Annotated in this window: 58 protein-coding genes and 1 pseudogene (1 of these 59 running past the window's edge); 19 read left to right on the top strand and 40 right to left on the bottom strand. The window is 67.7% G+C overall.

Annotated features, from left to right (window positions below; translation table 11 throughout):
* On the bottom strand, positions 1-1891 hold a 1891-nt coding region (locus A5790_RS02630), incomplete at its 3' end, for a primosomal protein N' (RefSeq protein ID WP_197696705.1).
* Between the two features lie 77 nt (positions 1892-1968).
* A complete protein-coding gene (locus A5790_RS02635; protein WP_064417127.1) occupies positions 1969-2691 on the bottom strand; it encodes a lysoplasmalogenase in 723 nt (240 codons plus the stop codon).
* On the opposite strand from A5790_RS02635, the gene A5790_RS02640 reads away from it, so the two are divergent.
* Genes A5790_RS02640 through A5790_RS02650 form a run of 3 tightly spaced genes read left to right on the top strand, consistent with a single transcriptional unit; the run spans position 2690 to position 5580 of the window.
* On the top strand, positions 2690-3652 hold the full coding sequence (locus tag A5790_RS02640; protein ID WP_066841274.1) for an alpha/beta hydrolase: 963 nt from the start codon (positions 2690-2692) through the stop codon (positions 3650-3652). The two genes, A5790_RS02635 and A5790_RS02640, sit on opposite strands and share 2 nt — an antisense overlap.
* Entirely contained in the window at positions 3649-4080 is a 432-nt protein-coding gene (locus A5790_RS02645) for an ester cyclase (protein WP_066841277.1), read from the top strand. The genes A5790_RS02640 and A5790_RS02645 overlap by 4 nt, the downstream gene beginning before the upstream one ends.
* Before the next feature lie 18 nt (positions 4081-4098).
* A complete protein-coding gene (locus A5790_RS02650) occupies positions 4099-5580 on the top strand; it encodes an NAD(P)/FAD-dependent oxidoreductase (protein ID WP_066841279.1) in 1482 nt (493 codons plus the stop codon).
* A gap of 93 nt (positions 5581-5673) precedes the next feature.
* On the opposite strand, the gene metK is transcribed toward A5790_RS02650, so the two are convergent.
* The 12 genes from metK to pyrR form a co-directional block, all read right to left on the bottom strand.
* Positions 5674-6882 (bottom strand): methionine adenosyltransferase, encoded by a 1209-nt coding sequence (gene metK / locus A5790_RS02655; protein WP_066841281.1) that lies wholly within the window; start codon positions 6880-6882, stop codon positions 5674-5676.
* 129 nt (positions 6883-7011) lie between these two features.
* A complete protein-coding gene (gene coaBC / locus A5790_RS02660) occupies positions 7012-8262 on the bottom strand; it encodes a bifunctional phosphopantothenoylcysteine decarboxylase/phosphopantothenate--cysteine ligase CoaBC (protein ID WP_066841283.1) in 1251 nt (416 codons plus the stop codon).
* Between the two features lie 31 nt (positions 8263-8293).
* Positions 8294-8611 carry a DNA-directed RNA polymerase subunit omega gene (gene rpoZ / locus A5790_RS02665; RefSeq protein ID WP_064395447.1) on the bottom strand — a complete coding sequence of 106 codons (318 nt, stop codon included), beginning with the start codon at positions 8609-8611 and terminating at the stop codon, positions 8294-8296.
* Between the two features lie 72 nt (positions 8612-8683).
* Complete coding sequence (gene gmk / locus A5790_RS02670; protein WP_066841285.1) at positions 8684-9259, bottom strand: guanylate kinase; 576 nt, start codon at positions 9257-9259, stop codon at positions 8684-8686.
* Positions 9260-9268: 9 nt separating this feature from the next.
* A complete protein-coding gene (gene mihF, locus A5790_RS02675; RefSeq protein WP_003889986.1) occupies positions 9269-9586 on the bottom strand; it encodes an integration host factor, actinobacterial type in 318 nt (105 codons plus the stop codon).
* A 429-nt stretch (positions 9587-10015) separates the two neighbouring features.
* Entirely contained in the window at positions 10016-10834 is an 819-nt protein-coding gene (pyrF, locus tag A5790_RS02680; RefSeq protein WP_066841287.1) for an orotidine-5'-phosphate decarboxylase, read from the bottom strand.
* On the bottom strand, positions 10831-14178 hold the full coding sequence (carB, locus tag A5790_RS02685; protein ID WP_066841289.1) for a carbamoyl-phosphate synthase large subunit: 3348 nt from the start codon (positions 14176-14178) through the stop codon (positions 10831-10833). The genes pyrF and carB overlap by 4 nt, the downstream gene beginning before the upstream one ends.
* 91 nt (positions 14179-14269) lie before the next feature.
* Positions 14270-15409 (bottom strand): glutamine-hydrolyzing carbamoyl-phosphate synthase small subunit, encoded by a 1140-nt coding sequence (carA, locus tag A5790_RS02690; protein ID WP_066841290.1) that lies wholly within the window; start codon positions 15407-15409, stop codon positions 14270-14272.
* Positions 15410-15429: 20 nt separating this feature from the next.
* Positions 15430-15933, bottom strand: a complete 504-nt coding sequence (locus A5790_RS02695) for a transporter (protein WP_066841513.1) — start codon at positions 15931-15933, stop codon at positions 15430-15432.
* On the bottom strand, positions 15930-17234 hold the full coding sequence (locus A5790_RS02700; RefSeq protein WP_066841292.1) for a dihydroorotase: 1305 nt from the start codon (positions 17232-17234) through the stop codon (positions 15930-15932). The genes A5790_RS02695 and A5790_RS02700 overlap by 4 nt, the downstream gene beginning before the upstream one ends.
* Positions 17231-18181 (bottom strand): aspartate carbamoyltransferase catalytic subunit, encoded by a 951-nt coding sequence (locus A5790_RS02705; RefSeq protein ID WP_064395441.1) that lies wholly within the window; start codon positions 18179-18181, stop codon positions 17231-17233. Before A5790_RS02705 ends, A5790_RS02700 begins: the two co-directional genes overlap by 4 nt.
* Positions 18178-18774, bottom strand: a complete 597-nt coding sequence (pyrR, locus tag A5790_RS02710) for a bifunctional pyr operon transcriptional regulator/uracil phosphoribosyltransferase PyrR (RefSeq protein ID WP_064417116.1) — start codon at positions 18772-18774, stop codon at positions 18178-18180. Before pyrR ends, A5790_RS02705 begins: the two co-directional genes overlap by 4 nt.
* Positions 18775-18918: 144 nt before the next feature.
* Between pyrR and A5790_RS02715 the strand changes: the two genes are divergently transcribed.
* Entirely contained in the window at positions 18919-20121 is a 1203-nt protein-coding gene (locus A5790_RS02715; protein WP_066841294.1) for a serine hydrolase, read from the top strand.
* Between the two features lie 17 nt (positions 20122-20138).
* Positions 20139-21359, top strand: coding sequence for an FAD-dependent monooxygenase (locus A5790_RS02720; RefSeq protein ID WP_066841295.1), 1221 nt, complete (start codon positions 20139-20141; stop codon positions 21357-21359).
* Positions 21360-21369: 10 nt separating this feature from the next.
* On the opposite strand, the gene A5790_RS02725 is transcribed toward A5790_RS02720, so the two are convergent.
* From A5790_RS02725 to A5790_RS02740, 4 genes are read right to left on the bottom strand one after another with little or no spacing between them, the layout of a single operon-like run.
* The gene (locus A5790_RS02725) at positions 21370-21918 is read right to left on the bottom strand and encodes a hypothetical protein (RefSeq protein ID WP_066841297.1); all 549 of its coding nucleotides are present in this window, start codon (positions 21916-21918) and stop codon (positions 21370-21372) included.
* 3 nt (positions 21919-21921) lie between these two features.
* Positions 21922-22401, bottom strand: coding sequence for a transcription antitermination factor NusB (gene nusB / locus A5790_RS02730; protein WP_064395436.1), 480 nt, complete (start codon positions 22399-22401; stop codon positions 21922-21924).
* On the bottom strand, positions 22394-22957 hold the full coding sequence (gene efp, locus A5790_RS02735) for an elongation factor P (RefSeq protein WP_064395435.1): 564 nt from the start codon (positions 22955-22957) through the stop codon (positions 22394-22396). The genes nusB and efp overlap by 8 nt, the downstream gene beginning before the upstream one ends.
* Positions 22958-22974: 17 nt before the next feature.
* Positions 22975-24150: an aminopeptidase P family protein gene (locus A5790_RS02740; RefSeq protein WP_066841298.1), complete on the bottom strand. Its 1176-nt coding sequence runs from the start codon at positions 24148-24150 to the stop codon at positions 22975-22977.
* A 33-nt stretch (positions 24151-24183) separates the two neighbouring features.
* On the opposite strand from A5790_RS02740, the gene A5790_RS02745 reads away from it, so the two are divergent.
* Genes A5790_RS02745 through A5790_RS02760 form a run of 4 tightly spaced genes read left to right on the top strand, consistent with a single transcriptional unit; the run spans position 24184 to position 30576 of the window.
* Entirely contained in the window at positions 24184-24729 is a 546-nt protein-coding gene (locus A5790_RS02745) for a B-4DMT family transporter (RefSeq protein ID WP_066841299.1), read from the top strand.
* Positions 24730-24747: 18 nt separating this feature from the next.
* Positions 24748-25650 (top strand): hypothetical protein, encoded by a 903-nt coding sequence (locus A5790_RS02750; RefSeq protein ID WP_066841300.1) that lies wholly within the window; start codon positions 24748-24750, stop codon positions 25648-25650.
* Positions 25651-25699: 49 nt separating this feature from the next.
* Positions 25700-28888, top strand: a complete 3189-nt coding sequence (locus A5790_RS02755; protein ID WP_066841301.1) for an adenylate/guanylate cyclase domain-containing protein — start codon at positions 25700-25702, stop codon at positions 28886-28888.
* Positions 28885-30576, top strand: a complete 1692-nt coding sequence (locus A5790_RS02760) for an FAD-dependent oxidoreductase (protein WP_066841302.1) — start codon at positions 28885-28887, stop codon at positions 30574-30576. Before A5790_RS02755 ends, A5790_RS02760 begins: the two co-directional genes overlap by 4 nt.
* Here the strand turns inward: A5790_RS02760 and A5790_RS02765 are convergent.
* The 6 genes and pseudogenes from A5790_RS02765 to A5790_RS02790 form a co-directional block, all read right to left on the bottom strand.
* Entirely contained in the window at positions 30536-31483 is a 948-nt protein-coding gene (locus A5790_RS02765; protein WP_156656284.1) for a DUF5995 family protein, read from the bottom strand. The two genes, A5790_RS02760 and A5790_RS02765, sit on opposite strands and share 41 nt — an antisense overlap.
* 98 nt (positions 31484-31581) lie before the next feature.
* A complete protein-coding gene (gene aroQ / locus A5790_RS02770; RefSeq protein ID WP_066841304.1) occupies positions 31582-32022 on the bottom strand; it encodes a type II 3-dehydroquinate dehydratase in 441 nt (146 codons plus the stop codon).
* A gap of 4 nt (positions 32023-32026) precedes the next feature.
* Positions 32027-33103 carry a 3-dehydroquinate synthase gene (gene aroB / locus A5790_RS02775; RefSeq protein ID WP_066841305.1) on the bottom strand — a complete coding sequence of 359 codons (1077 nt, stop codon included), beginning with the start codon at positions 33101-33103 and terminating at the stop codon, positions 32027-32029.
* 115 nt (positions 33104-33218) lie between these two features.
* Positions 33219-33743, bottom strand: a pseudogene (locus tag A5790_RS02780) (shikimate kinase); the annotation flags it as partial.
* Positions 33743-34954: a chorismate synthase gene (aroC, locus tag A5790_RS02785; RefSeq protein WP_066841514.1), complete on the bottom strand. Its 1212-nt coding sequence runs from the start codon at positions 34952-34954 to the stop codon at positions 33743-33745. The gene aroC and the pseudogene A5790_RS02780, both read right to left, overlap by 1 nt.
* Positions 34955-34991: 37 nt before the next feature.
* Entirely contained in the window at positions 34992-35600 is a 609-nt protein-coding gene (locus A5790_RS02790) for a TetR/AcrR family transcriptional regulator (RefSeq protein ID WP_066841307.1), read from the bottom strand.
* Positions 35601-35696: 96 nt separating this feature from the next.
* Here A5790_RS02790 and A5790_RS02795 point away from each other — a divergent pair, with 96 nt between their 5' ends.
* On the top strand, positions 35697-36470 hold the full coding sequence (locus A5790_RS02795) for an alpha/beta hydrolase (RefSeq protein WP_066841308.1): 774 nt from the start codon (positions 35697-35699) through the stop codon (positions 36468-36470).
* 221 nt (positions 36471-36691) lie between these two features.
* On the opposite strand, the gene A5790_RS02800 is transcribed toward A5790_RS02795, so the two are convergent.
* Positions 36692-37183, bottom strand: coding sequence for a DUF3237 domain-containing protein (locus A5790_RS02800; protein WP_066841309.1), 492 nt, complete (start codon positions 37181-37183; stop codon positions 36692-36694).
* Positions 37180-37566, bottom strand: coding sequence for a nuclear transport factor 2 family protein (locus tag A5790_RS02805; protein WP_066841310.1), 387 nt, complete (start codon positions 37564-37566; stop codon positions 37180-37182). The genes A5790_RS02800 and A5790_RS02805 overlap by 4 nt, the downstream gene beginning before the upstream one ends.
* Before the next feature lie 102 nt (positions 37567-37668).
* Between A5790_RS02805 and A5790_RS02810 the strand changes: the two genes are divergently transcribed.
* Genes A5790_RS02810 through A5790_RS02830 form a run of 5 tightly spaced genes read left to right on the top strand, consistent with a single transcriptional unit; the run spans position 37669 to position 40042 of the window.
* A complete protein-coding gene (locus A5790_RS02810; protein ID WP_066841311.1) occupies positions 37669-38211 on the top strand; it encodes a DUF1097 domain-containing protein in 543 nt (180 codons plus the stop codon).
* A complete protein-coding gene (gene nthB, locus A5790_RS02815; RefSeq protein WP_066841312.1) occupies positions 38211-38942 on the top strand; it encodes a nitrile hydratase subunit beta in 732 nt (243 codons plus the stop codon). The genes A5790_RS02810 and nthB overlap by 1 nt, the downstream gene beginning before the upstream one ends.
* Positions 38942-39562 (top strand): nitrile hydratase subunit alpha, encoded by a 621-nt coding sequence (nthA, locus tag A5790_RS02820; RefSeq protein ID WP_066841313.1) that lies wholly within the window; start codon positions 38942-38944, stop codon positions 39560-39562. The genes nthB and nthA overlap by 1 nt, the downstream gene beginning before the upstream one ends.
* Positions 39559-39849 carry a nitrile hydratase accessory protein gene (locus A5790_RS02825; protein WP_066841314.1) on the top strand — a complete coding sequence of 97 codons (291 nt, stop codon included), beginning with the start codon at positions 39559-39561 and terminating at the stop codon, positions 39847-39849. The genes nthA and A5790_RS02825 overlap by 4 nt, the downstream gene beginning before the upstream one ends.
* Positions 39842-40042 carry a CbtB-domain containing protein gene (locus A5790_RS02830; RefSeq protein ID WP_066841315.1) on the top strand — a complete coding sequence of 67 codons (201 nt, stop codon included), beginning with the start codon at positions 39842-39844 and terminating at the stop codon, positions 40040-40042. Before A5790_RS02825 ends, A5790_RS02830 begins: the two co-directional genes overlap by 8 nt.
* Here A5790_RS02830 and A5790_RS02835 read toward each other — a convergent pair.
* From A5790_RS02835 to A5790_RS02860, 6 genes are all read right to left on the bottom strand, one after another.
* A complete protein-coding gene (locus A5790_RS02835; RefSeq protein ID WP_066841316.1) occupies positions 40039-40470 on the bottom strand; it encodes an A24 family peptidase in 432 nt (143 codons plus the stop codon). The genes A5790_RS02830 and A5790_RS02835 overlap by 4 nt on opposite strands.
* Positions 40471-40585: 115 nt before the next feature.
* A complete protein-coding gene (locus A5790_RS02840; protein ID WP_066841317.1) occupies positions 40586-41386 on the bottom strand; it encodes a shikimate dehydrogenase in 801 nt (266 codons plus the stop codon).
* Positions 41383-42624, bottom strand: a complete 1242-nt coding sequence (gene mltG / locus A5790_RS02845) for an endolytic transglycosylase MltG (RefSeq protein ID WP_066841318.1) — start codon at positions 42622-42624, stop codon at positions 41383-41385. Before mltG ends, A5790_RS02840 begins: the two co-directional genes overlap by 4 nt.
* Positions 42617-43198, bottom strand: coding sequence for a Holliday junction resolvase RuvX (ruvX, locus tag A5790_RS02850; protein WP_066841319.1), 582 nt, complete (start codon positions 43196-43198; stop codon positions 42617-42619). The genes mltG and ruvX overlap by 8 nt, the downstream gene beginning before the upstream one ends.
* A gap of 4 nt (positions 43199-43202) precedes the next feature.
* A complete protein-coding gene (gene alaS / locus A5790_RS02855) occupies positions 43203-45905 on the bottom strand; it encodes an alanine--tRNA ligase (RefSeq protein WP_066841320.1) in 2703 nt (900 codons plus the stop codon).
* Positions 45906-46052: 147 nt separating this feature from the next.
* On the bottom strand, positions 46053-46454 hold the full coding sequence (locus tag A5790_RS02860) for a secondary thiamine-phosphate synthase enzyme YjbQ (protein WP_066841321.1): 402 nt from the start codon (positions 46452-46454) through the stop codon (positions 46053-46055).
* Between the two features lie 119 nt (positions 46455-46573).
* Between A5790_RS02860 and A5790_RS02865 the strand changes: the two genes are divergently transcribed.
* Both A5790_RS02865 and A5790_RS02870 read left to right on the top strand, forming a co-directional pair.
* Positions 46574-47194 (top strand): hypothetical protein, encoded by a 621-nt coding sequence (locus A5790_RS02865; RefSeq protein ID WP_066841322.1) that lies wholly within the window; start codon positions 46574-46576, stop codon positions 47192-47194.
* 79 nt (positions 47195-47273) lie between these two features.
* On the top strand, positions 47274-47582 hold the full coding sequence (locus A5790_RS02870) for a GlsB/YeaQ/YmgE family stress response membrane protein (protein ID WP_064395413.1): 309 nt from the start codon (positions 47274-47276) through the stop codon (positions 47580-47582).
* 66 nt (positions 47583-47648) lie between these two features.
* On the opposite strand, the gene A5790_RS02875 is transcribed toward A5790_RS02870, so the two are convergent.
* The 4 genes from A5790_RS02875 to A5790_RS02890 form a co-directional block, all read right to left on the bottom strand.
* Positions 47649-48122 (bottom strand): SRPBCC family protein, encoded by a 474-nt coding sequence (locus A5790_RS02875; RefSeq protein ID WP_066841323.1) that lies wholly within the window; start codon positions 48120-48122, stop codon positions 47649-47651.
* A 17-nt stretch (positions 48123-48139) separates the two neighbouring features.
* Entirely contained in the window at positions 48140-48445 is a 306-nt protein-coding gene (locus tag A5790_RS02880; protein WP_066841515.1) for a helix-turn-helix transcriptional regulator, read from the bottom strand.
* Between the two features lie 122 nt (positions 48446-48567).
* Positions 48568-49896: a replication-associated recombination protein A gene (locus A5790_RS02885; protein WP_066841324.1), complete on the bottom strand. Its 1329-nt coding sequence runs from the start codon at positions 49894-49896 to the stop codon at positions 48568-48570.
* Between the two features lie 20 nt (positions 49897-49916).
* Positions 49917-50765 (bottom strand): DUF3097 domain-containing protein, encoded by an 849-nt coding sequence (locus A5790_RS02890; protein WP_066841516.1) that lies wholly within the window; start codon positions 50763-50765, stop codon positions 49917-49919.
* A 122-nt stretch (positions 50766-50887) separates the two neighbouring features.
* Between A5790_RS02890 and A5790_RS02895 the strand changes: the two genes are divergently transcribed.
* Positions 50888-51688: an SDR family oxidoreductase gene (locus tag A5790_RS02895; protein ID WP_066841517.1), complete on the top strand. Its 801-nt coding sequence runs from the start codon at positions 50888-50890 to the stop codon at positions 51686-51688.
* On the top strand, positions 51685-52170 hold the full coding sequence (locus tag A5790_RS02900) for a nuclear transport factor 2 family protein (protein WP_066841325.1): 486 nt from the start codon (positions 51685-51687) through the stop codon (positions 52168-52170). The genes A5790_RS02895 and A5790_RS02900 overlap by 4 nt, the downstream gene beginning before the upstream one ends.
* Positions 52171-52265: 95 nt before the next feature.
* Here the strand turns inward: A5790_RS02900 and A5790_RS02905 are convergent, their stop codons facing one another.
* The 4 genes from A5790_RS02905 to A5790_RS02920 form a co-directional block, all read right to left on the bottom strand.
* The gene (locus A5790_RS02905) at positions 52266-53294 is read right to left on the bottom strand and encodes a putative zinc-binding metallopeptidase (protein WP_066841326.1); all 1029 of its coding nucleotides are present in this window, start codon (positions 53292-53294) and stop codon (positions 52266-52268) included.
* On the bottom strand, positions 53287-54219 hold the full coding sequence (locus tag A5790_RS02910; protein WP_066841327.1) for a transglutaminase family protein: 933 nt from the start codon (positions 54217-54219) through the stop codon (positions 53287-53289). Before A5790_RS02910 ends, A5790_RS02905 begins: the two co-directional genes overlap by 8 nt.
* Positions 54216-56876 (bottom strand): circularly permuted type 2 ATP-grasp protein, encoded by a 2661-nt coding sequence (locus tag A5790_RS02915; RefSeq protein WP_066841328.1) that lies wholly within the window; start codon positions 56874-56876, stop codon positions 54216-54218. The genes A5790_RS02910 and A5790_RS02915 overlap by 4 nt, the downstream gene beginning before the upstream one ends.
* Before the next feature lie 64 nt (positions 56877-56940).
* A protein-coding gene (locus A5790_RS02920; protein ID WP_066841329.1) for a helix-turn-helix domain-containing protein crosses the window boundary here: on the bottom strand, positions 56941-57035 show its 3' portion. Its footprint extends 373 nt past the window's final position; 95 of the gene's 468 nt are visible here — the last part of the coding sequence; its start codon lies off the right edge, out of view — the gene reads right to left on this strand; the stop codon is at positions 56941-56943.

Here is a 57035-nt window from a genome sequence, read left to right on the forward strand (position 1 = left end):
CGCTGCGCACGGCGGGGGCCCGGCGCCGCGCCTTGGAGCGGCCCTGGCCTTTGTCGCGGGGCACCCGCAACAGCATCCGGATCACCGTCGTGTCGGAGGCCAGTCCGGGCGGGCGGCGCGCGCCGACCGGCAGGTCGACCGGACCGAGTTGTTCGGTGCCCTCGGGCGTATCGGCGATGTCGAGCAAGGCGTGCACCGCCTCGGGCGGTCCGTCCACCGCGGCCATGTGCACGTCGGGCGGCAGGCCGACTTCACCGCGCGCGTTCAGCTCGGCATCGGCGTGACCGACGGGGTCCCAGCGGATCAGCGCCTGCACAGTCGGTATCGCAGACTCGGCCACCACCGCGATCACCCCGCCGTCGCCGCGCTTGCGTACCAGGGCGCCCGCGGCCATCCACCGGCGCAAGGTGTCCTCGGCCGCCCGCAGGTCCTGGCGGCCGAGCAGCGCCCAGCTGTCCAACAGCAGCGCGGCACCGTAGCCGCCCGCGGCTATCGGTTCGGCGCCGGGCGTGGCGACGACAACCGCGGGCTGCGACGCGACCTCGGCGACCATCGCGTCACCGCCGGAGGTGATGACCGTCGTGCCCGGAAACGCCCTGCCGAGTTCCTCGGCGGTGCGCCTGGCCCCGACGACAACCGCGCGCACCGCATCCGAGCCGCACCGCACGCAGCGCAGCGACGGGTGGGCGCGCCCGCACCACCGGCACACCGCGCCTGCGGCATCGCGGTCGGGCAGCGACAACGGCCCCGTGCAGTTGCGACACCGGGCGATGGTTCGGCAGCGCCCGCACGCGAGGGCGGGGACGTACCCGCGGCGGGGCACCTGCACCAGGACCGAGGCGCCGGACTCCAGCGCCTTGCGCGCCGCATGCAGCGCCATCGACGGGAGCCTGGCCGACCGGGCGGCGGGGTCGCGTTCCTGCTCGAAACCGCTGTCATCGAGGGCGACGACGCGCGGTGAGGCCGCCCGCACCGTCGGCCGCAGCGCGACCAGGTCGTGCGCCCAGCCGCTGCGCACCAGCGCCTGGGCCTCCGCGGTTCTGGCGAATCCGCCGATCAGCGCGGCGCAGCGCAGCTGATGTGCCCGCAACATCGCCACCTCGCGGGCATGCGGATACGGCGCACGGGGTTCGGCGAGCGTGTCGTCGCCGTCGTCCCACACCATCACCAGACCGAGGTGGGCGACAGGTGCGAACACCGCGCTGCGGGTGCCGATGACGAGCCGGGCGCTGCCGCGCAACACCGACAACCAACGCCGATAGCGTTGCGCGGGGCCGAGTCCCGCCGACAAGGCCACCACCAGGTTCTCGTCGAGGCGGTCGAGCGCGGCGGCGTGCACCGCGTCGATGTCGCGTTGATCCGGCACGATCACCAGCACACCGCGGCCCGAGTTCACCATCACCGCCGCGGCCTCGGCCAGTCGATCGGCCCACGCCTCCCCGGGCAGCGCCTGCCAGACCGCTCGGGCGGCTCGTCCGCTCGCCACCGCCGCGAGGAACTGCTCACCGCTGCCGTAGGCGTTCCAGGAATCGGTTGCGACGGGTTGCGGGTCGGTCGGCGCCGTCGTCGGCGGCTCCTGTTTTTCGACCCGGGCGTGCCGCGGCGGGATGGCCAGCCTCAGGACGTCCGCGCGGGTGCCGGCGTAACGGGCCGCCACGGCGTCGGCGAGTCGACGGATCTCGGGCGTCAGCACCGGCTCGGGCGAGACCACGCGGTCGAGCCAGCCGAGCTTGCCCACGTGGTCGGTGTCGGACCGCCTCTCCAGGATGAACGCGTCGACCAGCCTGCCGTGGAACCGCACCCGGACGCGGACGCCGGGCTGCGCGTCGTCGGACTGCTCGGCGGAGACCAGGTAGTCGAACTCGCGGTCGAGGTGCGGGACGGTCAGCATCGGCAGCACACGCGCGACCGGCTCGTGCTCGGCAGGCTGTCTGGTGGCGCCCGGGCGGGCCGGGCTGTCGGACCCCGTCACGCAGGATTGGTAGCAGACGGCACCGACGTCCTGCCGAAGAAGAACCCGGCCGTGATGAGCACCAGCGACGCCGCATACACCCACCAGATCGGCACCGCCAGAGCCTCGGACCCCAGCACGAACTTGCCGATCCCGATCATCGCGTCCGACACCGCGAAACACACCGCACCCAATGCCGTCCACGGCGTGGGCAACCGGGCCATCAGCGCGGCGCACACCATCGCGCCGAGCACCGCGATGTACAGCGTGACCGGTACGGCCATGCCCTCGGCGATGAGCCGCGGCCAGAACCACACCAGCAGGGCCAGGCAGGCCGCGACCGTGACCGCGGCGGCGGCCAGCCTCGGACCGGAGCGGGTGACCAACGGCCACAGCGCGCCCAGAAAGCACAGGTGGGCGACGAGGAACGCGGCCAGCCCGAGCACGAACGACGGCTCCCACCACGGCAGCGCCAACAGGAAATCACCCGCCGCGGAGAACAGCAGCGCGGCCACCAACCAGCGTCGTTCCCGGGCGATCGGGTGTGTCAACGCGGCCGCGGCGAGCAGCACCGCCGCGGCGGCCTTGACCGCGGGCTGCAGCGCGAACTGACCGGTGAGCTCGGCACCGCCGGGCAGCCGCACCGCGGTCGCGATCAGGAACACCCCGTAGCAGGCGGCGACGACGGCTGCGGCCACCCACAGAAGCCGGGTTCGCCGATGAACGTACGGTGTCCCCATGTCAGTCCCTGAGGTAGGGCCGGCCAGCCCGGAACCCATCGACGCCATTCTGCTGAAGGTACTGCAGGCCGTTCCGTTCCAGTTGACAACCGACGGGGGCGTGCAGGCCGCGCGCGAACGGTTCAACGCGCTGCCGGCGGTCGAGATCCTGCCCGAGGTGCGCGCCGAAGACCGCACGGTCGACGGGCCCGGCGGCCCGATCCCGGTCCGGGTATACCGGCCGCCGACCGCCTCCGACGCGCGCGCCCCCGTGGTGGTGTTCTTCCACGGCGGCGGCTGGTGTGTCGGCGGCCTCGACAGCTACGACGGCACCGCGCGTCGACATGCGGCCGACGCAGAGGCCGTGCTGGTGGCCGTCGACTACCGGCTGGCACCCGAGCACCCCTACCCCGCCGCTGTCGACGATGTGTGGGCGGTGACGCAGTGGGTCGCCGCGAGCGCGGACGAGCTGGGCGTCGACGCGGGCCGGCTCGCGGTGGCCGGCGACTCGGCGGGCGGCAATCTCGCCGCGGTGGTCGCACAGTTGGCGCGCGACGCGGGCGGGCCCCAGATCTGTCTCCAGCTGCTGTGGTATCCGGCCACGACGTGGGACACCACACTGCCGTCCTTCGCCGAGAACGCCGACGCGCCAATACTCGATTTCGCTGCGATAGGCGGCTTTTCGCGTTGGTATGTCGGCGACATGGACCTTTCGGACATGCCCGCGACGCTGGCGCCCGCGCGCGCCGAGGACCTGACCGGGCTGCCGCCGGCCTACATCGCCGTCGCGGGCCATGACCCGTTGCGTGACGACGGCGCCCGGTACGCGGAGTTGCTGTCGGCCGCCGGGGTTCGCGTCGAACTTCACAATGCTGAATCGCTCGTGCACGGCTACCTCGGCTACGCCGGGGTGGTGCCCGCGGCGACCGAGGCCACCGAACGGGGATTGAGGGCGCTACACGCCGCGTTACACCCGGTGTGAACACATCGAAATCCATCGACATCGTGCACGCGTTCTGGGACGAGGTCTGGAACGCCCACGACCCGGCGGCGGTGGACCGCTTCGTGGTCGACGACTTCGTGATCATCACCGGCGGCGAGACGGTGCGTGGCCGCGAGAATTTCAAGGCATGGATCGCCGGGTTCCTGAGTAAGGTCGACGACTTACATCTCGAGGTCGTCGAGTCGTTCGAGAGCGCCGACGGCAGCCGCGTCGCGTCGCGGTGGCTACTGACCGGGAAGAACACCGGCTACCTCGGAAGCGCGCCCGACGGCAGCGAAATCGCGATGACCGGTACCGCGGTCTGGGCTGTCGGTGAGGACGGCAAGCTGCTCACCAACTGGGTCGAACGCAGCGCTTGGGAGTTGTCCCAACGGCTGAACAACGGGGGTACCGTGATCGGGACGTGAGCGACACGGGGAGGCTCGATGACAGTGCCCGATCACGACACCATCATCGTCGGCGCCGGCTTCTCCGGCATCGGCGCCGGGATCAGCCTCAACAAGGCCGGGTTGTGTGACTATCTGATCATCGAAGCCGGCGAGGGACCGGGCGGGACGTGGTACTGGAACACGTATCCCGGTATCGCCGTTGACATTCCGTCGTTCTCCTACCAGTTCTCCTTCGAGCAGAGCCCGGAATGGACCCGCACCTACGCACCGGGGCACGAGTTGCGTGCGTACGCCGAGCACTGCGTCGACAAGTACCGTCTGCGGCCCAAGACCCGGTTCAACACCAAGGTGCTCGGCGCCGTGTTCGACGATGATCAGAGCCTGTGGCGGGTCGAACTTGACTCCGGTGAGGTCGTCACCGCGCGGTTCCTGATCAATGGGTGCGGGGTGCTGATCACGCCGAAACTGCCCGATATCGACGGTGTCGACTCGTTCGCCGGTGTCACCATGCACACCGCGCGTTGGGACCACGAGCAAGACCTGACCGGCATGCGGGTCGCGGTCATCGGCACGGGCGCGTCGGCGGTGCAGGTGATTCCCGAGATCGCGCCGATCGTCAAGCAGCTGACCGTTTTTCAGCGCACACCGATCTGGTGTTTCCCGAAGTTCGATGTGCCGCTGTCGCCAATGGCGCAACGGATGATGCGGCTGCCCGGCGGCCACGTGGTGCAGCGTCTGCTCAGCCAGGCCTACGTCGAGTTGACGTTCACGCTGCCCGCGCAGTACTTCACCGTCAACCCGATGGCCAAGAACATGTCGAAAGTCGGCGAGGCGTATCTGCGCAAAGAGGTCGACGACCCGGAGGTCCGCGAAAAGCTCACGCCCGAGTATGCGGTCGGCTGTAAGCGGCCCGGCTTCCACAACACCTACCTGTCGACGTACAACCGCGACAACGTCGAGTTGGTCACCCAGCCGATCGACAAGATCACCGGTTCAGGTGTGGCCACCGCCGACGGCATGACCCGCGACATCGACGTGCTGATCCTGGCGACGGGTTTCAAAGTGATGGACGCCGAGGACATGCCGACCTATCCGGTCACCGGTTCGGGCGGCCGGACGTGGAGCCAGCACTGGCAGGAGAACCGGCTGCAGGCTTACGAAGGAGTGAGTGTGCCGGGTTTCCCGAACTTCTTCACGGTGTTCGGACCCTACGGTTATGTCGGGTCGTCGTATTTCGCGCTCATCGAGACGCAGACGCATCACATCGTGCGCTGTCTCAAGCACGCCCGACGCAAGGGCGCCCGTCGCGTGGAGGTCACGCAGGAGGCCAACGACCGCTACTTCGATGAGATGATGCGCAAACGGCACCGCCAGATCTTTTGGCAGGAGAGCTGCCAGCGGGCCAACAGCTACTACTTCGACAAGAACGGCGACGCCCCGCTGCGGCCGACCACCACGCTCGAGGCGTACTGGCGCAGCCGCCGCTTCCCGCTACGGGATTACGCGTTCAGTCCCTGACCGTTGGCGCTGCGTAAGCCACGCCCACGAGCCGCGAGACTACGGTTTCTGACGGAATTCGGCCGATATCTCTCAACAACCGTCGTCTCGGCGTCAGACGGCGGCCTTGAGCTCGTCGACCTTGTTCAGCTGCTCCCAGGGCAGCTCGACGTCGGTGCGGCCGAAGTGGCCGTACGCGGCAGTCTGCGCGTAGATCGGGCGCAGCAAGTCGAGGTCGCGCACGATCGCGCCGGGACGCAGATCGAACACCGAGGTGATGGCCTTCTCGATGCGGCCCGGATCGACGGACTCGCTGCCGAACGTCTCGACGAACAAGCCGACCGGAGCGGCCTTGCCGATCGCATAAGCGACCTGGACCTCAACGCGCTCGGCCAGACCCGCCGCGACCACGTTCTTCGCCACCCAGCGCATCGCGTAGGCCGCCGAGCGGTCCACCTTTGACGGGTCCTTGCCCGAGAACGCGCCGCCGCCGTGACGGGCCCAGCCGCCGTAGGTGTCCACGATGATCTTGCGGCCCGTCAGCCCCGCGTCACCCATGGGGCCACCGAGCACGAACTTGCCGGTCGGGTTCACGAGCAGGCGGAAGTCGGAGGTGTCCATCGAATCGTGGCCCAGGTCGGCCAGGACGGTGTTGACGACCTTCTCGCGGATGTCCGGCGTCAGCGTCCCCTCGAGGTCGATGCCCGCCGCGTGCTGCGTCGACAGCACGACCGTGTCGAGGCGCACCGGGGTCGTGCCGTCGTACTGCACGGTGACCTGGGTCTTGCCGTCGGGGCGCAGGTAGTCGAGCACACCGCTCTTGCGGACCTCGGTCAGCCGGCGCGACAGCCGGTGTGCGAGCGCGATCGGCAGTGGCATCAGCTCGGGCGTGTCCTTGATCGCGTAGCCGAACATCAGGCCCTGGTCGCCCGCGCCCTGCAGGTCGAGCGGGTCGCCCGCGCCCTCGACGCGGGTCTCGTGCGCGGTGTCGACGCCCATCGCGATATCGGGCGACTGACGACCGATGCCGACGTTGACGCCGCAGGTCTCACCGTCGAAGCCCTTTTCCGACGAGTCGTAGCCGATCTCCAGGATGCGCTCGCGCACCGTGGTGGCGATGTCGGCGAAGGCCTCCTTGGCGGCCGTCGTCACCTCGCCGACGACGTGCACCTGCCCGGTGGTGACCAGTGTCTCGACGGCAACCCGCGACTTGGGATCGCCCGCGAGCAAAGCGTCGAGCACCGAGTCGCTGATCGCGTCGCAGATCTTGTCGGGGTGGCCCTCGGTTACCGACTCACTGGTGAACAGCCGAGCTTCACTCACGGTGTGATCCTTCCACTCAAGTCATCTTGAGGTAGTTAGTACATCAAATTGTAGGAGTGCCCTGTTGCACCCAAGCCTGTGCTCGCCTCGCGCGCAAGCATTTCACGCCAGCCGGATGCGTGATCCGCGCTACCCGCTGCCGCTGTGCAGGAAGGCCACGATCGCGTCGACGATACGGCTGGCCATCAGCGTTTTCGAACCGTGTTCCAGTGCGGACTCCGCACCGTCGGCCGCGAGCAGCCAACCGTCGTTGTTGTCCACTTCGAACGCCCGATTCTCGCCCACCGCATTGACCACGAGCAAATCGCATCCCTTGCGCTGCAGCTTCGCGCGAGCGTGGTGAAGCACGTCGCCGTTGGCGTCGCCGGTCTCGGCAGCGAACCCCACGATGGCCCGCATATTCGGCAGTTGTCCGTCGGCGCGGGCCCGCACGGCGCCGGCGAGCACGTCCTCGGTGCGGGTCAGTTCGATCACCGGCGCGGCGGCGTCAGGATCGGCCGACTTCTTGATCTTGCTGGTCTGCATCTGCGTGGGCCGGAAATCCGCGACCGCGGCCGCCATCACCAGCACATGGGCGTCGGGGGCATGCTTGGACACGGCGTCCTTGAGCTGGGCGGCAGAGACGATGTGCACGACCTCGACGCCCGCCGGGTCGACCAGCCCGGCGGTGTTGCCGGCGATCAGCGTGACGTCGGCACCGCGCTGGGCCATCACCCGCGCCATCGCATAGCCCTGCTTGCCCGAACTGCGGTTGCCGATGAAGCGCACGGGATCGATCGGCTCGCGCGTCCCGCCCGCGGAAACCAGCACCTTGACCCCTGCCAGGTCGTAGGGCAGGGCGTCCGGTCGCGTCAGCAGAAGCTGGGCCAGCGTGCTGATCTCCTCGGCCTCGGGCAGACGGCCCGCGCCGCTGTCGGCTCCGGTCAACCGGCCCGACGCGGGTTCGAGGACGACGGCACCGCGGCGGCGCAGCGTGGCGACGTTCTCCACCGTCGCGGGGTGCAACCACATCTCGGTGTGCATGGCCGGGGCGAACAGCACCGGACATCGCGCGGTCAGCAGCGTCGCGGTCAGCAGGTCGTCCGCGCGGCCCGCGACGGCCCGCGCCAGAAGATCCGCGGTGGCGGGGGCGACGACGACCAGGTCGGCCTCCTGGCCGAAGCGGACGTGCGGCACCTCGTGGACGTCGTCCCAGACTCCGGTGTGCACGGGATGACCCGAGAGGGCCTCGAAGGTGGCGGCACCGACGAACCGCAGCGCGGACTCGGTGGGGACGACGCGGACGTTGTGTCCGGCCTCGGTGAGCTGTCTGACCACCGTGGCCGCCTTGTAGGCGGCGATACCACCGGCGACGCCGACGATGATCCGCTTGGGCTCCATGGCGGCCGCTCCCCTATGCCTCGCGGTGTTGCTACTCGCCTTCGGTGTGCTCGAGCAGGTCGGCGTGGATCTCGCGCAACGCGATCGACAGCGGCTTCTCCTGCAGGCCCGGCTCGACCAGCGGGCCGACGTACTCGAGGATGCCGTCGCCGAGCTGGTTGTAGTAGTCGTTGATCTGGCGGGCGCGCTTGGCGGCATAGATCACCAGCGCATACTTGCTCGACGCGCGATCCAGCAGCTCGTCGATGGGCGGGTTGGTGATGCCCAACGGCGTGTCGTAGGCGCTGGCTGCGGACGTGTCGAAGTCGTCCACAGCTGCCAGCTGCGTGTCGGCGTGCGGGGTGCTCACGAAAATTCTCCTGGCGGTTTTAGCTGAATGCGAGATAGCTGTCGGGCCTGCGGCGCCGTCTCCGGCGCGTACTTATCGGTGGCCCACCAGCAAGGATACCAATTCGGCGCAGGCAGACTCCAATTGACTGTTCACGACCACGGTGTCGAAGTCGTCCTGTGCGGCGAGTTCGGCTCGCGCGGTCGCCAGCCGGCGCTCCATCGCCTCGGGTGTCTCGGTGCCCCGTCCGGTCAGCCGGTTCTTCAGCTCATCCCAGCTCGGCGGCGCCAGGAAGACGGTCAGTGCCTCGGGCATCGCGGCCTTCACGGCCCGCGCGCCCGCGAGATCCACCTCGATCAGAACGGGCCTGTCGGCGGAGATCGCCTCGCGGACGGGCCGGGCTGGTGTTCCGGAGCGGTGCAACCCGCCGTGGATCTCCGCCCATTCGAGCAGGGCGCCATCGGCGATCAATTCATCGAATTCGTCGGCGGTCACGAACGAGTAATCAACGCCGTCCACTTCACCCGGCCGCGGGGCCCTGGTGGTGACGGACACGCTGAAGTGCAGGTCGGGAACGCGTTCGCGCAGACAGCGAACGACGGTCGACTTCCCGACGGCAGAGGGGCCGGACAGCACGACTACCCGGCCGGCCCCTCGGCCGGCGCTCAATTTATGCGCCTAGGACTGGTCGAACTTTTCCAGCAGCGCCTTGCGCTGGCGATCGCCGAGGCCGCGCAACCGGCGGGTCGGGGCGATCTCGAGTTCGGTCATGATCTCCTGCGCCTTGACCTTGCCGACCTTGGGCAACGCCTCCAGAAGCGCCGAAACCTTCATCTTGCCCAAGACCTCGTCGGTCTCGGCATCCTTGAGCACCTGCTTGAGGTTGGTGCCGCCGCGCTTGAGCCGATCCTTCAATTCGGCTCGGGCTCGACGTGCGGCGGCAGCCTTCTCCAACGCGGCCGCGCGCTGTTCGTCGGTCAACTGGGGAAGGGCCACGGGTTCCTCCGTCTCATCACCATCAATTTCCACTGCCTCGGCTGATAGGGAAAACCCTCAAACAGCCAGCGACGACGACCGTACCCACGCTGGCTGACGAATGCGAACCCCACCCCCTGGTTACGGCGTCAAAAGCCCAGCGTGTCGGGCGGTCGCGCCGCGCACGCGCCGACGCCGTTTCGTGGCCAGGACCGGCGAAACCTCATTTTGTCTCGCCGGAACCGCCTGCATATCAAGGCATTTCGGATTGCACGAGAGCGCTAATCGGGCGCTCAGCGCGTGACCTGCGCCACACTTCGGCGGGTCAGCACCGCCGAAAAAGAAAATTTTCGCTGGTCATCAGCTTTCGGGCGTGTCGCGAGCAGCGAGTTTGTGACGCTTGTGACTGGTGAGCCTCGCGTTGCCGGTGTTGTGTCCTCGGCGGAGGTGTCAGGCCAGGTAGGCGACCGCGTCGCGCATTTTCTCGGCCGCGGAACGCAGCGCGCCCACGTCTGGGCCGGCGCGCAGCACCTCGCGAGACACCGCGGGCAGCAACTGGCCTGGTTGGGCCCCTCCGAGCCCGCTCAGCGCGTCCGGGCGCCCGCCCTGGGTGCCGACACCCGGGACCAGGACCGGTCCGGCGAGCGCGCTGACGTCGGGCGGTTCGGCCAGGGTGGCGCCGACGACGACACCGATAGGGCCGGGTTGCGCGGGCACGGCGTGGTTGACCGCCGCGGCGGCGTCGACGATCGACTGCGCGACGGTGCGTCCGCCCGCGTCGGCGCGCTGTACGGACGCGCCCTCGGGGTTCGAGGTGGCCGCGAGCACGAACACGCCGCGTTCGTTGGCCAACGCCGTGTCGATCAGCGGTTGTAGCGAGCCGAAGCCCAGGTAGGGCGATGCGGTCAACGCGTCGGCGGCCAGCGGCGATGCACCCGCCCACGCGGCGGCGTAGGCGGCCATCGTCGAACCGATATCTCCGCGTTTGGCGTCGGCGAGCACCAGCACGCCGGCCTCGCGGAGCGCGGCGATGGTGTGCTCGAGCACCGTGAACCCGGCGGCGCCGTACGCCTCGAAGAACGCGACCTGCGGTTTGACGACGGCGAAGTCGGAAAACGCCGTCACGCACACAGAGCAGAACCGGCGCAACCCGTCGGCGTCATCGGTGAGTCCCCACGCGCGCAACAACTCCGGATGCGGGTCGATGCCCAGGCACAGCGGTCCACGCCGGGCCACCGCGTCGGCCAACCGCAGCCCGAAACCCGTCACGGCCCCAGCACGCTGTGCAGTTCCTGCAGCGACATCACGCCGATGTCACCGCGGATGCCGGCCTCGATGCCCTGTACCGCCGCGGACGCGCCCTGCACCGTCGTCACACACGGGATGCTGTTCGCCACTGCCGCCGAGCGGATCTCGTATCCGTCGACGCGAGGACCGGAGTTGCCGTACGGGGTGTTGATCACCATGTCCACCTCCCCGGCCTTGATGAGGTCGACGGCCGACGAGGCGGGCTTGTCCTCGCTCGGCTCCTGGAAGTGCTTGCGCACTTCCTCGCACGGAATCCCGTTGCGCCGCAACATCTCCGCGGTGCCTTCGGTGGCCAGAACCCGGAACCCTAGATCGGCAAGCCGTTTGACGGGGAACACCAGCGATCGCTTGTCGCGGTTGGCCACCGACACGAACACCGTGCCCTCCAGCGGCAGGGACCCGTAGGCGGCGGTCTGGCTCTTGGCGAAGGCGCTTCCGAAGTCGTGGTCGATGCCCATGACCTCACCCGTCGACTTCATCTCCGGGCCCAGTAGCGAGTCGATCTGCGTGCCATCGTGTTTGCGGAACCGATTGAACGGCAGGACGGCTTCCTTGACCGCGACCGGCGCGTTACGTGCGGTGCTCGCGCCGTCCCCCGTGCGCGCCAGCACGCCTTCCTCGCGCAGCTCGGCGATCGTCGCGCCGAGCATGATCCGCGCACACGCCTTGGCCAGGGGCACCGCGGTGGCCTTCGAGACGAACGGCACGGTGCGGCTGGCGCGCGGGTTGGCCTCGAGCACGTAGAGCACATCGTCCTTGACCGCGTACTGCACATTGAGCAGGCCCACCACGCCGATGCCGTGGGCAATCGCTTCGGTGGCCCGCCGCACGGCCTCGATGTCGCTGCGGCCCAACGTCACCGGTGGCAGCGCGCACGCGGAGTCACCGGAGTGGATACCGGCTTCCTCGATGTGCTCCATGATGCCGCCGATGTAGACCTCGGTCCCGTCGCACAGCGCGTCGACGTCGATCTCGATGGCGTCCTCGAGGAACCGGTCCACCAGCACGGGATGTTCGGGCGAGAGTTCGGTGGCCCTGGTGATGTAGCCGTGCAGCGTCTCGTCGTCATAGACGATCTCCATGCCGCGACCGCCGAGGACGTAGGAGGGCCGCACCAGCACGGGGTAGCCGATGTCGGCGGCGATGCGCCGCGCCTGGTCGAAGCTGGTGGCCAGGCCGAACTTCGGGGCGGGTAGGCCTGCATTGGTCAGCACCTCGCCGAATGCGCCGCGATCCTCGGCCAGGTCGATCGCCTTGGGGCTCGTACCGACGATCGGCACGCCCGCGTTCTGCAGGCGTTCGGCCAGTCCGAGCGGTGTCTGGCCGCCGAGCTGCACGATGACGCCGACGACACCGGGACCGCCTGCGCCGGAGACGGATTCGGCGTAGTACACCTCGAGCACGTCCTCGAAGGTGAGCGGTTCGAAGTAGAGCCGGTCGGCGGTGTCGTAGTCGGTGGACACCGTCTCGGGGTTGCAGTTGACCATGACCGTCTCGAAGCCGGCCTGGCTCAACGTCGTTGCGGCGTGCACGCAGCTGTAGTCGAACTCGATGCCTTGGCCGATGCGGTTGGGGCCCGAGCCGAGGATCAGCACCTTGGGCCGCTCGGTCTGCGGGGCCACCTCCGTCTCGGCGGCGGGGTCGAGCTCGTAGCTGCTGTAGTGGTACGGGGTCTTGGCCTCGAACTCGGCGGCACACGTGTCGACGGTCTTGAACACCGGGTGGATGCCGAGTCGCTGGCGCAGTGCCCGCACGCCGACCTCACCGGCGAGTTCGGGTCGCAACGCGGCGATCTGGCGGTCGGACAGCCCGTGGTACTTGGCGCGCCGCAGCAGGTCGGCGTCGAGCACCGGCGCATCGACGATCTCGGCGCGCAGCGCGACCAGCCCGGCGATCTGCTCGACGAACCACGGGTCGACGCCGGAGGCCTGAGACACCTGCTCGACGGTCGCGCCCTTGCGCAGCACCAGCTCCAGGTCGTACAGGCGCCCGTCCGATGGTGTGCTCAGCCGCTCCAGCAACTCGTCGACGGTGACCGTGTCCTCGTCGGGGTCGGCTTTGGTCCAAAACCCGGCGCGGCCGGACTCCAGTGAGCGCATCACCTTGCCGAGCGCCTCGATGAAGTTGCGCCCCAACGACATCGCCTCGCCGACCGACTTCATGGTGGTGGTCAGCGTGCCGTCGGCGCCGGGGAACTTCTCGAACGCGAAACGCGGGGCCTTGACGACGACGTAGTCGAGCGTCGGCTCGAAACAGGCCGGGGTCTCCTTGGTGATGTCGTTGACGATTTCGTCGAGCGTGTAGCCGATGGCCAGCTTCGCCGCGATCTTGGCGATCGGGAACCCGGTGGCCTTCGACGCGAGCGCGCTCGACCGCGACACTCGCGGGTTCATCTCGATCACGATCAGGCGCCCGTCGGCCGGGTTGACGGCGAACTGAATGTTGCAGCCGCCGGTGTCGACGCCGACCTCGCGCAGGATCGCGATGCCCAGATCGCGCATGATCTGGTACTCGCGGTCGGTGAGCGTCATGGCCGGCGCGACGGTGACCGAGTCGCCGGTGTGCACACCCATCGGGTCGAAGTTCTCGATCGAGCACACCACCACCACGTTGTCGCGGCCATCGCGCATCAACTCGAGTTCGTATTCCTTCCAGCCGAAGATCGACTCCTCGATGAGCACGTTGGCGCTCGGCGAAGCGGCGAGCCCGTCGCCGGCCATCCGGTCGACGTCCTCGGCGGAGTACGCCATGCCCGAGCCCAACCCCCCCATCGTGAAGGAGGGGCGCACCACCACCGGCAGGCCGAGGTCCTCGACCGTTTCGCGTACCTCGTCCATGGTGAAACAGACTCGGGAGCGGGCGGATTCGCCGCCGACCTTGGCGACGATGTCCTTGAACCGCTGCCGGTCCTCGCCGCGTTGGATGGCCTCGAAGTCCGCGCCGATCAGCTCCACCCCGTGCTTGGCCAGCGCTCCCGACTCCGACAGCGCGACCGCGGTGTTCAGCGCCGTCTGGCCGCCCAGTGTGGCCAGCAGGCCGTCGATCTTGTTGCCGCGCTCGGCCTGCTGCACGATCACCCGCTCGACGAACGCCGGCGTGATCGGCTCCACGTAAGTGTGGTCGGCGTACTCGGGGTCGGTCATGATCGTCGCCGGGTTCGAGTTGATCAGGCTGACCTGCAACCCCTCGGCGCGCAACACCCGGCACGCCTGGGTGCCGGAGTAGTCGAACTCGGCGGCCTGACCGATCACGATCGGCCCGGAGCCGATCACCAGGACGTGGTTCAGGTCGCTCCGCTTGGGCATTACCCCATCCCTCTTCCACCGCGAGTGACCGTGTTTGCGCACGACACGCCGCGCAAATTTGTACAACAGCGGTCGCTCACCGCGGACGACGTCACTTATTCTCCCCTGCCATCAGGTCGACGAACTGGTCGAACAGATAGTTCGCATCGTGCGGTCCCGCGGCGGCCTCCGGGTGATACTGCACCGAAAAGGCCAGCCCGCTGACGAGTTTGATGCCCTCCACGACACCGTCGTTGGCGCAGGTGTGGCTGACGATCGCCTCGCCGAACGGGGTGTCGAAGCGCTCCCCGGCCTCGCCCTCGAGGGCGAAACCGTGGTTCTGCGCGGTGATCGCGACCGTGCCGGTCTGGTGATCGATCACCGGCACGTTGATCCCGCGGTGGCCGAACACCATCTTGTACGTCGAGCGTCCCAGCGCACGGCCCAGGATCTGATTGCCGAAACAGATGCCGAATAGCGGAATGCCCGCGCCGAGCACCTCCCGGGTGACGGCCACGATGTGGTCGGCGGTGGCGGGGTCGCCGGGGCCGTTGGACAAGAACACACCGTCGGGTTTCAGGTCGGCGATCTGCTCATAGGTCGTCGACGCGGGCAGCACGTGGCTGCAGATACCGCGCCTGGCGAAATTGCGGGGGGTGTTCGTCTTGATGCCGAGGTCGATCGCGGCCACCGTGAACCGTTGCGGCCCTTCGGGTTCCACCACATAAGTGGCGTCGGTGCTGACCTCGCCCGCCAGGTTCGCGCCGAGCATGCCGGGCTGACTGCGCACCCGCTCGAGCAGTTCGTCGGGGTCGGCCAGCGCCGGTCCGGAGAACAACCCGGCCCGCATCGAGCCCCGACTGCGCAAGTGGCGCACCACCGCGCGCGTGTCGATGCCTGCGATGCCGACGATGCCCTGGCGTTCGAGTTCCTCGTCGAGCGTGCCGGTGGCCCGCCAGTTCGAGGCCCGCGGCGAGGGATCGCGCACCGCGTAGCCGGCCACCCAGATCTTGTCGCCACGGCTCTCGGCGTCCTCGTGGTTCCATCCGGTGTTGCCGATCTGCGGTGCCGTCGCGACCACGATCTGACCGTGGTAACTCGGATCGGTGAGCGTCTCCTGATAGCCCGACATTCCGGTGGAGAACACCGCCTCGCCGAGCGCCTGCCCGACCGCGCCGAATGTCGTACCCGTGAAGACGCGGCCGTCCTCAAGCACCAACAGTGCCTTCTGCTCTTCGCGACGAGCGCTCATCGCCGCCTTGTCGGTTCCTCTCACACCGCCTCCTGTTCCACCCAGTGCGAGTACTCGCGGCGGTCATTGGCGCGGAACCCCGTATCGATTTCGGTGCCCGACGGCAGTCGCCACCGGATCGCCAGAATGCCTTCGTGCGTCATCGCCTTGCCCGCGATCCCCCGCTCGGTGCGGATTTCGATGATCGCCTCGTCGGGGATCCAGATCGGCAGGGCACCGCTGCGCTGCAACATGATTCCTTCGGGGTAGCGGGTCAGCACGGCCTTGGCGCGGAAGCCCAGGTCGCCGACCACGATTCGGTCGTTCCAATGGGGGGCCAGCGTGCTGCCGACGTACAGGCCCTTGGTGGCGGACACGATCGCGGGCCCGACCGTGTCGGGAAGCGCGGGCAGTGTGCCGATCAGTTCGGCCTGACGTTCGGCGCGGCGGCGCCATCCCCGGATCATCGCCTGGATCAGCACCGCGATGAGCACGGCCACGACGGCGGCCATGATCAGCGATCCGACGAGCGTGGCGGTATTCATGCCGGACACTTCCCATCGCGCGCAGTCACCTTGCCGCGCAACAACGTCAGCGTCACTGCCCCGGGCAGTTCGAGCGCCTCATAGGGGGTGTTGGCCGAGCGGCTGGCCAGCGCGGAACCCTCGACCGTCCACGTCGAGTCCGGGTCGACCACCGTCAGGTTGGCCGGCTCGCCGATCTCCAGTGGCCTTCCCTGATCGGGCAGCCCGACTATTTCGGCGGGCCGCTCGCTCATCACCCGCGCGACGTCCCGCCAGCTCAGCAGCCCCGGGCGCACCATCGTCTCGACCACCACCGACAGCGCGGTCTGCAATCCGAGCATGCCGGGGCGGGCGACGGAGAACTCGCAGCACTTCTCGTGCTCGGCGTGCGGGGCGTGATCGGTGGCCACACAGTCGATGATCCCGTCCGCCAGCGCCTGGCGCAGCGCCCGCGCGTCCGAGGCCTCACGCAGCGGCGGGTTGACCCGGTAGCGCCCGTCGTAGGTGGCCAGCCGCTCGTCGTCGAGCAGCAGGTGGTGTGGGGTCACCTCCGCTGTGATCGAGATCCCCTGTGATTTCGCCCATCGCACGATCTCGACCGTGCCCGAGGTGGACGCATGGCAGATGTGGACCGGCGCACCGGCGTCGCGTGCCAGCAGCGCATCGCGCGCGACGATCGACTCCTCGGCCGCGCGCGGCCACCCGGCGAGGCCCAGCCGCGCGGCGTTGGGACCTTCGTGGGCAACGGCGCCGAGCGTGAGCCGGGGCTCCTCGGCGTGCTGGGCGATCAACACGCCGAGCCCGGTGGCGTATTCGAGCGCGCGGCGCATGATCAGCGGATCGTGCACGCAGATGCCGTCGTCGGAAAACATCCGCACCTGCGCGGCACCGCCTGCCATCATCCCCATCTCGGTGAGCTGGGCACCCGCCAGGCCGACGGTGACCGCGCCGACGGGGTGCACGTCGACCAGACCCACCTGCTGACCTCGCTGCCAGACATGGTCGGTCACCACGGGGCTGTCGGCGACGGGGGTGGTGTTGGCCATGGCGAACACCGCGGTGTACCCGCCCAGAGCCGCTGCGGCCGAGCCGGTTTCGATGTCCTCGGCGTACTCGCGGCCGGGCTCGCGCAGGTGGGTGTGCAGGTCGACGAAACCGGGGAGCAGCACCCGGTCGGTGGCGTCGATGACCTCGGAGGCCTTCTCGAGGCCGCCGGACTCCGCCAGGTCCGCGCCGATGTCGGCGATCTGCCCGTCATCCACGAACACGTCGACGCGGTCGCCCTCGCCGTAGAGCCGGACCCCTCGTATCAGCACGCTCATACGCTGATCGCCTCTTTCTCGGCACCCACCAACAGGTGGAACAGCACCGCCATCCGGATATGCACGCCGTTAGAAACTTGTTGCAGCACAGCCGATTGCGACGAGTCGGCGACGGAGAACGCGATCTCCATACCGCGGACCATCGGCCCCGGGTGCAGCACCACCGCATTACCCGAAAGCAGCGCCTGGCGCTTCTCGGACAAGCCGTAGAGAACCGAGTACTCCCTGGCCGACGGGAAGAATCCGCCGTTCATGCGCTCGGCCTGCACCCTCAACATCAGCACCGCGTCGGCCAGCGGCAGTTCGGCGTCGAGGTCGTGCGAGACGGTCACCGGCCAACCGGCGACCCCGACCGGCAGCAGCGTCGGCGGCGCGACCAACACCACCTCCGCGCCGAGGGTGTGCAGCAGAAGCACATTCGAGCGGGCCACCCGGCTGTGCAGGACATCGCCGACGATGACCACCCGCTTGCCCTCGATGTCGCCGAGGCGCTGGCGGATGGTCAACGCGTCGAGCAGCGCCTGGGTGGGGTGCTCGTGGGTGCCGTCGCCGGCGTTGATGACCGCAGGACCGTGCCCGTCCTCGGTGGCCGTCCACTCCGCGAGTTGCTGCGGCGCTCCCGAGGCGGGGTGGCGCAGGATCAGCGCGTCGGCTCCGGCGGCGCGCAGCGTCAACGCGGTGTCGCGCAGCGACTCCCCCTTGGACACCGACGACCCCGAGGCGCTGACGTTGATCACGTCGGCGCTCATCCACTTGCCCGCGACCTCGAAGGAGACCCGGGTGCGGGTCGAGTTCTCGTAGAACATCGTGATGATCGTGCGCCCACGCAGGGTGGGCAGCTTCTTGACCTCGCGGCCGAGCAGGGCCTGGCTGAAACGGTCGGCGTTGTCGAGGATCGCTAGCGCGTCGTCGCGCGACAGATCCGCCGCCGAGAGCAGATGTTTCACCTGATCGGACCTCCGTACGGCGCGATGGACACACGGTCGTGGCCATCGTCTTCGGCCAACCGGACCTTGACGTTCTCGCTTCGGGACGTGGGCACGTTTTTGCCCACGTAGTCGGCACGCAGCGGCAGCTCTCGGTGGCCGCGGTCGACGAGGACCGCCAGCTGCACCGCCTTCGGTCTGCCGATGTCACGCAGCGCGTCCAGGGCCGCGCGCACCGAGCGGCCGGTGTAGAGCACGTCGTCGACGAGGATGACGAGCGACTGATCGACACCGCCCTCGGGTATCGAGGTCTCCTCCAGGGCTCGGGGCGGCTTGAAGTCGAGGTCGTCGCGGTACAGCGTGTTGTCCAACGCGCCGTGCGGCACGACGACGCCGGAGAACTCCTTGATTTTCTCGGCGAGTCGGGTGGCCAACGTCACGCCCCGGGTCGGGATGCCAAGCAGGACGACGCGGGGAGCCGTGGCGTCATCGGGGGAACCGTCGAGTGCGGTCTTCTCGATGATCTGATGGGCGATACGGGAAATGGTGCGGCCGACGTCCGCTGCGGACATCAGCTCCCGGTCGGTGCCCGACGAGCCTTCATGCGCGCCCAAGCGACTCTGACCTCCTTCTCCGCCTCTCTGGACGGCTCCTTAAAGGACGTCGAAACTGCGGGGAAGCTTAGCACCCGGACGACGGCGGTCCGTTCGCGCCACGAAGGCGACTGCCCACACCACCGTGTCAGTAGGCTTGCCGCGATGAAACTCGACGGCAACCACGCGTCCATCCGCGAGGCGATCGACGCCGGGCTCCTCGCCGGGGCGGTGACCCTCGTGTGGCACGCCGGTGAAGTGGTTCAGGTCAACGAGTTGGGGCACCGCGACGTCGACGCCGGGCTGCCGATGCAGCGCGACACGATCTTCCGCATCGCCTCGATGACCAAGCCGGTGACGGTCGCGGCCGCGATGAGCCTTCTCGAGGAGGGCCGCTTCGCGCTCACCGACCCGATCGCCACGTGGGTGCCCGAACTCGCCGACATGCAGGTGCTCGTCGACCCGCGGGGTGAGCTCGACAAGACCACGCCTGCCCGGCGTCTCATCACGTTCGACGACCTGATGACCCACCGCAGCGGCCTGGCCTATGCCTTCTCGGTGTTGGGTCCGTTGAGCCGCGCCTACGGCCGGATGTCGTTCCGCCAGGATCAGGACCGCTGGCTGGCCGAGCTGGCCGCCCTACCGCTGGCGCACCAGCCCGGCGACCGGCTCACCTACAGCCACGCCACCGACGTGCTTGGGATCGCGATATCGCGAATCGAGAACAAGCCGTTGGCCGACATCTTGCGCGAACGGATCTTCGAACCCTTACAGATGCCCGACACCGGGTTCTCGGTGGGCACGTCGCGACGACACCGCGCCGCGACGATGTACAAGCTCGACCAGAACAACACCCTGCAGCACGACGTGATGGGACCCGCACCGATCACCGATCCGCCGTTCTGCACCGGCGGTGCCGGATTGTGGTCGACGGTCGATGACTACTTGCGCTTTGCGCAGATGCTGTTGGCCGGTGGGACGCTGGACGGTGTCCGGGTGCTGTCAGAGGAATCCGTGCGGCTGATGCGCACCGACCGCCTGACCGACGAGCAGAAGCGCCAGGATTTCCTCGGCGCCCCGTTCTGGGTGGGCCGCGGGTTCGGGCTGAACCTGTCGGTGGTGACCGATCCGGCGAAATCCCGTCCGTTGTTCGGCCCCGGCGGACTCGGCACATTCAGTTGGCCCGGTGCGTACGGCACATGGTGGCAGGCCGACCCGTCGGCCGATCTGATCCTGATCTACCTGGTCCAGAACCTGCCCGATCTCAACGTCGACATGGCCGCGATCGCGGGCAACACATCGCTGGCCAAGCTGCAGAGCGCTCAGCCGAAATTCGTCCGCCGGACCTACCAGGCACTCGACATCTGAGCGTTTAGTCTGGCGGCATGACCCAGCCGACCGTCCTGATCAGTGGTGCCGGGATCGCCGGGCCGTCGTTGGCGTTCTGGTTGACCCGCAACGGATATCGCGTTGTCGTCGTGGAGATCGCACCGGGCGTGCGGCCCGGCGGCCAGACGGTCGATCTGCGCGGCGCGGGCGGCGACGTCGTCGAGCGGATGGGGCTGATCGACCAGATGCGGGCCCGCGCACTCGAACAGCGCGGTGCGGCCTGGGTGCGTTCCGACGGCAGCAGACGTGCCGAGATGCCGGTGACCGCGTTCGACGGCAACGGTCTGGTGTCGAAGTTGGAGATCCTGCGCGGCGATCTGGTGGACGTGCTCTACCAGGCCACCCGCGACTCCGTCGAATACCGTTTCGGACAACGGGTCTCGGAACTTCGCGAAGTCGACGCGGGAATCGAGGCGACACTGGCCGGCGGCACCGTGCTGCACGCCGACCTCGTCGTCGGCGCCGACGGTCCGCATTCGGCGGTGCGCCGCCTGGCCTTCGGCCCCGAGGAACAGTTCGTCAAGCCGATCGGCGGATACAACGCGTGGTTCTCCGCGCCCGACAGCGTCGGACTCGACGGCTGGTATCTGCTCTACCAGGCCCCCGGCGGCCTCAACGCCTCGATGCGGCCCTCCCACGATCCCGCAATCGCCAAGGCCGGCCTGGCTTTTCGGTCTGAGCCGATTGAGTACGACCGGCACGACCCCGACCAACAGCGCCGGATCCTCGCCGAGCGGTTCGCAGGCGCCGGGTGGGAGTGCGACGCGCTGCTGGCCGCCGCCGACCAAGCCGACGACTTCTACTTCGATTCCTTCGCCCAGATCCACATGCCGTCCTGGTCGACGGGACGCGTCACCCTGGTCGGCGATGCCGGATACTGCGCATCGCCGCTGTCGGGTATGGGCACGAGCCTCGCGCTCGTCGGCGCCTATCTCCTCGCGGGTGAACTGGGCCCGGCGAAGTCGTTCGAGGCCGACGGCATCGCCGAGGCGCTGGCGCGGTACGAGTCGCGGATGCGCCCGTACGTCGACACCTGCCAGAAGTTGAACAACACCATCGACCGGTACGCACCGATGAAGGAGTCCGACATTGCGGTCAACGCGGCGGTGATGAAGTGGATGCAGCGCTGGCCGTTTCGACCGGTGGCCGCACGGCTGTGGTTCACGACGGCCGATTCGATCGCGTTGCCGGACTATCCGGCCATGGTGGGCAACTGAACTCCACGCGCTACTGCATGCTGCGCGAGAGGACGCGCCCGAACTGCAGCAGCCGCTGCATCTGCGCGAGCCCGCCGTTGTCGACGGACTTGTAGTAGCGGAACGACTCGCAGTAGACGTCGGATTCGATGGCGGACTTCTGTTGTGCGCGGGTGATCAGTTGGGTGTACATCCGCAACCTGACCTCCGACAGGCGCCGGGTGCCGTCGTCAAGCACCTCGTACTCGGTAGTCAGCACGTGATCGGTGATCGTCGACAACAGGATCGTGCGCACCGAGGCGTTGAGCACGCGACGGTCGCGGTCGGTCGACGACATCTCGTCGTCGCCGCGCCACATGATCAGCCGGTGCCCGTCGGTGAGGACGACCTCCTGCCAGAGGGATTGGTCCTCCTCGCCCCACGGCTCGTCGATGTAGCCGCGCGACATGATGAACGACTTGATGATCGGCAGGTCCACCACCGACCGCAGTTGGTCGAGCGCGAGTTCGGGATCGCGTAGATACACCCTGGCCGCTTCGTCGACGCTGGAGTACGGCGCCCAGTCCTGCGGTGTGGGCATCGCCTATCCGCCGCTCCCCTCTCCCCGCACGGCCGCAGCGGCGGCACGAATCTGTGGCGTCACGAGCATCACCTGACCCAGCACTCCGTTGACGAAACCCGGTGAGTCGTCGGTGGATAACTGTTTGGCGAGTTCGACCGCCTCGTCGACGGCCACCGGTTCGGGGACGTCCTCGGCGTGCAGCAGTTCCCACACCGCGACCCGCAGGATCGCGCGATCGACGGCGGGCAGCCGCTCGAGCGTCCAGCCCTGCAGATGGGAGGCGATCAGATCGTCGATGTGTGCGGCGTGCTCCGTCACACCACGGGCCACCGTCACCGTGTAGGGGTTGAGCGGAGATACGTCGGACTGGTTCTCGGCCAACGCATTTCGTGCATCGGCGACCTCGGCTGAGGTGAGCCCGCGCGCTTCGGCTTCGAAGAGCAGGTCGACGGCGCGCTTGCGTGCCTGATGCCTGCCCCGATCGCCTTTCCGGTCAGGCATTCACCCGACCCAGGTAGCTGCCGTCGCGCGAATCGATCTTCAGCTTGTCGCCGGTGTTGATGAACAGCGGCACCTGGATCTCGGCACCGGTCTCGACGGTCGCGGGTTTGGTGCCCGCGCTGGAGCGGTCACCCTGCAGGCCCGGCTCGGTGTGGGTCACCTCGAGTTCGACGGTCACGGGCAACTCGAGGTAGAGCGGATTGCCGTCATGGAAGGCGATCTGCACCGGCATGCTCTCCAGCAGGAACCCGGCCGCGCGGCCGACGAGCGACTCGGGCAGCGGATGCTGCTCGTAGTCCTCGGAATCCATGAACACGAAATCCGAACCGTCGCGGTACAGGTAGGTCGCGTCGCGCCGGTCGACCGTCGCGGTCTCGACCTTCACCCCGGCGTTGTAGGTCTTGTCCACGGTCTTGCCCGAGACGACATTCTTGAGCTTGGTGCGCACGAAGGCCGGTCCCTTGCCCGGTTTGACGTGCTGGAACTCGATGATCTGCCAGAGTTGGCCATCGATCACCAGGACGAGCCCGTTCTTGAAGTCGGCGGTCGTTGCCACGTTGGTAGTACTCCTTGTCAGAGGATGGCCAGTTCCTTAGGGAACCGGGTGAGCAAGTCTGCTGTCTGATGTCGCCGGCTACCCGGCTCCACGGTCTGATGTCGCCGGCTACCCGGCTCCACGGTCTGATGTCGCCGGCTACCCGGCTCCGAAGCGCCGTCCCCGACGACGAGCGTGTCCTCGATGCGGACACCGCCACGGTCGGGCAGATAGACACCGGGCTCCACGGTCACCGCGGAGCCAGCAAGCAGTGTACCGACGGACGCCCCGCTGATTCCTGGCGCTTCGTGGATCTGCAGCCCCACGCCGTGGCCGAGGCCGTGGGTGAAGTTCTCGACGTAGCCGGCGTCGGCGATGACCTGCCGCGATGCCGCGTCGACGTCCTTGCACGCGACTCCGGGCGCCAGCGCCTCCCGGCCCGCCTTCTGCGCGGCCGAGACCAACGCATAGATCTCGTGTTGCCAGTCTGCGATCGGCGCGAGCACGAAGGTCCTGGTCATGTCCGAGTGGTAGCCGCTCACCAAGGCACCGAAATCGATCTTGACGAAATCGCCGGCCGCCAGCACGGCATCGGTGGGCCGGTGATGCGGAATCGCCGAGTTCGGTCCGGCCGCCACGATCGTCTCGAACGACGGTCCGTCCGCGCCGTGTTCGAGCATTAGCCACTCCAGTTCGCGGGCGACCTCCTTCTCACTGCGCCCGGCCCGCAGCCCACCCCGGTCGACCAGATCCCGCAGTGCCGCGTCGGCGGCCTCGCACGCCAGCCGCAGCAACGCGACCTCGCCGGCGTCCTTGACTTCGCGCAGCGCTTCGACGGTCCCGGCCGCGCGCACCAGTTCGGTCCGCTCGCCGGCGGCCTTCTCCAGAACTGAAAAAGCATCGACGGTCACCACATGGCTCTCGAAGCCGAGCCGGCGCACGCCGTCGGCGGCGGCACGACCCGCCAGATGCGGTCCGCACGCCCGCTCGATGACGATCTCGGCGTCGGGCGCCTGCTGCCCTGCCTGCGTGCGATAGCGCCCGTCGGTTGCCAGCACCGGCGTTTCGTCGTCCGCCTTGATCAGCAGGGCGGCGTTGGAGCCGGTGAACCCGCTCAGATAGCGCACGTTGACCAGGTCCGATACCAACATGGCATCGATTTCGGATTTGGCCAGCCGCTCGCGCAGCCGGTCCCGGCGCTGTGAAATAGTCACGGTCGATGACGCTACTCGCTAAGGTGAGGCCCCATGAGTAAGTGGTTGCTGCGCGGACTGGTGTTCGCGACCCTGATGGTGATCGTGCGATTGCTGCAGGGCGCGCTGATCAACGCGTGGGAAACCAAGGCCGGATTGATCAGCGTCGTGCTGGTCGTTCTGTTCGCCGTTGCGGTGTTCATCTGGGGGTTCGTCGACGGCCGCGCCGACGCCCGCGCCAACCCGGACCCGGACCGCCGCGGAGACCTGGCGATGATCTGGCTGCTGGCCGGCCTGTTCGCCGGGATCGTCAGCGGTGCGGTGGCCTGGTTCATCTCGCTGTTCTACAAGGCGCTCTACGTCGAGGCGCTCGTCAATGAGCTCACCACCTTCGCGGCGTTCACCGCGCTGCTGGTGTTCCTGATGGCGCTCGCCGGGGTGGCCCTCGGCCGCTGGCTCGTCGACCGCAAGGCCGACCAGACCCCGCACCTGCACCGCGCCGGTGAGGACGACCGCGCGGACACCGACGTTTTCGCCGCCGTCAGCCAACCGGGTACCGACGAGACCACCCAGAGCGCGCCCCGAGACGACCGGGTCTAGCTGTAGGCCCAGCGCTCCGTGAACCCGGACGAGTTCTGCACGTCCGACCAATGGAGCGTGCTGTCGTCCGCGTCGTCGAACTCCCAACTGGCCGGGGTCCTCGGCGGCTTCCTGATCACCGCGATCGCCCTGCTGTTCGACAAGAACAGCCGCGAAGGCGTGCACACCCTTGCGCTGTTCTCCTCGGCCGTCCTAGTCCTGATGCTCGACAGCTTCCTTTTCAGCTTGATCACCGGAACCCAGGTGCCCGACGGAGCGCGCCGGGCCACCTGCGCGATCGCCTGGACTCAGGGTGCGGTGTCGACCGGGATGCTGGCCGCGGGGGCGGCGGCGTTGTTCGGCGGGCTCGGCTGGATGCTGGCCAGCCACGCCGTCAACAAGGTGAGCGACCAGGACCCCGCCGACGTGCGCGCGTACTGCTTCCTTGCCGAGCTCGGCGGTTGGCTGACATTCGCGGCCGCGATGACGGCGACGCTGATCGTGTCCGAGACCTCGATCGACTACCTGCGCTTCATGTGGGGGCACCGGCCCGCGGTGTGGGTCGAGGGCACCATCGTCGTCGCGGCCGCGGCATTCGTCATCGCCGACTTCGTGCTGGTGTACCTGCGCACCCGGACGTTGCGGAAGTCGTTGGCCGACACCGCCGAACCGACGCTCCTCGAGCTTCGGTCGATCAAGTTCGCCACCATCGGCACCGTGGTGCTGGCGATCATCGGGTCCTGGCTCGCGGTCAGCCTGGCCCGCATCCCCGAGGCCTGGCTCACGGCGCCGAACCCCATGATCGTCATCTGCGTGCTGGTGCTCACGCTGGTGCTGCCGACGGTGATCTCGACGGCGATCTGCTACTCGGTGGCCAGCACCGACGGACAGCGGATCGGCCGAGGCCCGGCGAACCGCCAAGCTCGTCGTTTATCCCGGTAAGGGGGTCCCGGCGCGATACTCTTGACCCGTTCTGGGGCAGGAGGAGCCGGTGGGCCCTGGCGGAAGCGGTCTGCGGATCGATGACTTGCTGGACCGGGCGGTGCGCGCCATCAACCGCGGTGACCGCGCGACGGCTACCGCCCTGGCCGGTCAGGTGCTGCTGGTCGACCACGGTAACCCTGACGCGGAAGACCTTCTCGCCGCGTCGACGAACCACGGCGAAATCCGTCGACTGACCTTGATGTTCGTCGACCTGGTCGACTCGACGGTGTTGTCCACCCGCGTCGAGCCGGAGACGTACCGTGCCTTGGTGGGTCGCTACCGCGACGAAGTGGTCCGGTTGGTCAACCACTACGAGGGCCACATCAGCTCGACCAAGGGCGACGGCCTGCTGGTGATGTTCGGTCATCCCAAGGCACATGAGGACGACGCACGGCGTGCGGTCACCGCGGGACTGGACATCACGCGGGCGGTCAGCCGACTCGGCGAGCGGACACAGCGCAGGTTCGGCCTGGCGCTGAACGTGCGCGTCGGCGTCCATCGGGGGGTGATCTACCTCGATCCCGCCGAGGACGACGTGTACGGGTTTGCCGCCAACCTCGTGCAACGAATTCAGTCGTTGGCCGAACCGGGCTCGGTGGCGGTATCGGATGCGGTTGCCGCGCTTGTGTGTAACGCATTCGAACTCGCCGCCTGTGCACCGGCCCGCGTGAAAGGCGTGGAGGAACCGGTCTCCTATCACCGCGTGCTCGCGGAACGGTCACAGGCGCTCTCATCGCGAGCGGTGCCGCTGGTCGGCCGTGAGCAGGAACGTGCGTGGCTGGAGCAGGCGTGGCAGGAGACTCGACAAGGGCGCTCGACCCGTCCTGGCGTGGCGTTCCACGGCGAGCCAGGCATCGGTAAGACGAGGCTGGCGCATGCGGCTGCCGAACTCGCCGAGGACACGGGAGGAGCCGTCGTCGAGCTCTCGGGTTCGCCTCTGCATGCCGACACTGGCCTGTACCCCGTGCGCAGGCTGTTGGAACACCGTTGCGGGATCACGAGATTCACCGACGGCGCGGAGCGGCTACGCCTGCTCGAGGCGGAGCTACAAGCTCGCGCCCTGGATCCAGGATCGACGATGCCGCTCCTGGCGCCGATCCTGGGCGTGGGACCCGAACACGGCTACCACCCGGCCGCAGCGGAAGGCCGCACACTGTACGAGTCGATCGGCGCGGCGGCGCACCGCTACGTGTCGGCGTGCCTGGGCGGGCGCGCCGGTCTCGTCATCGCCGAGGACGTGCACTGGTTCGACCCGTCGACGATAGAACTACTCAACTCGATACTCAGCTCAGCGGACGGGGAGCTGATGGTCGTGCTGACCGGACGCGACGGACCGTGGCTGGAAATCGACTGGCCGATAACCTATTTCGAGCTCAGAGCGTTTTCCGACAAGGAGTCCGACGCGCTGATCGACACCCTGAATCCCACCGTGAGCGATACGCAGCGGGCCGCAGTGCGCCACCGCTGCGATGGGATCCCGTTCTACATCGAGCATGTCGTGGCGGGGTTGAACGGGTCGGGGCGCGACGAGCAGGTGCCCGAGGCGCTCTATGAACCGCTGTTGGCCCGCCTGCACACTCGTAGGGACGTCGTGCCCGTGGTCGAGGCGGCGGCCGTCATCGGGCGCAGTGGTGATCTCGCGCTACTGCGATCGGTGAGTACGAGCGAAGCCGAAATCGATCCCGTCGTGGACCAACTGGTGCAGGCTCGAGTTTTCGAGCCGACCCGCGACGAACGTTGGCAGTTCCGCCACGAATTGTTGCGCGAGCTTGCCCTCGAACTTGCACCACCCAGCTTGCAGCGGGAACTGCATGCGCGCGTCGCGCACGCCCTGGTGCACGGCGCGGGCGGAGCCGAACCCGATTGGCGTGTGGTGGCACGCCATTACGACGCGGCGGAGCGGTTCGACGACGCGGTCGCCGCCTACCGGAAAGCCTGTGTCGACGCCCGACGTCGCGGCGCCGCGATGGAGGCATACGGATACCTGACCAACGCGCTCGATCGGCTTGCCCGCTGCGAACCGGGGCCCCGGCGCGACGGGACGGAGATCGCGATCCGGCTGGAACGGGGGTTCCTGATCGGGGCTGCACACGGCAGCATGAGCGGCGAGGGCCCCGCGGATTTCGAGCAGTGTCTGCAGATGACCGCCTCCGGCGGCTACGACGACGAACTCTACGCGACACTGACCGCCCTGCTGAGCTACTACGTTCCTCGCGCCGATCTGCGGCGGGCACACGCGCTGCTGGACTCGATGGGCGGCCGGATCACCCGGGATCGACCCTGGAGTCACGCGGCGATCCAGTCGTCATTGGGTTCTGTCACTTGGCTGGAGGGTGACTTCATGACCGCGCGCGGGCACCTGCAGCAGGCACTCGACAGTCTCACCGCCGTCCAGCCCCGCGATCCGGACACCGCGTGGTGGGGCAACACCGATCCGATCTCCGGAGCGCTCACGTATCTGGCGATGACGGACGTGCTCGACGGCGAACTCGATCGGGCCAGGGCGAAGCTGGCCGAGTCGGTACGCCATTGCGAGAGCCTGGGATTCCCGCTGAACGCATTCAATCGTGCGCACACGTATTTCACGCAGGTGTGGGTGGCAATGGAGGCCGGCCAACTGGGGGACGCCGCCGTCCTCGCCGTCGAGATGCGCCGCTTCACAGAAGAATCCGGCCTCGATTTGTGGCGCATGGTCGCCGCGGCGCAGCACAACACCGTCAAAGGGTTGGCCGCGCTCGGAGCCGGCGCCGACCCCGAGACGCTGACAGTGCGGGCGCAGAAAATCGCGCGGTTCGTCGACGGTTCGCGAATGATGCAGCTCAACGTCTACCTCACCTACCACGACGGAGTCATCGGCCGCCTGTTGTGCGCTGCCGGAAGACACGACCAGGCGCGCGAGCGGTTGGACATGTCGCTTCACCACGCAAAGGACACCGGTATGCGCTTCAATGACGCCGAGTTGATCAGGGTGCGCGCGCACACCCTGACCGACCTGCAAGCCCGCCGGGACACCCTGGCCGCCGCACTCGACCTCGCCCACAGTCAGGCCGCGCCCTTGTTCGAAATGCGCTGTCTGCTCGACACCTTCGATATCGACGGCGACGCAGTCCGGCCGAAATTGGCTGACGCCGTGTGCCGCTTTGCCGGCGATGCACGGTGGCCTGAAGTCGCGCGTGCTGAACAGATACTCGCATGACGTCCGTCGCGGTGCTGGGCGGTGGGGTCGCAGGTCTCACCGCAGCACACGAGCTCGCCGAGCGCGGCTTCGAGGTCACCGTCTACGAGGGCCGACCCGACGCGTTCGGCGGAAAAGCACGCTCGATCCCGGTGTGGGGATCGGGTACCGGTGGCCGGCTCGACCTGCCCGGCGAGCACGGATTCCGGTTCTTTCCCGGCTTCTACAAGCACATTCCCGACACGATGGCACGCATCCCATACGGATCGAAGACCGTCGTCGACCATCTCGTGCCGACGACGCGGATACTCTTGGCCCAGGCAGACGGGCGCCCCGAGCTCGTCGGCATCGCTGAGCAGCCGTCGTCTTTCGACGACTTCGCCGCCACGGCCGCATTCATCCGCAAAGCCGGCAGCAGCCTCGGCATCAGTCCGCCTGAACTCGGCATGTTCCTCGAACGCCTGCTGACACTGATGAGTTCATGTGACGAACGCCGGTACGACCAGTGGGAGAAGACGAGCTGGTGGAAATTCGTCGGCGCCGAGCAGCGGTCCCCGGCCTTCCAGAAATTCCTCGCCGACGGAATGACGCGCACGCTCGTTGCGGCACGTGCACGCGAGTTATCCGCGCGCACAGGAGGTTTGATCCTGTGTCAGCTGCTGTTCGACATCGTACGTGCTGACGGCCGCATGTCTCGCGTGCTCGACGGCCCGACGAGTGAGGTCTGGATCGACCCCTGGACGGCGCATCTGCGCGATCTCGGCGCCGATCTGCGAATCGACTCCAAGGTCACCGCGATCAAGTGCGATGGAGTCCGGGTTACCGGCGTGACCGTCGAATCCACAGCCGGTGCGGAGCCCGTCGTTGCCGACTATTACGTCTCCGCCATCCCCAAAGAACAGCTCGAAAAGCTGGTGTCCCCAGAACTGCGCGCGGCCGACCCGATTCTCGGCAGGCTGCCGCAACTGGTCACCCGCTGGATGAACGGCATCATGTTCTACCTGGACCGTGACGTACCGCTGGAACCGGGCCACGCCATATTCATCGACTCCGAATGGTCGTTGACCGCGATCTCCCAGAAGCAGTTCTGGCCCGACATCGACCTCGAGCGGCGCGGGGACGGCCGTGTGGAGGGCATCCTCTCGGTCGACATCTCCGAATGGCAGCGCCCGGGAAGGGTTTACGGGAAGGTGGCAACCGAGTGCACGCCGGAGGAGATACGTGCTGAGGTGTGGGCCCAAATGGTCGCACACATCGATGACGGATCCCTCGACGAGCAGAATGTGCTCACCTGGTTCCTCGATCCGGCCATCGTCTTCCCGAACCCGACGCCGGCGACCAACCTGGAGCCGCTGTTGATCAACACGGCCGGCTCGTGGGCCAACCGTCCCGAGGCCGCCACCCGGATTCCCAACTTCTTTCTCGCCTCCGACTTCGTTCGTACCTTCACGGATCTGGCCACCATGGAAGGCGCGAACGAGGCCGCGCGGCGTGCGGTCAACGGGATTCTCGACGCCATCGGTTCGGCGGCGCCGCGGTGCACGGTCTGGCCGTTGCAGGAGCCGCGAATATTCGGAGCGGCACGCGCGGCGGACCGGGTGTTGTGGAAGCTGGGCCGACCACCCGTGAACGTCAACACAGAAGGGGGCCTTGCGTCGGCGGGACCGCTCAGCCGCGGACTGGCCGGGCTGCTGCGCCTTTTCGGATAAGGGACCTGGTCCGGTATCGACGGTCCAAGTAGCGCTCGTCCAGCGGGTCGGGTTCGATCGCCGCTTTGTCCAGCGCCTCCAGGTGGGCGGCGATATCTCGGTTCTCGCGCGTGGCGATTGCCGCGATGATGCGGGGTATGAGTTGGAAATACCTGGGCGGATCGAGGTACCAGGCGCTGAGCGCTGCGGCCCAGGCCATCTGGTTCACTTCCTTTTCGCGCGCCTTGTCGGGATTCATTGACAGGTAGATCGCGAACAACCAGCCCGATCTCCGGAACTTGATCAATATCCTGCTGACGAACCCTATCTCGTTCGGTATGGCTCGGCGGATCCATCGCACCGCGGGTGAAAGCCCTTCGGTGACGCGAAGCATGCCACGAATCTGCGTGGACACCAGCGCGTTGATGAGCTGGAAATCGTGCTCGAACGCTTCCATCGAGTTCGGCACCATCTCCGCGGTGGCCAGGCCCAAATCGAAGTTGATGTGGGCGTTCAGTCCGGCCACCATGTGCTGCAGCATCGTCGACTGTCCGAACTCCTGACGGAGGAATGTCACCTCCCAGGGAAGGGTCAACCCGTCGTAATCGTCAGGGCAGAAGTAGGCGTTCAACGCATCGAAGTAGCGCTTCGCGAACACGGCATCGAACTGCTCCATCAGCGGGCGGTCGTAGAACAGGCCCTCGTCGAGGGCGGCGCGAATGGCGACGGTCGACCGCTTGTACAACACCGCGAAGTAGCCGATGGTGCTCTTCTGCCGGACCGCCCAACCGATGATCTGATCGAGATTGCGCACCACATCATCGATGTTCGTGGCCGGTTGCAGGGGCTCCCACGGGACACCCCGAGAAGGGGTTTCCCGGCCGAGCACCGCCGATGGGCCCGGCACCGGTTCATCCTGTAGAGACATTGCCGATGCACCACCTTCGCTAGGAGCCGAACCGCCCGCGGAACGGCAGGCACGACATCACGATGGCACCATTCGATCCTGGTGATGTGAGTAATCGACTACCTGTCTTCCAGGGACGCGAGATAGCGCAGCGCCAACGCGTAACCCTGCACGCCGAGTCCGACGATCACGCCGGTGGCCACCGCGCTCAGGTAAGAGTGGTGCCGGAACTCCTCACGGGCGTGCACGTTCGAGATGTGCACCTCTATCAGCGGCGCACGCAATTCGGTGCAGGCGTCCCGCAGAGCGACCGACGTGTGGGTCAGCGCGCCAGCGTTGATGATCACCGGATCTCCCGCGTCGGCGGCAGCATGGATCCAGCCCAACAAGTCCGCTTCACTATCGCTCTGGCGCACAACGGCTTTGAGGCCAAGCACCTCGGCCTCGCGGTCGATGAGCTCCATCAGCTCGTCGTGGGTGGTGCTGCCGTACACGTCCGGCTCGCGCCGGCCAAGCCGACCGAGGTTGGGACCGTTGAGCACCAGCACGGTCTGGGTCATGACGTCACCGCCCTATTTCTGCGTAGGCTGCCGCCAGGAGTGACGGGTCGGGCCCCTCCAGGCGTCCGGGCTTGCCGAGACCGTCGAGCACGACGAACCGCAGCACACCCGCGCGGGTCTTCTTGTCACCGGCCATATTTTCCAGCAAGTCACCGAAGGCGTCGGGGTCATAGCTGACAGGGAGCCCGAGCGAGGTCAGCACGGAACGGTGCCGATCGGCGGTTTCGTCGTCGAGGCGGCCCGCGAGCCGGCCGAGTTCGGCGGCGAACACCAGTCCCACCGAGACGGCGGCGCCGTGTCGCCACTGGTAGCGCTCGCGGCGTTCGATGGCGTGGGCCAGGGTGTGGCCGTAGTTCAGGATCTCGCGCAGTTGTGACTCTTTCTCGTCGGCGGCCACCACCTCGGCCTTGACCGCGATCGCGCGGCGGATCAGTTCGGGCAGCACGGCGCCCGCCGGGTCGAGCGCCGCGTCGGGATCGGCCTCGATCAGGTCGAGGATCGTCGGATCGGCGATGAAGCCGGCCTTGACGATCTCGGCCATACCCGCCACGAGTTCGTTGCGCGGCAACGTCTGCAGGGTCGCGAGGTCGACGAGCACGGCCGTCGGCTGGTGGAACGCGCCGACCAGGTTCTTGCCCGCGTCGGTGTTGATGCCGGTCTTACCGCCGACCGCGGCGTCGACCATGCCGAGCAGCGTGGTCGGCACGTGCACGATGTCGATTCCGCGCAGCCAGGTGGCGGCGGCGAACCCGGCGACATCGGTGGCCGCTCCCCCGCCCAGGCTGACGATCGCGTCCTTGCGGCCGACCCCGATGCGCCCCAACACTTCCCAGATGAACCCGACGACGGGCAGGTCCTTGCCCTTCTCGGCGTCCGGAATCTCGATGCGGTGTGCGTCGATCCCCTTGTCTGCCAGGGCGCTTCGGATGACCTCGGCGGTTTGCGCCAGCGTCGGCTGGTGCAGGATCGCAACCTTGTGCCTGCCCTCGAGCACGCGCACGAGATCGCCGAGCAGTCCGGTGCCGACGATCACCGGGTAGGGAACCTCAACGAGGACGTCTATGGTCACGGGCTCAGTCACGGTTGGCCTTCGGATTGCGGGCGGCGACCGCCGCCGGGGACGGCGGGGCCTCGGTACTGGGTTCGGCGGTCAGCTGCGACGGGCCCCTGCGCCACGGCGAGCGGCGTTTGCGTCGCGAGGAGTGGGTGGTCTCGGGGTTCTGGAGGCGGGCCACGATGTAGCGCACCACGGCGCCGGGGTTGCGCCGGTTGGTGTTGACCCGAAGCGTCGCCACCTCGCGATACAGCGGAACCCGTTCGGACATCAGCGTTTTGAACTTCTCGCTGCGGTCACCGCCTTCGAGCAGTGGACGCACGGTGCTTCCGCCGGTCCGGCGAACCCCCTCTGCGGCGCTGATCTCCAGATAGATGACCGTATGACCGGCCAGAGCCTCGCGCACGCCGGGTGTGGTCACCGCGCCGCCGCCCAGCGACAGCACACCATCGTGGGTCTGCAGTGCCGAGCGAATGACCTCTTCCTCGATCCGGCGGAACTCCTGCTCGCCGTCAGTCGCGAAGATGTCGGCGATCGTGCGGCCCGTGGTCTCCTCGATCGCGGCGTCGGTGTCGAGCATTGAAAGGTCGAGCGCCTTGGCCAGCCGCCGCCCGATGGTGGACTTACCCGAGCCGGGCAATCCGACCAGCACTGCTCGGGGCGCCATCAGCCCGAAGCCTGGACCCGTTGCGGAGAGGGCTCACGTTCGGCCACCCAGCGCAGGTAGTTGTCGATGTTGGCGCGCGTCTCGGTCAACGAGTCACCGCCGAACTTCTGCAGCGCCGCGCGCGCCAGGACCAGCGCCACCATGGTCTCGACGACCACGCCCGCGGCGGGCACCGCGCACACGTCGGAGCGCTGGTGGATCGCGACGGCCTCTTCACCGGTGGCCATGTCGACGGTGGCCAGGGCGCGCGGCACCGTGGAGATCGGCTTCATCGCGGCGCGCACCCGCAGCGGCTGGCCGTTGGTCATGCCGCCTTCCAGCCCGCCCGCGCGGTTGGTCGAGCGCATGACACCGTCCGGACCGGGATACATCTCGTCGTGGGCGGCGCTGCCGCGGCGGCGCGCGGTCGTGAAGCCGTCGCCGATTTCGACGCCCTTGATCGCCTGGATGCCCATCACGGCGGCGGCGAGTTGGCTGTCCAGCCGGTTGTCGCCGCTGGTGAATGAGCCCAGCCCGACCGGAAGGCCGTTGGCCACCACCTCCACGACGCCGCCCAGCGTGTCGCCGTCCTTCTTGGCCGCCTCGATCTCGTCGATCATCGACTTCTCGGCGTCCTTGTCGTACGCGCGCACCGGGCTGGCGTCGATCGCCGCGAGGTCGGCGGCTTGGGGCGGCGGGCCGTCGTAGGGGTCCGACGCCCCGATCGAGATGACATGGGACACCACCTCGACGCCGAGGGCCTCCTTGAGGAATGCGCGGGCGATGGTGCCCGCAGCGACGCGGGCCGCGGTCTCGCGCGCGCTGGCACGCTCCAGCACCGGGCGGGCGTCGTCGAAGCCGTACTTGAGCATGCCCGCGTAGTCGGCGTGCCCGGGCCGGGGCCGCGTCAACGGCGCGTTGCGCGCGCTCTCGGCCAGCTCGGCGGGGTCGACCGGATCCGGGGCCATCACCGTCTCCCACTTCGGCCACTCGGTGTTGCCGATCTCGACCGCGATCGGGCCGCCAAGCGTGACGCCGTGTCGAACCCCCGCCAGCATCGTGACCTGGTCCTGCTCGAACTTCATCCGGGCGCCGCGACCGTACCCGAGACGTCGACGCGCCAGTTGTCCAGCGATGTCGTCGGAGGTGACGTGCACGCCCGCGACCATGCCTTCGACCACGGCCACCAGGGCGCGGCCGTGTGATTCACCAGCAGTGGTCCATCGCAACACGCGTCCCATCTTCCCACGTCGGCCGTCTGACCCCGAATCAGGCGATGACCAGGCCGTCGAGGACGCGGGCGAGTTCGGCCGCGGCCTGACGGTGCGCGGCCTTCTGATCGGTCGAGCGCGCGACGATCATGGCCGCCTCGCAGATGGCTCCGAACAGGAAGTGCGCCAGCGGCCCAGGCGTGCGCTTGGCGATCCGCCCCGCGTCGACCGCACGAGCGATGGCCGCCTCCATCATGTCGAGCAGCGGGGTCTCCAGGCGCCGCATCTGCTCCCAGCCCAGCGCGGTGAACGCGTCGAGCAGCACGATCCGTTGCACCCCCGGGTCGAGGCATTCGTCGAGGAACGCCCGGCAGCCTGCCCCGAACGCGTCCCACGGATCCTTCTTCCGTGCGTACGCACGCTGATAGGTCTCGGCCAGTGGCACCGCCATCCGCTCGACCTCGCGCGTGAAGACCGCCTCGAACAGCCCGCGCTTTCCGTCGAAGTGGTGGTAGACGGCACCCTTGGTCACCCGCGCCCGGGCCGCGACGGCGTCGAGCGAGGTGGTCTCGTATCCGTTCTCGGCGAACAACGCGCGCGCCGCGTCGATGAGCGCGGCGGTGGTCGCCTCGGTGCGTTCGGCCTGGGTGAGTCGCGTTGCGGGCATACCTCGAGTATGCAAGTGTCGTGCGGTCGTGGGTGGGAGCTTCCATGACCTCCGAGGTAATCGACTCGGCGAACACCGTCCGCGAGAATCAGTGCGATGACGCCCGAGAAGCCGCCGATCCTGTTCCTACACTCGATTTTCGGAACTCCCGAGCTGTACAAGCCGTGGCTGGAGTTCTTCCGCGCCACGGGGTACGAGTGTCGTACCGCGACAATGCCCGGCCGCAACCCGACGGATCGGGAGGTGTTGTCGGCGAGCGGGGTGGCGGAGTTCTTCGAGGCGGCACTGGCCGCGTACGACAGCCTGGACGCCCCGGCGGTGGTGGTCGGCCACAGTATCGGCGGGCTATTGGGCCAGAAACTGGCCGCAGTGCGCGACGTGCGCGCGCTGGTGCTACTGGCGTCGATTCCGGCCGGGGTTTTGTGGCCGCAGCTGCGGTCTTTGCCGCACCTGGTGCCGATCCTGCCGGCGGTGCTGGCAGGCCGGCCGGTGCTGCCGAATGCGCGCACGATGCGGGCGGTGCCGTTGAGCACGCTGCCGACGGCCGAGCAGGATGAGCTGGTACCGAAGCTGGTGCCCGACTCGGGCAAGGCGTTTCGCGCGTTGACGTTGGGCACGCCGTCGGTGCGGGCGAACCGGCGTTCGGTGAGGTGTCCCGTGCTCGTGGTCAGCGGCGGTTCGGATCGCAATGTCGCGCCGTGGATTTCGCGACGGATCGCAAAGCGGTACGGCGCCGAGCATCAAATGCATCCGGACATGCCGCACTGGATCGTCGCGGAGTCGGGTCTGCAGCAGGTAGCGCCGCCGGTGCTTCAGTGGCTGGAGCGAGTGCTCGCGAGCGGCCACGAATGCGAGCTCGCCGCCGAGTAATCGTGCTCGCTCCGCGGGCCTTGCCGGGCCAGTCCCGGGCATGTCAGAGCGGAGCTGTACTCATCTCCTCTGAATCAGTTGCAGCTCAGCAATTCCACTGTGTCTCGAACAACCCACTCTCTTCGGGAGTGTGCGGTTTGTCGTCGGCGGCCGGCCAGTCTTGGCGGTGGCGTTCTTTCAGCTTCGAATTCAGCGCGTTCGCGGCGTTCTGCCTCTTCAGTTCAGAGCACTTGATAAATGCGGTAGTCGACGTGGTCGGGCGAGAGGATGTTGTAACCCACCGCGACGATTCCGCCGAGCCATGCATACCGCTCGTCGGCGGTGGCGAATCTCGGCGTGGTCCGCACGTAGGTCTCGTCGAAACCGAGTACCTCCCCGCGCGCCAGCCGGTCGAGGCCGTCGGCGGGAACGTTGACGATGCCCGCGCTCTCGAAGTGGATGAGCACGCCGTCGTGCGTGCGCAAGGTCGCGCGGACGTCGACCCTGCCGCATCCGTCGTCACCGACGAGCAGCCAGTCACCACCCCCGGGTAGTACCTCGCCGCGCAGCCGCGGCCCGTTCACGCTCCCGCCTTTGGTGACGAACGTCAGCCGCATGCCGGTTGCGGTCGGAACCGGTTGTGCCGGAAGCAGATCAACGCTGACGTCGAAGAGGTGCTCCACGGGCAGCGCGTCGATGAGTGGCAGTTGGTCGATCGCTGCTGCCGCAGTCACGAACGGCCTCCGCTCATCGACGCGACCATCTGCGCGGAGTCGATGAACGAGTCCTTGCGGGCGACCAGTCCGTCGGGTGAGACGACGACAACGTCGAGGCAGTCGAATCGCACGTCACCGGAGATCAACACCCAGTCGAGCACCCAGTGGGCACTGCCGTAGAGGACGCGGTTGACCTCGAAGGCGAAGTCGGGGAATTGCCGGAAGACACCGGCGAACGCCTCCCGCGCGGCGTCGCGGCCGACCGCGGGCTCGATGTCCACATGGGTCCAGAACCGGGTGTCCGCGGTGTGCAGGTCGGCGATCGCGTCGGGGTCGCGATCGGCCCATGCGGCGAAATACCGCTCCGAGATGGCTTTCAGGTCAAGGTCGAGATTTTGCATACTCACAGTATGTACTAACATACTCTGAGTATGCAACTGCAGTTGTTCTGAATCCAACACAGTCGTTACGCGGGCGAAACACCGCGACCGCACAGTTCTTCCATGGATTCAAGATCGGCATTGACCGTGAGCATCGGTGTGCTCGGCGGACTCGCGGTGGCCTTGACCGCGGAAGTGATCACGGTCCCGATCTGGGTGGTCTTCCTGACGTGGGCCTCCTTCTTCTTCGTCGGTGGCGGAATCGGCGGATGGGTGCGGTCGCTGGCGAGCAATCTGGCCGGCGTCCTGATCGCGGCGGCGAGCCTGTATGCGGGCCACCTGTTGGGCGGCAGCCTGTTGGCGGTCGCGGTGGCCGTCGGGATCGGCAGCGCGGTGATGGTGCAGGCGTCCTGGCTACCGCTGCTCTCGACGACGCCCGCGGTGGTGGTGGGTTTCGCGAGCACAGTGTCCACGGTGGCCGGGACGGGCAACGCGATCACCGTGACGTCGATATCGCATCCGGGCCTGGTCGCCGCGATGGCGTGTGTGCTCGGGGCCTCGTTCGGTTTGTTGAGCGAGTACGTCGCGAAGGTGTTGACCCGCGAGCCCGAAACGCACCACGCGAGTCCGGAAATTGCACCGACGACGGAAGGCAGCCCCGCGTAATGAAGCTGCAGCACTACCTCGGCGGCCTGGAGGGGCTGCCGGCACCGCTCAACCTCGAGAAGCGAGTCTTCGTCGAAGAATGGGAGAAGCGGATCTTTGGTATCCACGTCGCGATGATGGGGTTGTCGAACCACCTCGGTTCGTCGCTTCCGCGGTATCCGATCGACAAGGTGCCGACCGCGTTCAAGGACGAGTGGACGTGGGCCGACCTGCGCACCGGCGCCGAAGCGATGAACCCGTTCGACTACTTCAAGTTCCGCTACTACGAGAAGTGGCTGGGCGGCATCACGCAGTTCTTCATCGACAAGGGCTACGTGACCGAAGACGAATTGGCCGCGCGTAAAGAATTGGCCGCCGAAGCCGCCCCTGCCGTCAGCGATCCGGTACCGGCGATCGACGACCAGGTCGTCGACTACCTTCGTCGGGGCGACAGTCCCCGCCGCGACGTCGCTCACCCGAAGTTCGCCGTCGGCGACTCCGTGCGCATCACCAACGTCCCCGCTGCCGCCCACACCCGCCTGCCCGGCTATCTGCGTGGCCGCGTGGGCACCGTGGAGCGGATCTTCGAGGGCGACTACGCGTACTTCACCCACACCGGCGACGGCATCGGTGACCCGATGCCGATCTACATCGTCGCGTTCGACCCGCAGGATCTGTTCGGTGAGCGCGCCGAGAACGGTCCGCTGACCATCTACGCCGAGCTGTTCGAGGCCTACCTGGAAGGAGCGTGATGAGCGACCAGTTCTACTACCCGGAGGACCGCGAGCTGTCCAGCGCCGCCAAAGTCGCTGCGCTGGAATCTCTTCTGATCGAGAAGGGCGTGATCACAAACCAAACCGTGGACAAAGTGTTGTCGTACTTCGAATCAGAGATGACACCGCTGAACGGACGCAAGATCGTCGTGAAGGCATGGACCGACCCGGATTTCGCGGCTCGCGTCGTGGTCGACACCCCTGCAGCCATCGCCGAACTCGAGCTGCCCGAGGGTATGGCCGGCGCCGAGGGTGAGCATCTGCAGGCCGTCGCCAACTCCCCCGGTGTGCACAATCTGGTCATCTGCACGCTGTGTTCGTGCTTCCCCTGGCCCGTGCTGGGTCTGCCGCCGTACTGGTACAAGGACCCGGTGTTCCGTGCTCGCGCAGCGCGCGAACCACGCAAGGTGCTCGCCGAGATCGGCGTCGAACTGCCCGAGGACACCGAGATCAAGGTCTGGGACAGCAGCGGACACTCACGGTGGTTCGTCATTCCCGAACGCCCGTCCGGCACAGAACAATTCACTGACGAGGAGCTGATGGAACTGGTCACCACCGAATCGATGATGGGCGTGGCCCTGGCGGGGCCGGTCTCATGAACCTGCACGAGACCTGCACCACCGACCAGGCGGCCCCGCAGTTCGACCACGACTGGCAGCGGCGGGCGTTCGGTCTGGCACTGGCCCTGTCGGAATTCCGCCACTTCGATTGGAGTGACTTCCAGCAGAGCCTGATAGAGACGATCGGCCGGTGGGAGGAGAGCCCGGAAACCGACCGCGGCGACTGGCGGTATTACGACCACTGGGTCAGCGCCCTGGAGAGGGTGATTCACGACCACCATCTGCTGACCGCGCCCGCCCGGATGACCGGAGACAGCCATGACTGAGGAGACCGCCACCCGCATCGACGTCAGCGGACTGGCCGCCACCGCGTGGCTGTCCGGTACGGCGTTCCTGGCATTGATGGTGCTGTATCTCGTCGGGCTCGACCAGGGCGCGACGTCGGTCTTCGGCTCCGACACCCACATCCACGAGTTCGTGCACGACGCCCGCCATCTGCTCGGGTTCCCCTGCCACTAGGACACCGCGAGCCCCGTCGCCGTCGCCGCGGCCAGACACATCGACAGGCCGTGTGGGACAGTGCTTTCCCTGCGGCATATCACGGCGACAACGGCCCACGTCGCCGTCACCAGCGGTGCGGTAAGCGCGGACAGGGCCCACACGTCGACGCCGAATGAACCGGTCAGGGCTCCGAGACCGATAGCGAGTTTGACGTCGCCGGCGCCCATCGCCGCGGGCGCGAGCAGGTGCACCGTCACGTACACGAGAAACAGCGCCGAGGCGCCGCTCAAGGCCGCACCACCGCGCCCCGCCGCGAACGCGGCCGCAACGATCACCAGCGCACCCGGCAGGGTCAGCCAGTTGGGCAGCCGACGCGCCGTGACGTCGAACACGCTCAGCGCCACCAGCCACGCCAGCACGGCGGCGCAGGCCACCACTCCCCCCATCTACGAAAGGCTAACGCCCGCCCGGAGCACGCTTGGTCACCGATTTCTGCGCCAGGGCTGTGAATTCGCCCCGGATCACGACCCTGGCGCAGAACTGGGCGCCAGGATCGCCGGGTCAGTCGAGCGCCGCGGCCATCGCCTCTTTCGGCGCCGGCATCCCGGTGAAGAGTTCGACCTGCGCGAACGCCTGGTGCAACAGCATCTGCAGGCCGCTGATCACCTGTCCACCGGCGTTCTGCACCGCGGTGGCCAGCGGGGTCGGCCAGGGATCGTAGATCGCATCGAGCAGCAGCGGGACGACGGCCAGTGCGGGGGTATACGCCGCGGCGACGTCCGCCGGAATTGTGTTGATCATCAGATCCGCGTCGGCCGCCGCCGCTGCCAGGCCGCTTCCGTCGATGTCGGCCCATCGCGCCTCGGCGCCGACCCGCGTCGCCAGATCCACCAGCGGACCGGCCTTGTCCGGATTACGCGCGATCACGGTGATCCGGGCGACGCCGCGTTCCGCGAGCGCGACGATGGCCGCGGGCGCCGTGCCGCCTGACCCGATGACCACACCGTGTTGGGCGGGCGCCTCGCCGAGGGCGCCGCTCACCCCGTCGATGTCGGTGTTGTCGGCCCGCCAGCCAATATCGGTGCGCACCAGCGTGTTAGCCGACCCGACCAGTTCTGCGCGCGCCGTGCGCTCGTCGGCGACCCCCAGCGCGGCGAACTTACCGGGCATGGTGACCGACAAGCCGACCCACTCCGGTCCGAGCCCACCCACCAGGTTCGGCAGCTGTTCGGCCGTGCACTCGATGCGCTCATAGGTCCAGTCGGGCAGACCCAGCGCCCGGTACGCCGCGAGATGCAACTGCGGGGAACGCGAATGCGCGATCGGCGAACCGAGCACCGCCGCCTTACGCCCCGCGCTCACCGCGCGGAGTCGAGCACACCGTTGCGCTTGGCGAGCTCGATGTTCGCGAGGTGTTGCGGGTAGTCCCGGGTGAACAACGTCGTGCCCTGCATGTCGATGGTGACGAAGTACAGCCAGTCCCCTGGCGCAGGGTTCTCCGCAGCGGTCAACGCCGCGGTGCTCGGCGAACAAATCGGTGTCGCCGGAAGGCCGGGGCGCACATAGGTGTTCCAGTCGTTGCGCTGGGCGCGGTCGGCGTCGGTGGTGGCCACCTCGATGCGGTCGAGCGGATAGTTCACCGTCGAGTCGAACTCGAGTGTGCGGTTCTCCGCCAGCCGGTTGTAGATGACGCGCGCCACCTTCGCAAAGTCCTCCGGTGTCGACTCCCGCTGCACCAGGGAGCCGACGATCAGGATCTCGTAGGGCGACATGTCCATGGCCGCGGCCGTTTCGAGCAGTCCACCGTTGGCGTATTGGGTTGCGCTGGTGGAGATCAGATTGGTCAAGATCTCTTGCGGCTGTGCCGACGGGTCGATGTTCCACGTCCCCGCGGCAATCAGCCCCTCGAGGCGGCGATGGTCGTCACCCATCGCCCGGACGGGGCCGACGGCCCAGTCGGCCACACCGAGCGACGCCGGCGCCGCCGTCGCGGCCACGTTCTTCAGCGCGTCGGCGGACACACAGTGGCGCTCACCGTCGAGGTCGACACACGTCGCTCGCGAAATCAGGGTGAGGATGCCCTCGGTGACCGCGTTGGTCTTGACATCACGCACATCGTCGAGCTGGCGCCCTTCGGGAATCGTCAGCTTGCCGACCCGGTTCTTCGGATCCGAAAGCCGCGCAACGGCGTTAGCGGCCGGAATCTCGGTCCGCATCTTGTAGAAGCCCGGTTGGATCGCCGATATCGCTTCGTTGCCTTCTGCGGCGTCGACGAACACGCTGGCGGTCGCGACGATCTTGTGCTCCTGCAACGTCTTGCCGATCGCGGTCGTCGAGTCGCCGTCGTGCACCTGGATCACGACGTCAGCGACACCGTCGCCGCTGAAGTCGTTACCGCCGAACAGTGAGTGCCACAACTTCGAACCCAGGAACACCGCACCGATGACGACCACGATCAGCAGGCCGACGGCCAGGCCACTTGCCAAGCGGCGCTTGCGCCGGCTGCGCGCCGCGCGGATCCGCTCCGCGCGGGTCATCCGGCGCCGCGGCGGACCCACCGCAACAGGTTCGGCCCGCTCGGCGCCCCAATGGTTAGTCATCCCCGACCTCTCCATGCGCGGCAACGTGCTCATCCGCTCCTTGCGTGCGCGCCGCTTCGCGCCGCTGGTCCAACCAGTTCTGCAGAATGCCCACCGCCGCCGCTTGGTCGATCACCGAGCGCTGCCCTCTGGCGCGGACACCGGCATCCCGCAGCGAGCGTTGCGCCACCACCGTAGTAAGTCGTTCATCGGCGAGTCGCACCGGTGTCGGCGCGATCCGTGCGGCCAACGCATCGGCCAACGCGACGGCGTCCTGGGCCGAGGTCCCCGATCGATCGGCGAGCGTGCGGGGCAACCCCACCACGACCTCCACCACATCGAGGTCCTTGACCAAACCGGTGAGCCTGCGGATGTGCCGGTCGGTGCGGTCGCGACGAACGGTCTCGACAGGCGTGGCCAGGATGCCGTCCGGATCGCTGGCGGCCACGCCGATCCGCACACTGCCGACGTCGATGCCGATCCGGCGGCCGCGCCCCGGATCCGGCGGGTTCAGCAAATGCCCAGGCCGATCCGGTCGACGGTCGCCTGAGTCCCCCCGCGAGTGCGGATCGTCGCCCGTCGGTGTGGAATTCACGCCGCTAGCCTCGGTCGATCTCTGCGCGGAGCGCCGCCAGCGCCGCGTCGATTCCTGCCGCCCCCTTGCCCGAACCCTGTGCCAGATCGGGTTTTCCGCCGCCGCGACCGTAGACGGCCGCACCCAGCGTCTTCACCAGATCGTTGGCACGGAACCCGAGGTCTTGTGCGGCTGGGTTGACCGCAACCACAAACGGCACGCTGTCGTTCTCACCCTCGGCGATCAGCGCGACAACGGCGGGATCGCTGCCGAGCTTGCCGCGGACGTCGCCGACGAGCGTGCGCAGATCACCGGCCGACATCCCACTGGCCATGCGCTGCGCCACGAGACGGACCTTACCGACAAGTTCCGCGCCCGCGGCGGCATTGGCTGCCGCGGCGCGGGCATTGGCCAGACGCAACCGGTCCAGCTCTTTCTCGGCCGCCCGCAACCGCTCGACCAGGTTCGCCACCCGCGCTGGCACCTCGTCGGAGGGCACCTTCAGCGTCGACGCAAGCCCGGCCATCAACGCCCGTTCCTTAGCCAGGTGGCGGAAGGACTCGAGGCCGACGTAGGCCTCCACCCGGCGCACGCCCGAGCCGACCGACGACTCACCGAGAAGGGTGACCGGACCGATCTGCGCAGAGTTGTGCACGTGGGTGCCGCCGCACAGCTCCAGCGAGAACGGTCCGCCGATCTCGACCACGCGAACCTGTTCGGGATACTGCTCGCCGAACAACGCTATCGCGCCCATCGCCTTGGCCTTGTCGAACTCGGTGGTGAACGTGTGGACCTCGTGGTCGGCCTCGACCGCCTCGTTGGTCACCTCTTCTATCTGGCTGCGTTGTTCCTCGGAAAGCGGTCCCTGCCAGTTGAAGTCGAACCGCAGATAACCGGGCCTGTTCAACGAGCCCGCCTGAACGGCGTTGGGCCCCAGCACCTGCCGCAGCGCGGCGTGCACCATGTGGGTCCCGGAGTGGCCCTGCGTGGCGCCGTGGCGCCACTTCGGGTCGACCGCGGCGACGACCGTGTCGCCCTCGACGAACTCGCCGGACTCCACACGGACACGATGCGACCACAACGTCTTCGCGATCTTCTGCACGTCGGTGACCGCCGCCTTGGCCGCGGTGGAGGCGCCCGATCCGCTGATCGTGCCCTCGTCGGCGATCTGGCCGCCGGACTCGGCGTAGAAGGGGGTGCGATCGAGGATCAACTCGACGCGGTCCGGCGGCGGGCCTCCTCCGGAACCGCTGTGCGAGACGACCGGCACCCGCTCTCCATCGACGAAGATACCGAGAATCCGTGCCTCGGAAGACAACTCGTCGAATCCGGTGAATTCGGTCGGACCCGCGTCGACGAGATCGCGGTACGCCGACAGATCCGAGTGCGCCTGCTTGCGCGCCGCGGCGTCGGCCTTGGCGCGTTGGCGCTGCTCGGCCATCAAACCGCGGAAGCCTTCCTCGTCGACGGACAGGCCGTGTTCGGCCGCCATCTCCAGCGTGAGCTCGATCGGGAACCCGTAGGTGTCGTGCAACGTGAACGCATCGGAGCCGGACAACACCGTGGCCCCCTTGGCCTTTGTGGCGCCGGCCGCCTCGTCGAACAGCCGGGAACCGGAGGCCAGCGTCCGGTTGAACGCGGTCTCCTCGGCCACGGCGATGCGTTGGATGCGGTCGAAGTCGGCGACCAGTTCCGGATACGACGGGCCCATCGCTTCGCGCACGGTGGTCATCAGGTCGGCCATGATCGGTTGTTCGACGCCGAGCAGTTTCGCGGAGCGGATGATCCGGCGCAGCAGGCGGCGCAACACGTATCCGCGGCCCTCATTGCCGGGGCTCACACCGTCGCCGATGATGATCGCCGCCGTGCGGCTGTGGTCGGCGATGATGCGGTATCGCACGTCGTCGGTGTGGCTGCCCTGCCCGTAGCCGCGCGGGGCGTGCGCGGCCACCAGGTCGATGGCCGGACGCAGCAGGTCGGTCTCGTAGACGTTGTCCACGCCTTGCAGCAGGCACGCCACCCGCTCGACGCCCATGCCGGTGTCGATGTTCTTGTGCGGCAGCGGCCCGAGGATCTCGAAGTCCTCCTTGGAGGTGCCCTCGCCGCGCTCGTTCTGCATGAAGACGAGGTTCCAGATCTCGATGTAGCGGTCTTCGTTGGCGATCGGGCCGCCCTCGACGCCGTACTCGGGGCCCCGGTCGTAGTAGATCTCCGACGACGGCCCGCACGGCCCCGGGATGCCCATCGACCAGTAGTTGTCGGCCATCCCGCGACGCTGGATGCGCTCGGCCGGCAGCCCTGCCACCTCCTGCCAGAGGGCCATCGCCTCGTCGTCGTCGATGTAGACCGTGGCCCACAAGCGCTGCGGGTCGAGCCCGTAACCACCTTGTTCGACCGGATTGGTGAGCAGCGTCCACGCGAACTCGATGGCGCCCTTCTTGAAGTAGTCGCCGAACGAGAAGTTGCCCGCCATCTGGAAGAAGGTGTTGTGGCGGGTGGTGATGCCCACCTCGTCGATGTCGGGTGTGCGGATGCACTTTTGGATGCTGGTGGCCCGCTTCCACGGCGGGGCCTGCTGACCCAGGAAGTAGGGCACGAACTGGACCATGCCGGCGTTGACGAAGAGCAGATTGGGGTCGTCCAGGATCACCGAGGCGCTCGGCACCTCGGTGTGGCCCGCCTTCACGAAGTGATCGAGGAAACGCGTCCTGATCTCGTGTGTCTGCACGTCTGATACATCCTTGAAGTTTCGCTGATACCTGCGACTATTCGACCGCACTACAGTACCGGTCGCGGTTGTCACGCCGAAAAGACAACGAACGGGCCGCGTCGGCAGTGCCCAGGTCAGACTCGGTCTGGTGTCACCGATGTCACGTCACGCGTCGATGAAGCTCAGCCGGACCTTGCGCTGCGGATTGTCGCGGTTAAGGTCGACGAGCACGATGCTCTGCCAGGTGCCGAGCAACGGCTCGCCGTTCTGCACCGGGATGGTCACCGACGGCGACACCAGGGCGGGCAGCACATGGTCGGCGCCATGTCCCGGCGAGCCGTGGGAGTGCCGGTAGCGATCGTCGCGCGGGAGCAGGTTCTCGAGGGTGTCGACGAGATCGTCGTCAGAACCCGCGCCCGTTTCGATGATCGCCACACCCGCGGTCGCGTGCGGGACGAAGACGCTGCACAACCCGTCGCCGCGGCGGCCGCAGAACGAGCGCACGTCGTCGGTCAGGTCGATGATGCGGCGCTGACCGGTCTCGATGTCGATCACGTCGGTATCCACCTCATCGAGAGTACGAGTCGCGTTTCTATCGTCCATTGAATCGACCTCCTACCAGGAGGAAGCTGAGAGGTGGTCCGGCGGCGCCGCTGGGGCGCTGCCCCGAGCAAAGGAGGTGGGCCGTGTACGCACGCTCTACCACCATCCATGCACGACCTTCGTCGATCGATGACGGCATCGCGTTCATCAGGTCCGAGGTCATGCCCGCGCTGGAAGCGGTCGACGGGTTCGTCGGCTTGTCGTTGTTGGTGGATCGAGAATCCGGCCACTGCATCGCGACCAGCGCATGGGACTCCGAGGACGCGCTGCGGGCGAGCACCGAGCGGGCGGCACCGCTGCGCGATCGCGCCGCCGAGGCCCTCGGCGGTGAGGCGACCGTCGATCAGTGGCAGATCGGCGTCATGCACCGCGATCACCGCTCGGCCGACGGCGCCTGCGTCCGGGCCACCTGGCTGAGGGTGCCTCGCGAACACGTCGCACGCTCGATCGCGTTCTTCAAGACCGAGGTGCTGCCGGCCCTTGAGGAACTGCACGGCTTCTACAGCGCCAGCTACCTGATAAATCCGGATTCGGGCCGCGCCGTGGCGTCGGCGACGTTCGACAGCCACGAAGCGATGGTGGAGAACCGGGACCAGGCCAGGGAACTGCGTAACACCCGGACGCGCGAATTGGGAGCCGACATCGTCGACGTGGGCGAGTTCGATCTGGCCCTCGCCCACCTCCGCATACCGGAAATGGTCTGATCCCGGTCCGCCGCGCCGATCAGTTTATTGACGTCGGTGTCGGGGTATGTCAGCTGCACCCCGAGACCCTGGAGAAACCATGACCGTCACCGGAGTTATCACCGCGATTCTCATCGGCGCAGTGGTCGGCGTGCTCGCCCGCTTGATCTTGCCCGGCAGGCAGCCCATCGGCATCATCGTGACCGTTCTCGTGGGCATCGTCTCGGCGCTGATCGGCACGTGGCTCGCCAATGCGCTCGGGCTGCCGACCGCAACTGCCGGCGTCGACTGGATCGAATTGCTCTGCCAGGTCGTCGTCGCCGTGATCGGCGTGGCTCTGGTATCGGCGCTCATGGGACGCAGGCGCACCGGCGTGACGGGCGGCCGTCGCGGCGGCGTCCTGCGCTAGCGAAAACCACCCAGGCGATCCCGGCTGCGCCCCCCGGCAGCCGGGATCGCTTCTGCACAGGGTGTCTCACAGCGTCTTCAGTAGTTCGTCGAGCTTCTCGTAGCCCTCGGTCATCCCGCCCTCCATACCGGAGGCCAGGAGCGCGTCGCGGGCCTCGACTGACGGGCAGATCGACCGGCCGCGCAAGCGGCTGCGGCCACCACCGAGGTCCTCGAACCACAAGTACTCGATGTTGACTTGATCCGGCGCCCCGTCGAACTCGAACGTCTGCAGGATGAAGTCGTTCTCCCGGACGGTGTGGAACGTGCCGTTGAAGCTGTATGCGCCGCCCTGGTCCTTATGCACGTAGCGGTATCCGCCGTGGCTTTTGAAGTGCCACTCCTCGATTGACATCTCCAGTCCGCGCGGGCCGAGCCACTGCTTGATCAGATCGGGTTCGGCGTGCGCGCGGAACAGAGCGTCGACGGGAGCGTCGAATTCCCGGGTGAACTCCATGGCCAGTGTGTCCACGGGGGCCGTGATATCGAGTGCGTTCCTCATGTGTCGGTTCTTTCCTGTCAGGTGTCGGTCATCGGTGAAATCTGAGCCAGCAGGGCGTCCAGCCGGCGATAACTGCGTTCGGCGTCGAGCCGGTACCGGTCGATCCATGCGGTCAGCCGCTCGAGCGCGGCGGCGTCCAGGTGTACCGGCCTGCGCTGAGCCTCGCGGGTCCTGGTGACCAGTCCCGCTTGCTCGAGCACCTGAATGTGTTTGGACACTGCCTGTTTGGTGATGTCGAAGGGCTCCGCGAGCTCGTTGACCGTGGCCGGCCCCCGAGACAGCCGCGCCACGATGGCGCGCCGGACGGGGTCGGCCAGCGCCATGAAGGCGCGGTCGAGTGCGGAGTCAGCATCGTCATCACGCTCCAACTGTCAACCTTATGTTTGATCAACTCTATGGTTGACTACCAAGGTAAACCGGCCCAAAGGCCGTGTCAAGGCTGAAGTCAGCGCTTACGACGGATGATCGCGCGCAGCTTGTCGAGTCGGGTGGCGATCTCGCGCTCCACGCCATGCGAGGTCGGCTTGTAGTAGTCGACACCGACCAGTTCATCGGGCGGATACTGTTGCGGCACAACCCCGTCCGGATCATCGTGGCTGTACTTGTAGCCGACCGCGTTTCCGAGCTTCTCCGCGCCGGAGTAGTGGCCGTCGCGCAGATGCGGCGGCACCATCCCGGCCTTACCCGCCCGGATATCGGCCATCGCCGCCCCCAGCGCCGTGGTCACCGCGTTCGACTTTGGCGCCGTCGCGAGATGAACCGTTGCGTGCGCGAGCGTGAGCTGCGCTTCTGGCATGCCGATCAACTGCACGGTCTGAGCGGCGGCCACCGCGGTCTGCAACGCCGTCGGATCCGCCATGCCGATGTCCTCGCTGGCCAGGATCATCAGCCGCCGCGCGACGAAGCGTGGGTCCTCCCCCGCGACCAGCATCCGGGACAGATAGTGCAGTGCGGCGTCGACGTCGGATCCGCGCACGGACTTGATGAACGCGCTGATCACGTCGTAGTGCTGATCCCCGTCGCGGTCGTAGCGGACGGCGGCCTTGTCCAGCGACTGCTCGATGGTCTCGACCGTCACGGCCTCGCCAGCTTCGGCCGCCACCTCCAGCGCGGTCAGCGCCCGGCGGGCGTCGCCGGCAGATAACGAAACCAGAAGCTCGACGGCCTCGTCGGTGACGGGCACCCTGCCTGCGAGGCCCCGAGGGTCGTCGATGGCGCGGCGGACCAGCGTGCGCACCGCGTCGGTATCGAGGGGCTGCAGCTGCAGGATCAGCGACCGCGAGAGCAGCGGGGCCACCACCGAGAACGACGGGTTCTCGGTGGTCGCAGCGACCAAGGCGACGACGCGGTTCTCGACCGCGGACAGCAGCGCGTCCTGTTGCGTCTTGGAGAAGCGGTGCACCTCGTCGATGAACAGCACGGTCTGCTCGCCGTAGGCGGCCGCACGCCTGGCGACGTCGATCACGGCGCGCACCTCTTTGACGCCCGCCGACAGCGCCGACAGCGCCTCGAATCGTCGGCCGGTGGCTTGTGAGATCAGCGACGCCAGCGTGGTCTTACCGGTACCGGGCGGGCCGTAGAGGATGACCGAGGCCGCACCCGACCCCTCCACCATTCGACGCAGCGGAGAGCCGGGCTGCAGCAGGTGGTCCTGGCCGACGACCTCGTCGAGGGTGGCCGGACGCATCCGCACCGCCAAGGGCGCCGACGCGCCTACGGGCCCGGCCGCGGGCGTTGGGGCCTCGCCGGGGACGTCGAACAGACCGTCGGACACGCCTTCTGCTTACCACGCCGTCACGACGCGGGTTGCGTCACGAAGTCGATCAGCTCCTCGACCCGCCCGATCAGCGCGGGCTCGAGGTCGTTCCAGTCCCGCACCCGCCCGCGGATGCGTTGCCAAGCCCTGGCGATGTCGGCCTGTCCGGCGGCCGGCCAGCCCAGCGCGCGGCACACGCCCGCCTTCCAGTCGACGCCTTTCGGCACCGCGGGCCACTTCTCGACGCCGAACCGCTCGGGTTTGACGGCCTGCCAGATGTCGATGAACGGGTGGCCGACGACCAAGGTGTGGGAGCCGCCGGGCCCGCGCCGGACCGCGTTCATGACCTCGCTGGCGATGCGGGCCTCCTTCGAACCCGCGACCAGGTGGTCGACGAGGACGCCGAGGCGGCGGCCGGGCCCGGGCCGGAAGTCCTCGACGATCGCGACGAGATCGTCGATGCCGCCGAGGTGTTCGACGACGACGCCTTCGATCCGCAGATCGTCGCCCCAGACCTGTTCGACGAGTTCGGCGTCGTGCCGGCCCTCGACGTAGATGCGGCTGGCCAACGCGACTTTCGCCCGGACGCCGTGCACCGCAACGGATCCCGACGCCGTTCGGGTGGTCTTGGGTACGGTTCGGCGAGGAGCGGTCAGGATGACGGGCTTTCCGTCGATCAAATAGCCCGGCCCGACGGGAAACGGTTTACGCCGTCCGTTGCGGTCTTCCAGTTCCATGCGGCCGTACTCAACCCGCACGATGGCGCCGACGAATCCCGTCTGCGCGTCCTCGACGACGAGCCCGATCTCGGCCGGTTGTTCAGTGGAGCGGACTCTGCGCGGGTGAGGGTTGTTGGCCAGGATGTCGGAGCCATAGCGATCAGCCACCGGGCGATCGTAGGGCCGCGTCTCGCCCCCACCCGATGCGATGAGGTTGCGACACGCCGAGATGTCTGCCACTGCGACGTCTGCCCGCGGATGAGAAAGGCGCGTCGGCGACAATGCGGGGCGTGACCGATCTGTTCCGATACGGACCCTGGGCGGTGATCGCCGGCGGCTCCGAAGGCGTCGGCGCCGAGTTCGCCCACCAACTTGCCCACGCTGGGTTCAACCTCGTGCTGATCGCGCGCAAGCCCGACCCGCTCGAGCAGACGGCCGAAACCTGTCGCCGCACCGGCGTTGCGGTGCGAACCCTTGCCGTCGACTTGACCTCACCCGACGCGCTGGAGCGCACCGTGGCGGTCACCGGTGACGTCGAGGTCGGCCTGCTGATATACAACGCCGGAGCCAACACCTGCAGCGAGCACTTCCTCGACGCTGACCTCGCCGACTTTCAGAAGGTGATCGACCTGAACGTCGGCACCATGCTCGCGATGGTGCAGCACTTCGGCCGTCCGATGCGAGAGCGCCGCCGCGGCGGCATCCTGATGGTGGGGTCGATGGCGGGATACCTGGGCTCCGTGCGCCACACCGTTTACGGCGGGGTGAAGGCGTTCGGCCGGATCTTCGCCGAGAGCCTGTGGCTCGAACTGCGCGACTACGACGTCCATGTGCTCGAACTCGTCCTCGGCGTGACCCGCACACCGGCCATGGAGCGGGTAGGCCTGAACTTCGACGTGCCCGGTATGCGGGTGGCCGATCCTGCCGACGTGGCGCGAGAAGGTCTGGAGCAGTTGGCGAACGGGCCGGTGTATGTGGCAGGCGGTAACGCCGAGGACGTCGCACGTCGCAACGACCCGGACCGCGCCAAGGTCGTGCTGCGCACGCACGAGTTCATGCAGAAGCTGCTGGGCGAGAAAGGAACCCGATGACCGAATTGGCGGACCTTGAACGGCGACTTGCCCGCCTCGAGGACGAGCGCGCGATCGAGCGGCTGATCGCGTCCTACGGTCCGCTGGTGGACGCCGGCGAAGCCGATGCGACCGCGGACCTTTGGGCCGACGAGGGCACCTACGACGTCGAGGGTTGGCACATGGCGGGCCGTGGCGAGGTCGCGGCGATGGTCCGCTCCGACGCGCACCAGGGTTTGATCCGTCGCGGATGCTGCCACTTCTTGGGACCCGCGGTGGTCACGGTGGACGGTGACGACGCGGTCGCGGTCTGCGAGTCGCTGTTGGTGACGCGCCACGACGACGGTTTCGCGGTGTCACGTGCCGGCGCCAACCACTTCCGGTTGCACCGCAGCGACGGCCGATGGGCGATCGTCGCGCGGCGAACCCGACAACTCGACGGCAGCGTCGAGGCTCGCGAGTTGTTGACGGCTGGCGTGGCCGGACACCCGACATCGGGGTGACTCTCGACCGGCGCGAGCGACCGCGGGAGGTCAAATTGTCGCGGCGTGTCGTGTGCAAACACGGCCGCTCGCGGAGATGTGTGGGGAGCGCTAGTTCAGGGTTGGGTGATCTCGTCGACGACGGTGTGAATGAACCGCATCTTCTCGAGCACCGGGCCGGGCAGCACGAACGGGTAGAGATCTTCCTTGCCCATCGAGCGGTTGAGCATGTTCAGCGCCCACGACAGCGGGAGCCACATCTCGATGATGGCGTCGAAGCTGCTCGGCCCCAGGACCTTTCGTTCGAACGTCGCCGCCGCAGGCGCCACCCCGAACGCGGCGGCGGTGTCGAGAGTGTCGCGGATGTGCAGATAGTGCGCGAACGTCTCCGCCCAGTCCTCGGCCGGGTGCATGGTGGCGTAGGAGGAGACGTAGCTCTTCTGCCAGTTGTCGGGCGGACCGTCGTTGTAATGACGGTCCAGAGCGGCCTGGTAATCGGCGTCGGGGTCACCGAACAACTCGCGGAACCGGGCGTCGTAATCGGGTGACACGCTGACCAGGCGGTAGTAGTAATAGTGCCCGACTTCGTGGCGGAAGTGGCCGAGCAGCGTGCGGTACGGCTCGTCCATCGCCTTGCGCAACTGCTCGCGGTGCACGTCGTCGCCCTCGGCGAGATCCAAAGTGATGACACCGTTTTGGTGTCCGGTGAACACCTTTTGATGTTCGCTCGACAACAAGTCGAAGGCCAGGCCGTAGTCGGGATCCTCGTCACGGCCGATGATCGGCAGCTTGAGTTCGTGCAGTTCGGCCAACAACCGCCGCTTGGCGCGCTCGGCGTCGGCGAACGCCGCGAGCGCCTTGGTGTCGGAGTCCTGCGGCCGGGTGCGGGTGAGGGTGCATGCGTCACACAGCTTGTGGACCGGAGCTTTCTCCACCAGCCAGTTGCATTCCGCCAGATGCATATTCGCGCACAGCTGGTACTTCTCGCCGTCGACGAAGCCGGCGTGGTTCTGCTCGTCGCCGGTGGCGATGACCAACAACGCCATGTCGTCGAGCGAGAACCCCAGCGGCCGACCGCACGACAGGCACAGTGAGTTCTCGAACGCGAGGCGCTGTCCGCAGTTGGGGCACAGGAAGTCACGCATGCAACACTCCTCCCTCGAACGGTTCGACGTCGACGGAGACGTCGATCTCGCTGCTCTGCGACTCGGTGTAGATGATGCCGCGCAACGGCGGGACATCGGCGTAATCGCGGCCGTACCCGACGGTGATGTAGCGCTCGTCGACCATCTGGTCGTTGGTGGGATCGAGGCCCAACCACTGGTTCTGCGGTGTCCACACGGCGGCCCACGCGTGGGTCGCGTCGATACCGATCATCCGTTCCTTCCCGGGCGGCGGATCGGTCGCCAGATAACCTGACACATAACTGGCGGCCAACCCGTTGGCGCGCAGGCAGGCGATGGCCAGCCGTGCGAAGTCCTGACATACCCCTTCGCGTGCCGCCAAAACCTCGCTGACCTGAGTGGACACCGTCGTCGATCCCGAGCGGTAGGTGAAATCGGAGTAGATGCGGTGCGTCAGGTCCCCCAGCGCGTCGATCAACGGTCGTTCCGGCTCGAAACTGGCTGCCGCGTAATCGCGTAGGGCCGGTGTGATCTCCGGCGGCTGCAGGTCGAGGGTGAACTCGGTTGCCAACGCGGCGTCGACGCCGACCGGGCGGGCGATCTCCCACGGCGCCAACGCCGAACCGGCCCCGTACAGCGTGGGCGGCGGTGGGTCGACTTCGACCACCGACCGGCTGGTCACCGCCAGCGTCCGGTGGCGTTCGGCTACGTGAAAATACGAGCTGATGTTGCCGTAGACGTCGCGGCTGGTGGAACTGTCCGCGGCCGGCGGATCGATCTCGAGCTGGTGCGACAGGCATCGCTGACGCTCGGTGTCCCGCGGGGTGAGGAAGCCACGGCCGTAGGAACTGGTGACATCGGCGGCGTAGCGGTACACGGTGCGGTGCGTTATGCGGTAGGTGCGGCTGGCCGCAGACGAAGTCGGGCCGTCCGGGTACGCGTTCACGGCATCAGCCTCCGCTCGTCCGGACCCCACAGGTGTTGCATGCCCCCAGGCAGCGACAGATGGGTCGCGGTGATCACGGTCGCCAGTTCACGGAGATCCGCGTGCATTCCGTCGAGCAGCTCGGCCAACTCGACCCGCCTGCCGTCCACGATCTCCTCGAGACCATCGGGGTCGAGTCGCCGTAGCCGCGTGGCGATCTCGTCGACCATCCGCTCGGGCCGCGACGAACCCGACGACCCGGGCAACGCCTTGAGGCCCGCGCGCAGCCGTTCCAGCTGGTAGACCAGCGAGCGCGGGTTGTCGGCGTCGAACAGCACCAGGTCGGCGACCGCGGACATGCTGACCTTTCCGAGCATCCGGCGCCGGTAGATGACCGACGACTCGCACACCACCAGAGTCGATTCGGTGATGGTCTGCTCGGCACCTGGGCTACGGGCGGTCGTGAGCGTCGCGCTCAGCAGCGCGGTGAGGTTCAGGCCGCGTTCGATGCGCTTGCCGATGTCCATCATCGTCCAGCTCACATCGCGGATCATCGATTCCGCCGCCACACCGGACAGCGCCAGCATGCCCGCGAGGGTCAGGCTGGCCGTCGCGGTGAGGAACGCCTCGCCCTCGGCCTGCGAATCGGGCGGCTCGTTGGCGGGACGGCCGGCCGATGACGCGGGTGGATGAAGCAGCGCCCGTTCCACAGCGGCCAGCACCATCCAGGTGTCGTTGGACATCTGGTCGCGCACCGAACGGGTGAGCAGGCCGAGGCGTTCGACGGACTGGGCCAGCGATCCCGGGCGGTACCGGTCCGCGGTCAACGACCACAGGGTGGACTGTGCGGTGGCGACCATCTCCGCGTCGTCGCCGCCGGCGCCGGTGTCGGTACCGGTTTGGCTGCCCAGCGCGGCCAGCAACACCGGCACGCATTCGCTGGCGTCCATGTCTCGGCGGTAATGAAATTCGTGGTAGCGCTCCCTGGTCACCGTGAGCAGGCGCGCCATGTGCTCGGCGCGTTCGGCGTAGCGTCCCACCCAGAACATGTCGGCCAGTACACGCGGCGAGCTCACCGCGCGCGTCGGGCTCGGCCGGACCGCGGGCAATTCGACCGGCGGCACCCGCTCCACGGTGACCCGCTCCGGTGCCCGAACCCAGACATCTTTGGCGGCAACGGTGTTCAGTGTGTACGCCGCATCGCCCGGCGCCAGGACATAGCCGAGGCCGCCGATCATGGGCGCATAGCCGCCGCGCTGAGCGACGGTGAACAGGCGCATGCCGACATTCGTCGCCGACAAGCTGCCGGATACGACAAGGCTTGGCGCAGAGGAGAACTGGGGCAGCTCCTGGCCGACCCACTGCCACGGTGTGGCTTCGATGCACTCGGTGAGCTGCCGGCGCTGATCGGCCGACAGGGCGGGGCCGACGATCCCACGGCCGCCGGTCACCGGTCTGATCAACAGCGACGACAGGTGGGCGAGAAGATGCGAGCGTTCGGTGCTGATGCCGCCCCAGTACATCGGCGCGGTGTCGAGCATCGGTGCCTCGCCGAGCAACTGTTGCGAGAGTTCGGGCAGAAACCGTTGCAGCCCGGGGCTTTCGAGGACACCGCTGCCCAACGTGTTGACGACCGCTACCGTGCCACGGCGCAGCGCCTCGACGAGACCGACGACACCGATTCGTGAGTCCGAACGCAGATCCAGCGGATCGACGAAGTCCGCGTCCACCCGGCGCAGCACGACGTCGACGCGCTTGAGCGTTCCCATCGAGCGCATCCACAGCTTGCCGTCACGCACGACCAGGTCGTCGCTCTCCACCAGCGGAAAGCCCAGCACGCTTGCCAGGTACGCCTGGTCGAAGGCGGTCTCGGAGTGGATGCCCGGGCTGAGTACCACCACAGTGGGTTCTTCGGCCGACTCGGGAGCGGCGTCGATGAGCGCCAGTCGCAGCGCCTGGGCCCACGGGGACGCTGGTCGCGGGCCGATCCTTTCGTAGAGGTCGGGAACCGCATGCGCGACGACGCGCCGGTCCGCCAGCGCGTAACCCGCCCCCGAGGGTGCCTGTGTCCAGTCGGCGTTGACGAGGAAGTCGCCGTCGGCAACGCGGCTGACGTCGCAGCCGTGCAGGAACAGTTGGTGGCGGCCGGGGACGTCGATGCCTCGCGCGGCCCGCACGTAGCCAGGATGGGCGAAGAGAAGCTGGGCCGGCAGCACGCCGCTGGTGATCGACAGCTGAGGCCCATACAGGTCGGTAAGGACCGCGTCGAGAAGTCTGGAGCGCTGCAACAGACCGGATTCCAGCACGTTCCACTCGTCGGCCGAGACCACAAGGGGCAGCGCGTCGAGCTGCCATGGCCCGGGTTCGGTGGGCTCGTGACCGTTCGGGCCGGTTTGACCGACCACCGAACCGCGCCCGTCGACCCGAACATAGGTGATGCCGTCGTTGTCGCCCAGGCTGCGCACCACCTCACGCAGCTGCGCCAGACCGGGGCGGCCGCGCTCGGCGACGCAGTCGGCCAGGTCCTGCCACCCCGGGCGGACTTCGCCTGCGGCATCGACGAACTCGTCGTAGCCGCTGCCTGCGCCCGGTCGCACGTCGAACAGCGCCTGCTGAATGCGTGCGGTGCGGTACCTGCCCAGCAGGTCGTCAGGGACGTTCGGTGCCGGTAGTGCCATCAGTGCAGAACGGTAACCGGTCAGCCCGGGATGCGGCGCAGTGCGCTGTGCCGGCGATCGATGCTCATCGCTTCAGCCGCACCGCCAGTTCCTCCGGCGGTACGCGGTGACCGTCGGCGCACCGAATTTCGACGGTGGCCTCGGCGCCACACCCCCGGT

The organism is Mycobacterium sp. 852002-51152_SCH6134967 (assembly GCF_001667105.1).
Lineage (GTDB): Bacteria > Actinomycetota > Actinomycetes > Mycobacteriales > Mycobacteriaceae > Mycobacterium > Mycobacterium neumannii_A.

Bases quoted from the DNA above. Each gene is read 5' to 3' on its own strand.
- A5790_RS02640 (WP_066841274.1), top strand. From the start codon at position 2,690: ATGTCAGTCCCTGAGGTAGGGCCGGCCAGCCCGGAACCCATCGACGCC.
- A5790_RS02635 (WP_064417127.1), bottom strand. From the start codon at position 2,691: ATGGGGACACCGTACGTTCATCGGCGAACCCGGCTTCTGTGGGTGGCC.
- A5790_RS02650 (WP_066841279.1), top strand. From the start codon at position 4,099: ATGACAGTGCCCGATCACGACACCATCATCGTCGGCGCCGGCTTCTCC.
- coaBC (WP_066841283.1), bottom strand. From the start codon at position 8,262: ATGGAGCCCAAGCGGATCATCGTCGGCGTCGCCGGTGGTATCGCCGCC.
- carB (WP_066841289.1), bottom strand. From the start codon at position 14,178: ATGCCCAAGCGGAGCGACCTGAACCACGTCCTGGTGATCGGCTCCGGG.
- carA (WP_066841290.1), bottom strand. From the start codon at position 15,409: ATGAGCGCTCGTCGCGAAGAGCAGAAGGCACTGTTGGTGCTTGAGGAC.
- A5790_RS02695 (WP_066841513.1), bottom strand. From the start codon at position 15,933: ATGAATACCGCCACGCTCGTCGGATCGCTGATCATGGCCGCCGTCGTG.
- A5790_RS02700 (WP_066841292.1), bottom strand. From the start codon at position 17,234: ATGAGCGTGCTGATACGAGGGGTCCGGCTCTACGGCGAGGGCGACCGC.
- A5790_RS02715 (WP_066841294.1), top strand. From the start codon at position 18,919: ATGAAACTCGACGGCAACCACGCGTCCATCCGCGAGGCGATCGACGCC.
- A5790_RS02720 (WP_066841295.1), top strand. From the start codon at position 20,139: ATGACCCAGCCGACCGTCCTGATCAGTGGTGCCGGGATCGCCGGGCCG.
- A5790_RS02725 (WP_066841297.1), bottom strand. From the start codon at position 21,918: ATGCCCACACCGCAGGACTGGGCGCCGTACTCCAGCGTCGACGAAGCG.
- nusB (WP_064395436.1), bottom strand. From the start codon at position 22,401: ATGCCTGACCGGAAAGGCGATCGGGGCAGGCATCAGGCACGCAAGCGC.
- A5790_RS02745 (WP_066841299.1), top strand. From the start codon at position 24,184: ATGAGTAAGTGGTTGCTGCGCGGACTGGTGTTCGCGACCCTGATGGTG.
- A5790_RS02760 (WP_066841302.1), top strand. From the start codon at position 28,885: ATGACGTCCGTCGCGGTGCTGGGCGGTGGGGTCGCAGGTCTCACCGCA.
- A5790_RS02765 (WP_156656284.1), bottom strand. From the start codon at position 31,483: ATGTCTCTACAGGATGAACCGGTGCCGGGCCCATCGGCGGTGCTCGGC.
- aroQ (WP_066841304.1), bottom strand. From the start codon at position 32,022: ATGACCCAGACCGTGCTGGTGCTCAACGGTCCCAACCTCGGTCGGCTT.
- A5790_RS02790 (WP_066841307.1), bottom strand. From the start codon at position 35,600: ATGCCCGCAACGCGACTCACCCAGGCCGAACGCACCGAGGCGACCACC.
- A5790_RS02795 (WP_066841308.1), top strand. From the start codon at position 35,697: ATGACGCCCGAGAAGCCGCCGATCCTGTTCCTACACTCGATTTTCGGA.
- A5790_RS02805 (WP_066841310.1), bottom strand. From the start codon at position 37,566: ATGCAAAATCTCGACCTTGACCTGAAAGCCATCTCGGAGCGGTATTTC.
- A5790_RS02810 (WP_066841311.1), top strand. From the start codon at position 37,669: ATGGATTCAAGATCGGCATTGACCGTGAGCATCGGTGTGCTCGGCGGA.
- nthB (WP_066841312.1), top strand. From the start codon at position 38,211: ATGAAGCTGCAGCACTACCTCGGCGGCCTGGAGGGGCTGCCGGCACCG.
- nthA (WP_066841313.1), top strand. From the start codon at position 38,942: ATGAGCGACCAGTTCTACTACCCGGAGGACCGCGAGCTGTCCAGCGCC.
- A5790_RS02825 (WP_066841314.1), top strand. From the start codon at position 39,559: ATGAACCTGCACGAGACCTGCACCACCGACCAGGCGGCCCCGCAGTTC.
- A5790_RS02830 (WP_066841315.1), top strand. From the start codon at position 39,842: ATGACTGAGGAGACCGCCACCCGCATCGACGTCAGCGGACTGGCCGCC.
- A5790_RS02835 (WP_066841316.1), bottom strand. From the start codon at position 40,470: ATGGGGGGAGTGGTGGCCTGCGCCGCCGTGCTGGCGTGGCTGGTGGCG.
- mltG (WP_066841318.1), bottom strand. From the start codon at position 42,624: ATGACTAACCATTGGGGCGCCGAGCGGGCCGAACCTGTTGCGGTGGGT.
- A5790_RS02870 (WP_064395413.1), top strand. From the start codon at position 47,274: ATGACCGTCACCGGAGTTATCACCGCGATTCTCATCGGCGCAGTGGTC.
- A5790_RS02875 (WP_066841323.1), bottom strand. From the start codon at position 48,122: ATGAGGAACGCACTCGATATCACGGCCCCCGTGGACACACTGGCCATG.
- A5790_RS02880 (WP_066841515.1), bottom strand. From the start codon at position 48,445: ATGGCGCTGGCCGACCCCGTCCGGCGCGCCATCGTGGCGCGGCTGTCT.
- A5790_RS02900 (WP_066841325.1), top strand. From the start codon at position 51,685: ATGACCGAATTGGCGGACCTTGAACGGCGACTTGCCCGCCTCGAGGAC.
- A5790_RS02905 (WP_066841326.1), bottom strand. From the start codon at position 53,294: ATGCGTGACTTCCTGTGCCCCAACTGCGGACAGCGCCTCGCGTTCGAG.
- A5790_RS02915 (WP_066841328.1), bottom strand. From the start codon at position 56,876: ATGGCACTACCGGCACCGAACGTCCCTGACGACCTGCTGGGCAGGTAC.